The 53,908-nt window shown below is 64.5% G+C and carries 62 protein-coding genes (2 of these 62 cut by a window edge); 53 read left to right on the top strand and 9 right to left on the bottom strand.

Features of this window, described 5'->3' with window-relative positions; genetic code table 11:
* From rpoB to NOG11_RS03150, 40 genes are all read left to right on the top strand, one after another.
* On the top strand, positions 1-3,017 hold the 3' portion of the coding sequence (gene rpoB, locus NOG11_RS02955; RefSeq protein ID WP_256618140.1) for a DNA-directed RNA polymerase subunit beta. It extends 1,069 nt beyond the left edge of the window; 3,017 of the gene's 4,086 nt are visible here — the last part of the coding sequence; the start codon falls outside the window, past its left edge; its stop codon occupies positions 3,015-3,017.
* Between the two features lie 8 nt (positions 3,018-3,025).
* On the top strand, positions 3,026-3,295 hold the full coding sequence (locus NOG11_RS02960; RefSeq protein WP_256618141.1) for a hypothetical protein: 270 nt from the start codon (positions 3,026-3,028) through the stop codon (positions 3,293-3,295).
* 54 nt (positions 3,296-3,349) lie between these two features.
* The gene (gene rpoC, locus NOG11_RS02965) at positions 3,350-7,561 is read left to right on the top strand and encodes a DNA-directed RNA polymerase subunit beta' (RefSeq protein WP_256618142.1); all 4,212 of its coding nucleotides are present in this window, start codon (positions 3,350-3,352) and stop codon (positions 7,559-7,561) included.
* Positions 7,562-7,697: 136 nt separating this feature from the next.
* Positions 7,698-8,684, top strand: coding sequence for a glycosyltransferase family 2 protein (locus NOG11_RS02970; protein WP_256618143.1), 987 nt, complete (start codon positions 7,698-7,700; stop codon positions 8,682-8,684).
* Entirely contained in the window at positions 8,681-9,631 is a 951-nt protein-coding gene (locus tag NOG11_RS02975; RefSeq protein ID WP_256618144.1) for a sulfotransferase family protein, read from the top strand. The genes NOG11_RS02970 and NOG11_RS02975 overlap by 4 nt, the downstream gene beginning before the upstream one ends.
* Positions 9,632-9,867: 236 nt before the next feature.
* On the top strand, positions 9,868-10,239 hold the full coding sequence (gene rpsL / locus NOG11_RS02980) for a 30S ribosomal protein S12 (RefSeq protein WP_183817093.1): 372 nt from the start codon (positions 9,868-9,870) through the stop codon (positions 10,237-10,239).
* Positions 10,240-10,250: 11 nt separating this feature from the next.
* Positions 10,251-10,721 carry a 30S ribosomal protein S7 gene (gene rpsG, locus NOG11_RS02985; RefSeq protein ID WP_256618145.1) on the top strand — a complete coding sequence of 157 codons (471 nt, stop codon included), beginning with the start codon at positions 10,251-10,253 and terminating at the stop codon, positions 10,719-10,721.
* Positions 10,722-10,729: 8 nt separating this feature from the next.
* The gene (locus NOG11_RS02990) at positions 10,730-11,152 is read left to right on the top strand and encodes a hypothetical protein (protein WP_256618146.1); all 423 of its coding nucleotides are present in this window, start codon (positions 10,730-10,732) and stop codon (positions 11,150-11,152) included.
* Positions 11,153-11,178: 26 nt separating this feature from the next.
* Entirely contained in the window at positions 11,179-13,272 is a 2,094-nt protein-coding gene (fusA, locus tag NOG11_RS02995; RefSeq protein ID WP_256618147.1) for an elongation factor G, read from the top strand.
* 130 nt (positions 13,273-13,402) lie between these two features.
* The gene (gene tuf, locus NOG11_RS03000) at positions 13,403-14,578 is read left to right on the top strand and encodes an elongation factor Tu (RefSeq protein WP_256618148.1); all 1,176 of its coding nucleotides are present in this window, start codon (positions 13,403-13,405) and stop codon (positions 14,576-14,578) included.
* 115 nt (positions 14,579-14,693) lie between these two features.
* Entirely contained in the window at positions 14,694-15,005 is a 312-nt protein-coding gene (gene rpsJ, locus NOG11_RS03005; protein WP_256618149.1) for a 30S ribosomal protein S10, read from the top strand.
* Positions 15,006-15,032: 27 nt separating this feature from the next.
* Entirely contained in the window at positions 15,033-15,944 is a 912-nt protein-coding gene (gene rplC, locus NOG11_RS03010) for a 50S ribosomal protein L3 (protein WP_370468217.1), read from the top strand.
* Entirely contained in the window at positions 15,944-16,561 is a 618-nt protein-coding gene (rplD, locus tag NOG11_RS03015) for a 50S ribosomal protein L4 (RefSeq protein WP_256618150.1), read from the top strand. Before rplC ends, rplD begins: the two co-directional genes overlap by 1 nt.
* Positions 16,558-16,857, top strand: coding sequence for a 50S ribosomal protein L23 (locus NOG11_RS03020; RefSeq protein WP_256618151.1), 300 nt, complete (start codon positions 16,558-16,560; stop codon positions 16,855-16,857). Before rplD ends, NOG11_RS03020 begins: the two co-directional genes overlap by 4 nt.
* 4 nt (positions 16,858-16,861) lie before the next feature.
* Positions 16,862-17,701 carry a 50S ribosomal protein L2 gene (rplB, locus tag NOG11_RS03025; protein WP_256618152.1) on the top strand — a complete coding sequence of 280 codons (840 nt, stop codon included), beginning with the start codon at positions 16,862-16,864 and terminating at the stop codon, positions 17,699-17,701.
* Positions 17,702-17,704: 3 nt separating this feature from the next.
* Complete coding sequence (gene rpsS, locus NOG11_RS03030) at positions 17,705-17,983, top strand: 30S ribosomal protein S19 (protein ID WP_256618153.1); 279 nt, start codon at positions 17,705-17,707, stop codon at positions 17,981-17,983.
* 2 nt (positions 17,984-17,985) lie between these two features.
* Positions 17,986-18,363, top strand: coding sequence for a 50S ribosomal protein L22 (gene rplV / locus NOG11_RS03035; protein WP_370468200.1), 378 nt, complete (start codon positions 17,986-17,988; stop codon positions 18,361-18,363).
* The gene (gene rpsC, locus NOG11_RS03040; protein WP_256618155.1) at positions 18,363-19,088 is read left to right on the top strand and encodes a 30S ribosomal protein S3; all 726 of its coding nucleotides are present in this window, start codon (positions 18,363-18,365) and stop codon (positions 19,086-19,088) included. The genes rplV and rpsC overlap by 1 nt, the downstream gene beginning before the upstream one ends.
* A gap of 9 nt (positions 19,089-19,097) precedes the next feature.
* Positions 19,098-19,517, top strand: a complete 420-nt coding sequence (gene rplP, locus NOG11_RS03045; RefSeq protein WP_256618156.1) for a 50S ribosomal protein L16 — start codon at positions 19,098-19,100, stop codon at positions 19,515-19,517.
* Positions 19,517-19,762: a 50S ribosomal protein L29 gene (rpmC, locus tag NOG11_RS03050; protein WP_256618157.1), complete on the top strand. Its 246-nt coding sequence runs from the start codon at positions 19,517-19,519 to the stop codon at positions 19,760-19,762. Before rplP ends, rpmC begins: the two co-directional genes overlap by 1 nt.
* Positions 19,755-20,012 (top strand): 30S ribosomal protein S17, encoded by a 258-nt coding sequence (rpsQ, locus tag NOG11_RS03055; protein WP_256618158.1) that lies wholly within the window; start codon positions 19,755-19,757, stop codon positions 20,010-20,012. The genes rpmC and rpsQ overlap by 8 nt, the downstream gene beginning before the upstream one ends.
* A gap of 45 nt (positions 20,013-20,057) precedes the next feature.
* Entirely contained in the window at positions 20,058-20,426 is a 369-nt protein-coding gene (gene rplN, locus NOG11_RS03060) for a 50S ribosomal protein L14 (protein ID WP_256618159.1), read from the top strand.
* Positions 20,427-20,741, top strand: a complete 315-nt coding sequence (gene rplX / locus NOG11_RS03065) for a 50S ribosomal protein L24 (protein ID WP_256618160.1) — start codon at positions 20,427-20,429, stop codon at positions 20,739-20,741. It abuts the gene before it with no gap.
* Complete coding sequence (rplE, locus tag NOG11_RS03070) at positions 20,734-21,294, top strand: 50S ribosomal protein L5 (protein WP_256618161.1); 561 nt, start codon at positions 20,734-20,736, stop codon at positions 21,292-21,294. The genes rplX and rplE overlap by 8 nt, the downstream gene beginning before the upstream one ends.
* A 59-nt stretch (positions 21,295-21,353) precedes the next feature.
* Positions 21,354-21,659, top strand: a complete 306-nt coding sequence (gene rpsN, locus NOG11_RS03075; RefSeq protein WP_256618162.1) for a 30S ribosomal protein S14 — start codon at positions 21,354-21,356, stop codon at positions 21,657-21,659.
* Positions 21,660-21,674: 15 nt separating this feature from the next.
* Entirely contained in the window at positions 21,675-22,073 is a 399-nt protein-coding gene (gene rpsH / locus NOG11_RS03080; RefSeq protein WP_256618163.1) for a 30S ribosomal protein S8, read from the top strand.
* Positions 22,074-22,075: 2 nt separating this feature from the next.
* Positions 22,076-22,609, top strand: coding sequence for a 50S ribosomal protein L6 (rplF, locus tag NOG11_RS03085; RefSeq protein WP_256618164.1), 534 nt, complete (start codon positions 22,076-22,078; stop codon positions 22,607-22,609).
* A gap of 3 nt (positions 22,610-22,612) precedes the next feature.
* Entirely contained in the window at positions 22,613-22,975 is a 363-nt protein-coding gene (rplR, locus tag NOG11_RS03090) for a 50S ribosomal protein L18 (protein ID WP_256618165.1), read from the top strand.
* Between the two features lie 10 nt (positions 22,976-22,985).
* The gene (rpsE, locus tag NOG11_RS03095; protein ID WP_256618166.1) at positions 22,986-23,576 is read left to right on the top strand and encodes a 30S ribosomal protein S5; all 591 of its coding nucleotides are present in this window, start codon (positions 22,986-22,988) and stop codon (positions 23,574-23,576) included.
* A gap of 92 nt (positions 23,577-23,668) precedes the next feature.
* Positions 23,669-23,851: a 50S ribosomal protein L30 gene (rpmD, locus tag NOG11_RS03100; protein WP_370468218.1), complete on the top strand. Its 183-nt coding sequence runs from the start codon at positions 23,669-23,671 to the stop codon at positions 23,849-23,851.
* Between the two features lie 210 nt (positions 23,852-24,061).
* Positions 24,062-24,571: a 50S ribosomal protein L15 gene (gene rplO / locus NOG11_RS03105; RefSeq protein WP_370468219.1), complete on the top strand. Its 510-nt coding sequence runs from the start codon at positions 24,062-24,064 to the stop codon at positions 24,569-24,571.
* A gap of 40 nt (positions 24,572-24,611) precedes the next feature.
* Positions 24,612-25,088, top strand: a complete 477-nt coding sequence (locus NOG11_RS03110; RefSeq protein WP_256618168.1) for a hypothetical protein — start codon at positions 24,612-24,614, stop codon at positions 25,086-25,088.
* Positions 25,085-26,434: a preprotein translocase subunit SecY gene (secY, locus tag NOG11_RS03115; protein WP_370468201.1), complete on the top strand. Its 1,350-nt coding sequence runs from the start codon at positions 25,085-25,087 to the stop codon at positions 26,432-26,434. The genes NOG11_RS03110 and secY overlap by 4 nt, the downstream gene beginning before the upstream one ends.
* On the top strand, positions 26,431-27,012 hold the full coding sequence (locus NOG11_RS03120; protein WP_256618169.1) for an adenylate kinase: 582 nt from the start codon (positions 26,431-26,433) through the stop codon (positions 27,010-27,012). Before secY ends, NOG11_RS03120 begins: the two co-directional genes overlap by 4 nt.
* Positions 27,013-27,159: 147 nt before the next feature.
* The gene (rpsM, locus tag NOG11_RS03125) at positions 27,160-27,528 is read left to right on the top strand and encodes a 30S ribosomal protein S13 (protein ID WP_256618170.1); all 369 of its coding nucleotides are present in this window, start codon (positions 27,160-27,162) and stop codon (positions 27,526-27,528) included.
* Positions 27,528-27,923: a 30S ribosomal protein S11 gene (rpsK, locus tag NOG11_RS03130; protein ID WP_256618171.1), complete on the top strand. Its 396-nt coding sequence runs from the start codon at positions 27,528-27,530 to the stop codon at positions 27,921-27,923. Before rpsM ends, rpsK begins: the two co-directional genes overlap by 1 nt.
* Before the next feature lie 46 nt (positions 27,924-27,969).
* Positions 27,970-28,986, top strand: a complete 1,017-nt coding sequence (locus NOG11_RS03135) for a DNA-directed RNA polymerase subunit alpha (protein WP_256618172.1) — start codon at positions 27,970-27,972, stop codon at positions 28,984-28,986.
* Positions 28,987-29,199: 213 nt separating this feature from the next.
* On the top strand, positions 29,200-29,619 hold the full coding sequence (gene rplQ, locus NOG11_RS03140; protein WP_256618173.1) for a 50S ribosomal protein L17: 420 nt from the start codon (positions 29,200-29,202) through the stop codon (positions 29,617-29,619).
* Between the two features lie 142 nt (positions 29,620-29,761).
* The gene (locus NOG11_RS03145; RefSeq protein ID WP_256618174.1) at positions 29,762-31,072 is read left to right on the top strand and encodes a metal-dependent hydrolase family protein; all 1,311 of its coding nucleotides are present in this window, start codon (positions 29,762-29,764) and stop codon (positions 31,070-31,072) included.
* A 44-nt stretch (positions 31,073-31,116) separates the two neighbouring features.
* Positions 31,117-31,998, top strand: coding sequence for a DUF5694 domain-containing protein (locus NOG11_RS03150; protein ID WP_256618175.1), 882 nt, complete (start codon positions 31,117-31,119; stop codon positions 31,996-31,998).
* A gap of 21 nt (positions 31,999-32,019) precedes the next feature.
* On the opposite strand, the gene NOG11_RS03155 is transcribed toward NOG11_RS03150, so the two are convergent.
* Positions 32,020-32,985, bottom strand: a complete 966-nt coding sequence (locus NOG11_RS03155) for a glycosyltransferase family 2 protein (RefSeq protein ID WP_256618176.1) — start codon at positions 32,983-32,985, stop codon at positions 32,020-32,022.
* A complete protein-coding gene (locus NOG11_RS15095; RefSeq protein ID WP_256618177.1) occupies positions 32,982-34,196 on the bottom strand; it encodes a glycosyltransferase in 1,215 nt (404 codons plus the stop codon). The genes NOG11_RS03155 and NOG11_RS15095 overlap by 4 nt, the downstream gene beginning before the upstream one ends.
* Before the next feature lie 227 nt (positions 34,197-34,423).
* Between NOG11_RS15095 and NOG11_RS03165 the strand changes: the two genes are divergently transcribed.
* The 5 genes from NOG11_RS03165 (at position 34,424) to NOG11_RS03185 (ending at position 39,945) form a co-directional block, all read left to right on the top strand.
* A complete protein-coding gene (locus NOG11_RS03165) occupies positions 34,424-35,809 on the top strand; it encodes a Do family serine endopeptidase (RefSeq protein ID WP_256618178.1) in 1,386 nt (461 codons plus the stop codon).
* Positions 35,806-37,101, top strand: coding sequence for a replication-associated recombination protein A (locus tag NOG11_RS03170; RefSeq protein WP_256618179.1), 1,296 nt, complete (start codon positions 35,806-35,808; stop codon positions 37,099-37,101). The genes NOG11_RS03165 and NOG11_RS03170 overlap by 4 nt, the downstream gene beginning before the upstream one ends.
* A 50-nt stretch (positions 37,102-37,151) precedes the next feature.
* Entirely contained in the window at positions 37,152-37,277 is a 126-nt protein-coding gene (locus tag NOG11_RS03175) for a hypothetical protein (RefSeq protein ID WP_256618180.1), read from the top strand.
* Positions 37,278-37,281: 4 nt separating this feature from the next.
* Entirely contained in the window at positions 37,282-38,838 is a 1,557-nt protein-coding gene (locus NOG11_RS03180) for a hypothetical protein (RefSeq protein WP_256618181.1), read from the top strand.
* 123 nt (positions 38,839-38,961) lie between these two features.
* Positions 38,962-39,945 (top strand): acetyl-CoA carboxylase carboxyltransferase subunit alpha, encoded by a 984-nt coding sequence (locus NOG11_RS03185; protein ID WP_256618182.1) that lies wholly within the window; start codon positions 38,962-38,964, stop codon positions 39,943-39,945.
* Between the two features lie 42 nt (positions 39,946-39,987).
* Here the strand turns inward: NOG11_RS03185 and NOG11_RS03190 are convergent, their stop codons facing one another.
* Both NOG11_RS03190 and NOG11_RS03195 read right to left on the bottom strand, forming a co-directional pair.
* Complete coding sequence (locus NOG11_RS03190; protein WP_256618183.1) at positions 39,988-40,614, bottom strand: hypothetical protein; 627 nt, start codon at positions 40,612-40,614, stop codon at positions 39,988-39,990.
* A gap of 509 nt (positions 40,615-41,123) precedes the next feature.
* Positions 41,124-44,153: a helicase-related protein gene (locus NOG11_RS03195; protein WP_256618184.1), complete on the bottom strand. Its 3,030-nt coding sequence runs from the start codon at positions 44,151-44,153 to the stop codon at positions 41,124-41,126.
* A 104-nt stretch (positions 44,154-44,257) separates the two neighbouring features.
* On the opposite strand from NOG11_RS03195, the gene NOG11_RS03200 reads away from it, so the two are divergent.
* From NOG11_RS03200 to NOG11_RS03210, 3 genes are all read left to right on the top strand, one after another.
* Positions 44,258-44,680, top strand: a complete 423-nt coding sequence (locus NOG11_RS03200) for a hypothetical protein (RefSeq protein ID WP_256618185.1) — start codon at positions 44,258-44,260, stop codon at positions 44,678-44,680.
* An 84-nt stretch (positions 44,681-44,764) separates the two neighbouring features.
* Complete coding sequence (locus NOG11_RS03205) at positions 44,765-45,646, top strand: alpha/beta fold hydrolase (RefSeq protein ID WP_256618186.1); 882 nt, start codon at positions 44,765-44,767, stop codon at positions 45,644-45,646.
* A 3-nt stretch (positions 45,647-45,649) separates the two neighbouring features.
* Entirely contained in the window at positions 45,650-46,297 is a 648-nt protein-coding gene (locus tag NOG11_RS03210; RefSeq protein ID WP_256618187.1) for an RluA family pseudouridine synthase, read from the top strand.
* Positions 46,298-46,791: 494 nt separating this feature from the next.
* Here NOG11_RS03210 and NOG11_RS03215 read toward each other — a convergent pair whose 3' ends face one another.
* The 3 genes from NOG11_RS03215 to NOG11_RS03225 all read right to left on the bottom strand — a co-directional run bounded on the left by NOG11_RS03215 (position 46,792) and on the right by NOG11_RS03225 (position 49,313).
* A complete protein-coding gene (locus NOG11_RS03215) occupies positions 46,792-47,922 on the bottom strand; it encodes a flagellar biosynthesis protein FlhF (RefSeq protein WP_256618188.1) in 1,131 nt (376 codons plus the stop codon).
* 434 nt (positions 47,923-48,356) lie between these two features.
* A complete protein-coding gene (sciP, locus tag NOG11_RS03220) occupies positions 48,357-48,626 on the bottom strand; it encodes a CtrA inhibitor SciP (protein WP_256618189.1) in 270 nt (89 codons plus the stop codon).
* Positions 48,627-48,878: 252 nt separating this feature from the next.
* On the bottom strand, positions 48,879-49,313 hold the full coding sequence (locus NOG11_RS03225; RefSeq protein ID WP_256618190.1) for a hypothetical protein: 435 nt from the start codon (positions 49,311-49,313) through the stop codon (positions 48,879-48,881).
* 90 nt (positions 49,314-49,403) lie between these two features.
* Between NOG11_RS03225 and aspS the strand changes: the two genes are divergently transcribed.
* The 5 genes from aspS (at position 49,404) to NOG11_RS03250 (ending at position 53,540) form a co-directional block, all read left to right on the top strand.
* Positions 49,404-51,233, top strand: coding sequence for an aspartate--tRNA ligase (gene aspS / locus NOG11_RS03230; RefSeq protein WP_256618191.1), 1,830 nt, complete (start codon positions 49,404-49,406; stop codon positions 51,231-51,233).
* 87 nt (positions 51,234-51,320) lie between these two features.
* Entirely contained in the window at positions 51,321-51,746 is a 426-nt protein-coding gene (locus NOG11_RS03235) for a hypothetical protein (RefSeq protein ID WP_256618192.1), read from the top strand.
* Between the two features lie 105 nt (positions 51,747-51,851).
* Positions 51,852-52,481 (top strand): VPLPA-CTERM sorting domain-containing protein, encoded by a 630-nt coding sequence (locus NOG11_RS03240; protein WP_256618193.1) that lies wholly within the window; start codon positions 51,852-51,854, stop codon positions 52,479-52,481.
* A 38-nt stretch (positions 52,482-52,519) separates the two neighbouring features.
* Positions 52,520-53,029 carry a hypothetical protein gene (locus NOG11_RS03245; RefSeq protein ID WP_256618194.1) on the top strand — a complete coding sequence of 170 codons (510 nt, stop codon included), beginning with the start codon at positions 52,520-52,522 and terminating at the stop codon, positions 53,027-53,029.
* Positions 53,013-53,540 carry a uracil-DNA glycosylase family protein gene (locus NOG11_RS03250; RefSeq protein WP_256618195.1) on the top strand — a complete coding sequence of 176 codons (528 nt, stop codon included), beginning with the start codon at positions 53,013-53,015 and terminating at the stop codon, positions 53,538-53,540. Before NOG11_RS03245 ends, NOG11_RS03250 begins: the two co-directional genes overlap by 17 nt.
* On the opposite strand, the gene NOG11_RS03255 is transcribed toward NOG11_RS03250, so the two are convergent.
* Positions 53,532-53,705 carry a hypothetical protein gene (locus tag NOG11_RS03255; RefSeq protein WP_256618196.1) on the bottom strand — a complete coding sequence of 58 codons (174 nt, stop codon included), beginning with the start codon at positions 53,703-53,705 and terminating at the stop codon, positions 53,532-53,534. The two genes, NOG11_RS03250 and NOG11_RS03255, sit on opposite strands and share 9 nt — an antisense overlap.
* Positions 53,706-53,776: 71 nt before the next feature.
* A protein-coding gene (locus tag NOG11_RS03260) for a Y-family DNA polymerase (protein WP_256618197.1) crosses the window boundary here: on the bottom strand, positions 53,777-53,908 show its end. The gene runs 1,242 nt beyond the window's last position; only the last 132 of its 1,374 coding nucleotides appear in the window; its start codon lies off the right edge, out of view; it ends in the stop codon at positions 53,777-53,779.

Below are 53,908 nucleotides of genomic sequence, written 5' to 3' on the forward strand. Positions count from 1 at the left end.
ACACGCTGGCTGCCGACAAGAACTCCGGCCGTGAGACCGCGCTGATCGACATCTACCGCGTCATGCGTCCCGGCGAGCCGCCGACGCTGGAGACCGCCGAAGCCCTGTTCGGCGGCCTGTTCTTCGACGACGAGCGCTACGACCTCTCCGCCGTGGGCCGCGTGAAGATGAACATGCGCCTCGGCTTCTCCAACGACGACGTCACCGACGAGCAGCGCACCCTGCGCAAGGAAGACATCGTGGCGGTCCTCAAGACCCTCAACGATCTGCGCGACGGACGCGGCGAGATCGACGACATCGACAATCTCGGCAACCGCCGGGTGCGCTCGGTCGGCGAACTGATGGAGAACCAGTACCGCATCGGCCTCCTGCGCATGGAGCGGGCGATCAAGGAGCGGATGAGCTCGGTCGAGATCGACAACATCATGCCGAACGACCTCATAAACGCGAAGCCGGCGGCGGCGGCGGTGCGCGAGTTCTTCGGTTCGTCCCAGCTTTCGCAGTTCATGGACCAGACCAACCCGCTCTCCGAGATCACCCATAAGCGCCGCATGTCCGCGCTTGGGCCGGGCGGTCTGACCCGTGAGCGTGCGGGCTTCGAGGTGCGCGACGTGCACCCGACCCACTACGGCCGCATCTGTCCCATCGAGACGCCGGAAGGCCCGAATATCGGCCTGATCAACTCGCTCGCCACCCACGCGCAGGTGAACAAGTACGGCTTCATCGAGAGCCCGTATCGCCGTGTGGTGGACGGCAAGGTGACCGGCGAGGTGGTCTACCTCTCCGCCATGGAAGAGCAGCGCCACGCTATCGCCCAGGCGAACGCCGAGCTGAACGATGACGGGTCCTTGGCCAACGAGTTCGTCAACGCCCGCTTCCGTGGTGAGGCGACGCTGATCCCCCGCGAGGAGATCGCCTTCATCGACGTCTCGCCGAAGCAGCTCGTCTCGGTGGCCGCCGCGCTGATCCCGTTCCTTGAGAACGACGACGCCAACCGCGCGCTGATGGGCTCGAACATGCAGCGCCAGGCCGTGCCGCTGATCCAGGCCGAAGCCCCTTACGTGGGCACCGGCATGGAGAGCATCGTGGCCCGCGACTCAGGCGCCGCCATGGCCGCGCGCCGGGCAGGCTTCGTGGAGCAGGTCGATGCCCAGCGCATCGTCATCCGCGCCACCAAGGAGCAGGACACTTCCAAGCCCGGCGTCGACATCTACAACCTTCGCAAGTTCAAGCGCTCGAACCAGAACACCTGCATCAACCAGCGCCCGCTGGTGAAGATTGGTGACGAGGTCGAGGCGGGCGATGTGATCGCCGATGGTCCTTCCACGGATCTCGGCGAGCTGGCGCTCGGCAAGAACGTGCTCGTCGCGTTCATGCCTTGGAACGGCTACAATTTCGAGGACTCGATCCTGATCTCCGAGCGCATCGTGCGCGACGACGTCTTCACCTCGATCCACCTGGAAGAGTTCGAGGTCGCGGCTCGCGACACCAAGCTCGGCCCCGAAGAGATCACGCGCGATATCCCCAACGTCTCCGAGGAAGCCCTGCGCAACCTCGATGAGGCGGGCATCGTGGCGATCGGTGCCGAGGTGCATCCTGGCGACATTCTCGTCGGCAAGATCACGCCGAAGGGCGAGAGCCCGATGACGCCGGAGGAGAAACTCCTTCGCGCCATCTTCGGTGAGAAGGCGGCGGATGTCCGCGACACCTCCCTCAAGCTGCCGCCGGGCGTTGCCGGTACGGTGGTCGAGGTGCGCGTCTTCAACCGCCACGGCGTCGAGAAGGATGAGCGCGCTCAGCAGATCGAGCGCGACGAGATCGAGCGCCTCGCCATCGACCGTGATGCCGAGCAGGCGATCCTCGACCGCAACATCTTTGGCCGTCTCGAAGAGCTTCTGGTCGGCCAGGACGCGGTCTCGGGTCCGAAGGGCTTCGGCAAGGGCGAGGTCACCCGCGAGAAGCTCAAGGACACCCAACGTGGCCTGTGGTGGAAGGTGGCCCTCGCCGACGACGCCCGCATGGGCGAGATCGAAGGTCTCAAGAAGCAGTACGATGAGAGCCGCGAGCGCCTCGAAGACCGCTTCAAGGACAAGGTCGAGAAGCTGCAGCGCGGCGACGAGCTGCCCCCCGGCGTGATGAAGATGGTCAAGGTCTTCGTGGCAGTGAAGCGCAAGCTTCAGCCCGGCGACAAGATGGCTGGACGCCACGGCAACAAGGGTGTCATCTCGAAGATCGCCCCGATGGAGGACATGCCCTTCCTCGAGGACGGCACGCCCGTGGACATCGTGCTCAACCCGCTGGGCGTGCCCTCGCGGATGAATGTCGGTCAGATCCTGGAGACCCATCTCGGCTTTGCCTGCCGCGGCCTTGGCCGTGACATTCAGGAGGCCTGGGAAGCGTGGGATCGCGGCTCGTCGGGCAAGGACGACTTCGTGGCCAAGCTGCGCGACGTCTATGGCCCCGATCAGGAGCTGCCGACCGACGCCGAGGAGCTCAAAGAGCTCGGCAAGAACCTCTTCCGCGGTGTGCCGATCGGCACGCCTGTCTTCGACGGTGCCCGCGAGGGCGAGATCGTCGAGATGCTGAAGAAGGCCGGTATCTCCGAGAGCGGACAGGTCATGCTGCAGGACGGCCGCACCGGCGAGCAGTTCGCTCGCCCCGTGACCGTGGGGTACAAGTACCTTCTGAAGCTTCACCACCTTGTGGACGACAAGATCCACGCACGGAGCATCGGCCCGTACTCCCTCGTCACCCAGCAGCCGCTCGGCGGTAAGGCCCAGTTCGGTGGCCAGCGCTTCGGCGAGATGGAGGTCTGGGCCTTGGAGGCCTACGGCGCCGCCTACACGCTCCAGGAGATGCTGACGGTGAAGTCGGACGACGTCGCGGGCCGCACCAAGGTCTACGAAGCCATCGTCCGCGGCGACGACAGCTTTGAAGCAGGCATCCCCGAGAGCTTCAACGTGCTCGTCAAAGAGATGCGCAGCCTGGGTCTGAACGTGGAGCTGCAGAACCGGTAGGAATGGAAATGACGCTGTCTGAATTTCAGAGTCGGTCGGAGGTTCATCTTGCTAAAGATGAGGACCAACTCTGGTTCAGGCGGCAAGATAGAGGATGGGATGTTGTCCACTTCGACAACCGCTATCGAGCTGTTGCAGAGAAAGACTGGCAATCCGTTCCAGACTACGCGCTCACCGGAAGGTCGAGTGTATCGGAGCAGGGAATTGTTGAAGCTAAGTTCGCTTCAAACCCCGACTTCGACGAGCAGAAGATTTCAGCCTGCGCAGTGCGTGGCTAACGTAAGTTCAAATCGGTCATCCTCGCGAGAGGTGACCAACCCGATGAGGTGTCTATGAGCCAGGAACTAGCAAACGTCTTCAACCCGCTGGCCCAGCCGCAGACGTTCAACCAGATCCGCATCTCGCTGGCTTCGCCGGAGAAGATCCTGTCGTGGTCCTATGGCGAGATCAAGAAGCCAGAGACCATCAACTACCGGACCTTCAAGCCGGAGCGTGACGGCCTGTTCTGTGCGCGGATCTTCGGTCCCGTGAAGGACTATGAGTGCCTGTGCGGCAAGTACAAGCGGATGAAGTACAAGGGCGTCGTCTGCGAGAAATGCGGCGTCGAGGTGACCCTTTCCAAGGTGCGTCGTGAGCGGATGGGCCATATCGAGCTGGCCGCGCCCGTGGCTCACATCTGGTTCCTGAAATCGCTTCCCTCCCGGATCGCGATGTTCCTCGACATGACGCTCAAGGATGTCGAGCGAGTTCTCTATTTCGAGCAGTACATCGTCATTGAGCCCGGCATCACGCCGCTCGAGCCCATGCAGCTCCTCACCGAAGAGGAGTACATGGAGGCGCAAGAGCAGTACGGCGAGGACCAGTTCACCGCCGGTATCGGCGCCGAGGCCATCCGCGAGATCCTCGCCAATATGGATCTCGAGCAGATCACCGAACAGCTCCGTGTGGAGATCGCTGAATCGACCTCCGAGCTGAAGCCCAAGAAGCTCGCCAAGCGCCTCAAGCTGATCGAGAACTTCATGGCCTCGGGCAACAAGCCCGAGTGGATGATCATGACGGTCATCCCGGTCATCCCGCCGGAGCTGCGCCCGCTGGTGCCGCTGGACGGTGGCCGTTTTGCGACGTCCGACCTCAACGACCTCTACCGCCGGGTCATCAACCGCAACAACCGCCTCAAGCGCCTGATCGAGCTGCGCGCACCGGACATCATCGTCCGCAACGAGAAGCGGATGCTGCAGGAGTCCGTGGACGCCCTGTTCGACAATGGCCGCCGTGGCCGCGTCATTACGGGTACGAACAAGCGCCCGCTCAAATCGCTCTCCGACATGCTCAAGGGTAAGCAGGGCCGCTTCCGCCAGAACCTGCTGGGTAAGCGCGTCGACTATTCTGGCCGTTCGGTCATCGTGGTCGGACCTGAGCTCAAGCTGCATGAGTGCGGCCTGCCGAAGAAGATGGCGCTCGAGCTCTTCAAGCCGTTCATCTACTCGCGCCTCGACGCCATGGGCCTCTCCGCCACGGTCAAGCAGGCGAAGAAGCTGGTCGAGAAGGAGCGTCCCGAGGTCTGGGACATCCTCGATGAGGTGATCCGTGAGCACCCGGTGATGCTGAACCGCGCGCCGACGCTTCACCGCCTCGGCATCCAGGCGTTCGAGCCCAAGCTGATCGAGGGCAAGGCCATCCAGCTTCACCCGCTCGTCTGTACCGCCTTCAACGCCGACTTCGACGGCGACCAGATGGCCGTGCACGTGCCGCTGTCGCTCGAAGCACAGCTCGAAGCCCGTGTGCTGATGATGTCCACCAACAACATCCTCAGCCCGGCCAACGGCAAGCCGATCATCGTGCCCAGCCAGGACATTGTCCTCGGCCTCTACTACATCACGCTCGAGAAGGAGAAGGACACCGGCGAGGGCATGGTGTTCGGCTCCATCGACGAGATCGAGCACGCGCTCGCCGCCGGCGCGGTGAGCCTGCACGCCAAGGTCAAGGCCATCTGGCGCTCGGTCGATGCCGAGGGCAACGAGACCAAGGAGCTGGTGGAGACGACGCCTGGCCGCATGAAGGTGGCGGCGATCCTGCCCAAAGACAACGCCGTTCCCTTCGAGGCGATCAACAAGCTTCTGACCAAAAAGACCATTCAGGGCCTGATCGACACGGTCTACCGCCATTGCGGCCAGAAGAAGACCGTGATCTTCGCCGACCACATCATGGAGCTCGGCTTCAAGGAGGCCTGCAAGGCGGGCATCTCCTTCGGCAAGGACGACATGGTGATCCCGGACACCAAGGTAGGCATCGTCGAGGAGACCCGTCAGCTTGCCTCGGAATACGAGCAGCAGTATGCGGACGGTCTCATCACCCGCGGCGAGAAGTACAACAAGGTCGTCGACGCCTGGGCGAAGTGCACGGACCGTGTCGCCGAGGAGATGATGAAGGAGATCTCCACGACCAAGTTCGATCCGGAGACGGGCCGTCAGCAGGAGCCGAACTCGGTCTACATGATGAGCCACTCCGGTGCCCGCGGCTCACCCACCCAGATGCGCCAGCTCGCCGCCATGCGCGGCCTGATGGCGAAACCCTCCGGCGAGATCATCGAGACGCCCATCGTCTCGAACTTCAAGGAAGGCCTCACCGTGCTCGAGTACTTCAACTCGACCCACGGTGCACGGAAGGGTCTGGCGGACACCGCGCTCAAGACGGCGAACTCGGGCTACCTCACCCGCCGCCTCGTGGACGTGGCCCAGGACTGCATCGTCAAGGAAGAGGACTGCGGCACCGAGACCGGCATCACCCTGGAGGCCATCGTGGACTCCGGTGAGATCGTGCTCAGCCTGTCCGAGCGCCTTCTGGGCCGGACGCTCCTTCAGGACGCGGTCGATCCCGACAGCGGCGAGGTCATGATCGAGGCGGGCACCCAGCTCGACGAGAACCAGGCCGAAGCCGTCGAGAAGGCCGGCATCCAGAAGATCAAGGTGCGCAGCCCGCTCACCTGCGAGACGCCGATCGGCGTTTGTGCCACCTGCTACGGCCGTGACCTGGCCCGCGGCGAAGCCGTGAACGTGGGCGAGGCGGTCGGCGTCATCGCGGCCCAGTCCATTGGCGAGCCGGGCACCCAGCTCACCATGCGGACCTTCCACGTGGGCGGTACGGCCCAGGTGGGCGACGTCTCGCTGATCGAGGCCAGCCACGAAGGCACGATCCACCTGGAGAACCGCCAGGCGGTGAAGGACAGCTCCGGCGATCTGGTCGTCATGGGTCGCAACACACTCATCAAGATCCGCGGCAAGGACGGCGAGGACCTCGCTTCCTTCAAGGTGACCTACGGCACCAAGCTGCGCGTCGATGACGGTGACAAGGTCGAGCGCGGCCAGCGCCTCGCCGACTGGGACCCCTACACCCTGCCCATCATGACCGAGGGCAAGGGCAAGGTGCGCTACGAAGACCTCGTGGAAAGCGTCAGTGTCCAGATGGTCGCCGACGAGGATACGGGCCTCGCGAGCCGCGTCGTCACCGACTGGCGCTCCAACCCGCGCGGCGGGGATCTGCGTCCCGCCATCGCCATCGTTGACGATGAGGGCGAGGTGATGAAGCTGGAGAACGGCCAGGAGGCGCGCACGCTTCTCCCGGTTGAGGCCATTCTCTCGGTCTCCGACGGCGACAAGGTCGGCCCCGGCGACGTGCTGGCTCGTATTCCCACGGAGGGCGCGAAGACCCGCGACATCACCGGCGGTCTGCCGCGGGTGGCGGAGCTCTTCGAGGCGCGCCGTCCCAAGGATCACGCCATCATCGCCGAGATCGACGGCCGCGTGGAGTTCGGGCGCGACTACAAGAACAAGCGCCGCATCTCCATCGTGCCGGTGGACGAGGAGCAGGAGACGAAGGAGTACCTGGTTCCCAAGGGCAAGCACCTCGCGGTCCAGGAAGGCGATTTCATCGCAAAGGGCGAGTACCTGCTCGACGGCAACCCGGCGCCGCACGACATTCTGGACGTGATGGGGATCGAGGCGCTCGCTGACTACCTCATCAACGAGATCCAGGAGGTCTACCGCCTCCAAGGCGTGCCGATCAACGACAAGCACATCGAGGTGATCGTCCGCCAGATGCTGCAGAAGGTCGAGGTCAGCTCGCCCGGTGACAGCCCGTTCCTCAAGGACGAGCAGGTCGATAAGGTGGAGTTCGACGAGGTCAATGCTCAGCTCGAAGAGCAGGGCAGCGAGAAGGCCGTCGGCCACCCCGTCCTCCTCGGCATCACCAAGGCGTCGCTCCAGACACGGAGCTTCATCTCCGCCGCGTCCTTCCAGGAGACCACGCGGGTGCTCACCGAAGCCGCCGTTCAGGGCAAGGTGGATACCCTCGAAGGCCTCAAGGAGAACGTCATCGTCGGCCGCCTCATCCCGGCGGGCACGGGCGGTCAGATGGCCAAGCACCAGATCGAAGCCGACAAGCGCGACGATCAGCTCATCGAGGAGCGCGAGCACCGTCAGGCCGCAGCGCTTCCCGCACCGGAGGCCGCACTTCCCGAAGGCGGCAACGAGGCGGCCGCCGAGTAAGAGCGGCAGTTACCGATCAAGCGAGAAGGCCCGCTCCGCCGAGCGGGCCTTTTTCTTGCAGTAACCCCGGCGATACGAAAAAGGACCGGCCTTCGCGGAAGGTTTCGGTCACCACCACCCTTTAGGAACCAGCAGCATGGAGCAGGGCTCGAACACTCTAGGCGTCGTGGTCATCGGCCGGAACGAGGGCGAGCGCCTTCGCGCATGCTTGCGCTCCCTGCCGTCGGGCTGTCCCGTCGTCTATGTGGACTCAGGGTCTTCGGACGGCTCGGTCGAGCTGGCGCGAGGGGAGGGGGCGGCGGCGGTGGAGCTGACCACGGACAAACCCTTCTCCGCGGCCAGGGGACGCAATGAAGGCTTCGCCTATTTCCGCGAACACCATCCCGAGCTGACCTTCGTCCAGTTCATCGACGGCGACTGCGTGCTTCTCGATGGCTGGGTGGAAAGCGGGCTCGCCGCCCTCGGTAGCAATCCCAAACTCGCCGCCGTGGCGGGCCTGCGCAAGGAGCGGCACCCGGAGGCAAGCTGGTACAACGAGCTCTGCGCCATCGAGTGGAACACCCCCGTGGGCAGGGCCAACGCCGTGGGCGGCGACGCGATCTACCGGGTCTCCGCCTTCGAGGAGGTTGGCGGCTTCGACCCGATGATGATGGCGGGGGAGGAGCCCGAGCTCTGCCTGCGTCTGCGTCGGCAGGGCCACGAGATCGAACGCCTGGACGCCGACATGACCCTCCACGACGCCGACATCCACAGCTTCTCCGCCTGGTGGAAGAGGGCGGTCCGCTCCGGCTACGCCTACACCCTAGGGGCTCTGAAGCACGGACGCGAAGGCTACCGAGTGAAGGAAGTCATCCGCTCGCTGGTCTGGGGCGCGGGGCTTCCTCTCCTCGCATTGGCTGCTCTGCTGATGGGTCTCTGGCCTCTCACTTTGATCGTTCTCGCGCTCTATGGAGCCAAGTGGCTCCGGCTACGCCGTAGGTTCAAAACGGCTGGCCTGCCTGCGACCCGTCTGGCAAGCTACCTCATGCTGGCAAACATCGCCGAGGTGCGGGGAATCGCGCAGGCGCTGACCGAGGGCAGATCCGGTCGCCGCATCATCGAATACAAGGGCACGCAATCATGACAGAAGCAAAGCTCGATCGCCATGGCCAGCATATCGTTCTCTGTGGGTCGCTCCGGGCGGGAACGACCCTTCTGCGCCTGCTCATAGGCCAGCACAGCCAGGTTCACGGGCAGGGGGAGAGCGACTTTCTCTTCGACGGCGCACCGGAAGAGGGCGGGGGAACGGCGGAAGAGCTGAAAACATTCTTCGACAAGGTCGCTGCCTCGCGTAGTACCAAGGCGCAGGGGATCACCCCCTCTCCCGGCAAGACCTATGAGGAGATGCTGGACGATCTTCTCGGTCAGCACCGGACGGAGGGTAAGCGCCTCCTCATCACCACGCATCGGCACCACGACGTCGCCGCGAAATTTCTGCCGAACGCTGTCTTCGTACGCCTCCAGCGGGATCCCCGCGATGTGGCGCTCAGCGCGAAGGCGATGGGGTGGGGCGGGGTGCCGTACCGCTCGGTGAGCTGCTGGATCGACTCGGAAGCAAGCTGGCTCGCCGCCGAACCTCACCTCACAAGCGAGCGCCAGGTTTTCGTGCGGTATGAAGACCTTACCGGCGATCCCGAGAAGGAGATGCGCCGTATTCTCGAAGCGGTTGGCCTGCCTTTCGAGGAGGCGGTTCTCGTCCCCTCCGGTTCCACCTACTCCGCCCCCAAACCGCGCGCACCGGAGCAGTTCCGCACCAGGCTCACTGAGCGCGAGATTGCGGAGATCAACAGCAGGGTGGCGCTGTCGAGTGAAAGCTACGGCTACGACCTCACCCCAGCATATGCGCCGAAGGGCATAAGAAAGGCCCAACTGACTGTCGAGGGAAGCGCCCGTCAGTTCGCCTTTGCCGCGAAGAGATACGGGTTCGTCACGCAACTGGCCTCTGTGCTGGGCAGGAAGCTGAAGCTTGGCTTCCTCAGTGACTACGCCCAACCTCGCATCCAGAAGAAGGTCGTCGAGCACCTCAAATAGGTGCTTCGGTCCTTGCGAGTTCTTTAATCGCCTAGGCAGCGGTTGACGAAGCGGTGAAAGGCCGCTAGCCGCAGCCGACGCCAGATAGGGCGCTGTCGGCTTCGGCCGAAACAACCCTGGGCACATCGTCATCGTCGGCATCATGCGCCGCGCGGGCCTCTTGCTTAGCGCGGCATAGGCTTTGTTGTACCGGTGAGGGCGGTTCGAGGACACGAGCGAAGAGAAAAAGGGCGTTCATGCCGACGATTCAGCAGCTTATCCGCAAACCGCGGAAGCCGAAGCGGAAGATCAACAAGGTTCCGCACCTGCAGGGCAACCCGCAGAAGCGCGGCGTGTGCACCCGCGTCTACACCACGACCCCGAAGAAGCCGAACTCGGCCCTTCGGAAAGTGGCCAAGGTCCGCCTGACCAACGGCTACGAGGTCATCAGCTACATTCCCGGTGAGGGTCACAACCTTCAGGAGCACTCCGTGGTGCTCATCCGCGGCGGCCGCGTGAAGGACCTTCCCGGTGTCCGCTACCACATCCTTCGCGGTGTCCTCGACACGCAAGGCGTCAAAGACCGTAAGCAGCGCCGTTCGAAATACGGCGCCAAGCGTCCCAAGTAAGGGTTCAAGAGATGTCACGCAGAAGACGCGCCGAGAAACGCCCCGTCGATCCGGATCCCAAGTTCCACGACGTTCAGATCTCGAAGTTCATGAACTACGTCATGCTCGACGGCAAGAAGTCCGCTGCCGAGAAGATCGTCTACGGCGCTCTCGACCGCATGGAAGAGAAGCTCCGCCGTCCGCCGCTCGAGACCTTCCGCGATGCCATGGAGAACGTGGTGCCCGCGGTAGAAGTGCGCTCGCGCCGGGTTGGCGGTGCCACCTACCAGGTGCCCGTCGAGGTTCGCCAGGACCGCAAGCAGGCCCTCGCCATGCGTTGGCTTATCGGGGCGGCCCGCAAGCGCAACGAGACGACCATGATCGATCGCCTCTCGGGCGAGCTCATGGATGCAGCCCAGAACCGGGGCGCAGCCGTCAAGAAGCGTGAGGACACGCATAAGATGGCGGAGGCGAACCGCGCCTTCGCCCATTACCGCTGGTAGCGATCTTGATGCGCCGCGTTCTCGTTCTCATCTGCGCTACGGCGCTGGCGGCCTGCTCCACCACGGTGGAGCCGGAGCCGTCCGTGCGCCGCGCGGATGCAGAGCCGAGAGCGGCGCTGACCAGCCTGACCATCGGCAGCAGATCCATCAGGACCCTGGCCGGTGAGGGTGAGGCGCAGGAGATCGCACGGCGCTCCAGCATGGCGGCGGCTGCGGCTTTCGCGGGCGACAATAAGGGTAACGCCTGTTTCGAGGATCCGGTCCTCGAAGGGGTGATCGGGGGCGAGCTCAACCGCGAGCAGACCCGCCGGGAAGAGTTCTGGACCTACTCGGTCTGCGGGGAGCCCTACGAGGTTCCCGTCACGGTTACGAAACAACAAGGCTCGGGGACGGTTGCATTTCGCATCGGTTCCGGGCGAGAGGCGCGCTGAGGCAGGCGCAAGCCAAGGATCGACACATGACACGCGAATATCCCATCGAGGACTACCGCAATTTCGGCATCATGGCCCATATCGACGCGGGCAAGACGACGACGACCGAGCGGATTCTCTACTACACCGGCAAGTCCTACAAGATCGGCGAAGTCCATGACGGCGCCGCGACCATGGACTGGATGGAGCAGGAGCAAGAGCGCGGCATCACGATCACTTCGGCTGCGACTACCACCTTCTGGTCAGGCCGCGACGGTAAGAAGCGCCGCCTGAACATCATCGACACCCCTGGCCACGTGGACTTCACCATCGAGGTCGAGCGTTCGCTTCGCGTGCTCGACGGCGCCGTGGCGCTGCTCGACGGCAATGCCGGTGTCGAGCCGCAGACCGAGACCGTGTGGCGTCAGGGTGACAAGTACCGCGTGCCGCGCATGTTCTTCATCAACAAGATGGATAAGCTTGGCGCCAACTTCTACACCTCCGTGGACAGCATTCACGAGCGCCTCGGCTGTAAGACGGTCGTGCTGCAGCTTCCCATCGGTGAAGAGAGCGACTTCAAGGGCGTTGTCGACCTCATCGAGATGGACGCCATCGTCTGGAACGAAGAGACCCTCGGTGCCTCCTTCGACCGTGTCGAGATCCCGGCGGACCTCAAGGACAAGGCCGAAGAGTACCGCGAGAAGATGATCGAGACGGTCGTCGAGCTCGATGAAGCGGCGATGGAAGCCTATCTCGAAGGCGAGCTGCCCTCGAACGACAAGATCCGTGAGCTGATCCGCAAGGGCACCATCAGCGTGGAGTTCCACCCGGTTCTTCTTGGTACGGCGTTCAAGAACAAGGGCGTTCAGCCGCTACTCGACGCGGTGGTGGACTTCCTGCCGAGCCCCGTCGACGTTCCGGCGATCAAGGGCGTGCTGCCCGACAGCGACGAGGAAGTGACCCGTCCGTCCTCTGACGACGAGCCGCTCTCCATGCTGGCGTTCAAGATCATGAACGACCCATTCGTGGGCACGCTGACCTTCTGCCGCATCTACTCCGGTCACCTGGAACAGGGCGTCTCGCTCCTGAACTCGGTGAAGGGCAAGAAAGAGCGCGTCGGCCGTATGCTGCTGATGCACTCCAACTCCCAGGAAGAGATCAAGAACGCCTATGCCGGTGACATCGTCGCTATTGCGGGCCTTAAGGACACCACGACGGGTGATACGCTCTGCGTGACCTCGAAGCCGGTGATCCTGGAGCGTATGGAGTTCCCCGAGCCGGTCATCTCGCTCGCCGTAGAGCCGAAGACCAAGGCCGACCAGGAGAAGATGGGCATCGCCCTCAACCGTTTGGCGGCGGAGGACCCGTCCTTCCGGGTGCGTACGGATGAGGAGAGCGGCCAGACCATCATCGCTGGTATGGGCGAGCTTCACCTCGACATCCTCGTCGACCGCATGAAGCGCGAGTTCAAGGTGGAAGCGAACGTCGGTGCGCCTCAGGTGGCCTATCGCGAGACCATCACCCGCGATGCCGACATCGACTACACCCACAAGAAGCAGTCGGGTGGTTCGGGTCAGTTTGCCCGCATCAAGTTCAAGATCGGCCCGGCCGAGCCCGGCGATGGTTTCATCTTCGAGAACTCGGTTGTCGGCGGCAACATTCCGAAGGAGTACATCCCCGGTGTCGAGAAGGGTCTCAAGCAGATCCAGGAAAGCGGCCTTCTGGTCGGCTTCCCGATCCTCGACTTCAAGGTGGACCTCTATGACGGCGCCTTCCACGACGTCGACTCCTCGGTTCTCGCCTTCGAGATCGCGGCCCGCGGCGCGATGCGCGAGCACAAGTCCGATCTGGGTCTGGCTCTTCTCGAGCCGGTCATGAAGGTCGAGGTGGTCACCCCTGACGAGTACACCGGCACGGTCATCGGCGACCTCAACTCCCGCCGCGGCCAGATCCAAGGTCAGGAAGTTCGGGGCAACGCCACCGTCGTCAACGCGATGGTGCCGCTGGCCAACATGTTCGGCTACGTGAACAATCTGCGCTCGGCCACGCAAGGTCGCGCTCAGTACACGATGCAGTTCGATCACTACGAGCGCGTCCCCAACGCGGTCGCAGACGAAGTAAAGGCGAAACTAGCGGGCTGACCTCAGGGAAACCCGACGAAGATCCGCCTCCGCCAAGACCGGGGGCCGCCACGCTCAGGCAAGGTGCGGTCCTCCGGTTACTGACAGAGGCAGTGAGTAAACGAAGAACTTAGCGGTACGGAGACTTAAGATGGCTAAGGAAAAGTTTGAGCGGACAAAACCGCACGCCAATATCGGCACCATCGGTCACGTCGACCACGGCAAGACCACGCTGACGGCTGCGATCACCAAGTACTTTGGTGACTTCCGTGCCTATGACGAGATCGACGGCGCGCCGGAAGAGCGTGAGCGCGGCATCACCATCTCGACCGCCCACGTCGAGTACGAGACCGACGGCCGTCACTACGCCCACGTCGACTGCCCCGGCCACGCTGACTATGTGAAGAACATGATCACGGGTGCCGCCCAGATGGACGGTGCGATCCTGGTCGTGAACGCCGCCGACGGCCCGATGCCCCAGACCCGTGAGCACATCCTGCTCGCCCGTCAGGTCGGCGTGCCTGCCATCGTCGTCTTCCTGAACAAAGTCGACCAGGTCGATGACGAGGAGCTTCTTGAGCTCGTCGAGATGGAAGTGCGTGAGCTTCTCTCCTCCTACGAGTTCCCAGGCGACGACATTCCGATCATCGCGGGCTCGGCTCTCGCTGCCCTCGAAGGCCGCGATCCGGAGATCGGCGAAGAGAAGATCAAGGAGCTGATGGCTCAGGTCGACGAGTATATTCCGACTCCTGAGCGTCCGGTCGACCAGACCTTCCTCATGCCGATCGAAGACGTATTCTCGATCTCCGGCCGCGGTACGGTTGTGACTGGCCGTGTCGAGCGCGGTGTGGTGAACGTTGGCGACGAGCTCGAAATCGTCGGTATCCGCGACACCAAAAAGACGACCTGCACGGGCGTCGAGATGTTCCGCAAGCTGCTTGATCGCGGTGAAGCCGGTGACAACGTGGGTGTTCTCCTCCGCGGTATCGACCGCGAGGGCGTCGAACGCGGCCAGGTGCTCTGCAAGCCGGGCTCCGTGAACCCGCACACGAAGTTTGTGGCCGAAGCCTACATCCTGACCAAGGAAGAGGGCGGCCGCCACACCCCGTTCTTCAACAACTACCGTCCGCAGTTCTACTTCCGGACGACCGACGTGACCGGCATCTGCACCCTTCCCGAGGGTACCGAGATGGTCATGCCCGGTGACAACGTGAACCTGAACGTCGAGCTGATCGTGCCGATCGCCATGGAAGAGAAGCTCCGCTTCGCTATCCGCGAAGGTGGCCGCACCGTCGGCGCCGGCATCGTTTCTTCGATCGTCGAGTAACAAGGCCTTTACAGGCGGCGGACCGCAGTGCATTGCGGTCCGCCGTTTCTTTTACAGAACCAGCTCCTCTGTGGTCCGAAGGCCGAACCCATGAGCCCAGTCGCAAGGACTAGGAATGCAACAGAACATCCGGATCAGGCTCAAGGCCTTCGATCACCGTGTGCTCGATACCTCCGCCAAGGAGATCGTCGCCACGGCCAAGCGGACCGGCGCGCAGGTGCGCGGCCCCATCCCGCTTCCCACCCATATCGATCGGTACACGGTCCTTCGCTCGCCGCACGTCAACAAGAAGTCGCGCGAGCAGTTCGAGATGCGCACCCATAAGCGCGTCCTCGATATCGTGGAGCCGACCCCGCAAACCATCGACGCGCTGATGAAGCTCGACCTCTCCGCAGGCGTCGACGTCGAGATCAAACTGGGAGCGTAAGCGATGTCCGTCACGGAACGTCAGCAGATGCGCAAGACCCAGCACCGGCCTCAGCCGCTGCCCGCCCAACATCAGGCGCGCACCGGTCTGATCGGCAAGAAGCTCGGCATGACGCGTCTTTACACCGCCGAAGGCACCCATGTGCCGGTCACGGTGGTCAGCCTCGAGAACTGTCAGGTGGTCAGCCACCGCACCGTGGAGCGCGACGGCTACACCGCCCTCCAGCTCGGTGCCGGCACCGTCAAGGTGAAGCGGGTCAGCAAACCGCTGCGCGGCCATTTCGCCAAGTCGAAAGTGGAGCCCAAGCGTAAGCTTGCTGAGTTCCGCGTGCCCGAGGACGCCATGATCGAGGTCGGCTCGACCATGACGGCGGACCATTTCATTGCCGGTCAGCGCGTCGATGTGGTCGGCACGTCGATCGGTAAGGGCTTTGCCGGCGGCATGAAGCGCCACAATTTCGGCGGCCTCCGTGCCTCGCACGGTGTCTCGATCAGCCACCGTTCGCACGGCTCCACCGGCCAGTGCCAGGACCCCGGCAAGGTGTTCAAAGGCAAGAAGATGGCCGGTCACATGGGCGACGTCCGCGTGACCACCCAGAATCTCGAAGTGGTCAAGACCGACGTCGCGCGCGGGCTGGTCCTGATCAAGGGCGCGGTGCCTGGCTCCGCTGGCTCCTGGGTTCTGATCAAGGATGCCATCAAGAAGGCGCTGCCCGAGGATGCACCGCGTCCCGGTGCGTTCGCGGCGCCCAACGAAGAAGTAGACGCCCCCGAAGAGGAGTCGATGCTGGCCGAGGCCGGTGAGAAGACCCCCGTCGGTGCCTATGAGGCGCCGGTCGAAGAGGACGAGGGCAAGGATAAAGAGGCAGGTTCTGTCGACGGCGCCGAAATGGACGGCGCCGGCGGCGGAGCGGATGCCGGTTCGGGAGATAAGAGCTGATGGAAGTCGATGTCATCAAGCTCGGCGCGGACAAGTCCGGCGCGGCTACGCTGAAGGACGAGATCTTCGGCCTTGAGCCCCGTGTGGATCTGCTGCACCGCTATGTAATCTGGCAGATGAACAAGCGCCAGCAGGGCACCCACGCCACCAAGGAACGCGGCGACGTGCGCGGTTCGACCCGCAAGATTGTCCGTCAGAAGGGTTCCGGCGGTGCGCGTCACGGCTCCAAGAAGGCGCCCCAGTTCCGCGGCGGCGGTGTGGCCCATGGCCCGCGTCCGCGCAGCCACGCGACCGATCTGCCGAAGAAGGTCCGTAAGCTGGCCCTGCGTCACGCCCTCTCCGCCAAGCAGACCGCCGGCGAGCTGATCGTGATCGATGAGGCGAAGCTGGATCAGGCGAAGACGTCCGAGCTCGTCAGCAAGCTGAAGCATCACGAGCTCAAAAGCGCGCTCTTCATGGACGGCACGTTCGATGAGAACTTCGCTCGGGCGGCCAAGAACATCCAAGGCGTGAACGTTCTCCCGGTGGCCGGTGCGAACGTCTACGACATCCTGAAACACGACAAACTGGTCCTGACCAAGGCTGCGGTCGAAGGTCTGGAAGCGAGGCTCGCATGACCGAAGCGACGGCCAAGCACTACGACACCATCACGGCACCGATCATCACCGAGAAGGCGACCCTCGGTGCCGAGAACAATCAGTACGTCTTCCGCGTACCGCTGTCCGCGTCGAAGCCCGAGATCGCCGAAGCCGTCGAAGCCCTCTTCGACGTCAAGGTGAAAAAGGTGAACACGCTGATCAATAAGGGCAAGTCCAAGCGTTTCCGTGGACGCCCTTACACGCGGTCCGACGTGAAGAAGGCGGTCGTCACCCTCGTGGATGGCGACAGCATCGACGTGACGACGGGGCTCTAGAACCATGCCTTTGAAGACATACAACCCGACTTCGCCCGGCCGCCGCACCCTGGTCACCATCGATCGTAAGGAGCTGTGGAAGGGCCGTCCCGAGAAGAGCCTGACCGAGGGCCTGACCAAGAACGGCGGGCGCAACAATAATGGCCGCATCACCGCTCGCCGTCAGGGCGGCGGTGCCAAGCGTCTCTATCGCCATGTCGACTTCAAGCGTCAGCGCTATGATGCGATCGGCGAGGTGCAGCGGATCGAGTACGACCCGAACCGCACGGCCTTCATCGCGCTCATTCAGTATGGCGACGGCATGAAGTCCTACATCCTCGCGCCGCAGCGTCTGGCCGTGGGCGACAAGGTCGTCTCCGGCGACCGCGTCGACGTGAAGCCCGGCAACGCCATGCCGCTCAAGAACGTTCCTGTCGGGACGATCGTGCACAATGTCGAGCTGAAGCCGCTCAAGGGTGGGCAGATCGCCCGCTCCGCCGGTGCCTATGTTCAGCTCGTCGGCCGCGATGGCGACTACGCGCTTCTCCGGCTCAAGTCCGGCGAGGTCCGTCTGGTCCATGGTGACTGCCGCGCCACCATCGGCGCGGTGTCGAACCCTGACCACTCGAACACGGTCCTCGGTAAGGCTGGCCGCAAGCGTCACCTGGGCAAGCGCCCGGCGGTTCGCGGTGTGGCCATGAACCCCATCGACCACCCCCATGGCGGCGGCGAAGGCCGTACCTCGGGCGGTCGTCACCCTGTCACCCCGTGGGGCAAACCCACCAAAGGTAAACGCACGCGGAGCAACAAGCAGACCGACCGTCTGATCGTTCGCTCGCGCCACGCGAAACGGAAAGGACGCTAACAGATGCCGCGTTCCGTATGGAAAGGACCTTTCGTCGATCGGTACCTCCTCAAGAAGGCGGCCGAGGCTGACGAAGGCAAGCACAAAGGCGGGATCAAGACCTGGTCGCGCCGCTCTACCATTCTGCCGAACTTCGTCGGGATGACCTTCAACGTCTATAACGGCCAGAAGTTCATCCCCGTCCACGTCACCGAAGACATGGTCGGACACAAGCTCGGCGAGTTCAGCCCGACCCGGACCTATTATGGTCACGGTGCGGACAAGAAGGCGAAGCGGAGATAAGCATGGGACAGATGAAAAACCCGTCCCGGCGTGAGGAAAATCAGGCGATCGCGAAAGGTCGCATGATCAAGACGTCTCCGCAGAAGATGAACCTCGTCGCCCAATCGATCCGCGGTAAGAAGGTCGAGCAGGCGAAGAACGAGCTTCTCTTCAGCCGCAAGCGCGTTGCCCGCGAGGTGCTCAGCGTACTGGAGAGTGCCATCTCCAACGCCGAGAACAACCACGATCTCGATATCGACGCGCTGGTCGTCGAAGAGGCTTTCGTCGGCAAGAACCTCGTCATGAAGCGCTTCCGTCCCCGTGCTCGCGGGCGCGTCGGCCGGATCAAGAAGCCCTTCGCCGAGATCACCATCAAGCTCCGCGAGAAGGAGACTGCATAATGGGTCAGAAAGTTAACCCGATCGGTCTCCGTCTGGGGATCAACCGCACCTGGGACAGCCGCTGGTACGCGCCGAAGGGTGCTTACGGCGACCTGCTCCACGAAGACCTTCAGATCAGGAACTACCTGCTGAAGCGCCTCGCCAATGCCGGTGTCTCGAAGATCATCATCGAGCGTCCCCACAAGAAGTGCCGCGTCACCATCTACTCGGCCCGTCCGGGTGTGGTGATCGGCAAGAAGGGCGCCGACATCGAGAAGCTCCGCCAGGAGCTTTCCAAGATGTCGTCCTCGGAGACCGTTCTCAACATTGTCGAGATCCGCAAGCCCGAGACCGACGCCACGCTGATCGCCGAGAACATCGCGCAGCAGCTCGAGCGTCGTGCCAGCTTCCGCCGCGCCATGAAGCGGGCCATTCAGACCGCCATGCGCATGGGTGCCCTCGGCATCCGCGTGAACTGCGCAGGTCGTCTTGGCGGCGCCGAGATCGCTCGGACCGAATGGTACCGCGAGGGCCGCGTGCCGCTTCACACGCTGCGCGCCGACATCGACTACGGTATCGCGACGGCTCGTACGACCTACGGCGCCATCGGCATCAAGGTCTGGGTCTTCAAGGGTGAAGTGCTCGAGCACGACCCCACCGCCCATGAGCGCCGCCTGGTCGAAGCCCAGACCGGCGGCCCGCAAATGAACCGTGAGCGTCGTCCGCGTCGCCGCGAGAACGCATAAGAGGGTCACATGCTACAGCCGAAACGGACGAAGTTCCGTAAACAGCATAAGGGCCGGATCAAAGGCACCGCCAAGGGCGGCACCGAGCTGAACTTCGGCTCCTTCGGCCTCAAGGCCGTGGAGCCCGAGCGGGTTACCGCCCGTCAGATCGAAGCCACCCGGAGAGCCATCACCCGCCACATGAAGCGGGCAGGGCGCGTCTGGATCCGTATCTTCCCCGACGTCCCCGTCACGGCCAAGCCGACGGAAGTTCGGATGGGTAAAGGTAAGGGTTCGGTGGACCGCTGGGTCTGCAAGGTGAAGCCCGGCCGGATCATGTTCGAGATCGACGGCGTGCCCGAGCCCATCGCCCGCGAGGCGCTGGCTCTTGGCGCCGCCAAGCTTCCGATCAAGACGCGCGTCGTCAAGCGGATCGGGGAGGGTGCATAATGAACGCTCAGGAAGTTCGCGACCTCAGCGACGACGAGCTCACGGCGAAGCTGCTCGACCTCAAGAAGGAGCAGTTCAACCTGCGCTTCCAGCGCGCCTCCGGTCAGCTCGAAAAGACCGACCGGGTGCGTGAGGTCCGCCGCGACATCGCTCGTATCAAGACGGCACAGACCGAGCGCCGCAAGGACAGTGAAGCCCCCGCCCGGACCAAGCCGGCGGAAGTGAAAGAGGACAAGGATGCCTAAACGTATTCTTCAAGGCCCTGTCGTTTCCGATAAGGGCGAGAAAACCGTTGTGGTCCGCGTGGACCGTAGCTATCTGCACCCGCTCTTGAAGAAGGTGGTGCGGCGCTCCAAGCGCTATCACGCCCATGACGAAGCCAACTCCGCAAAGGTCGGCGACGTCGTTCAGATCATCGAGTGCGCGCCGAAGTCGAAGCTGAAGCGCTGGGAACTCTACACCGAGACTGCCGAGGCAGCTTCGGCCGAAGGTTAAGTTTGAGCTTGCACCCGGTTTCCCCGGGGCAAAGAGGAGGATCGCATGATCCAGATGCAGACGAACCTCGACGTCGCCGACAATAGCGGCGCCAAGAGGGTGCAGTGCATCAAGGTCCTTGGCGGGGCCAAGCGGAAATACGCTTCCGTGGGCGACATCATCGTGGTGTCGGTCAAGGAAGCCATGCCGCGCGGCCGCGTCAAAAAGGGCCAGGTGATGAAGGCCGTTGTGGTCCGCACTGCGAAAGACATCCAACGCCGCGACGGCTCGGTCATCCGTTTCGACGGAAACGCCGCCGTCATCATCAACAACAACAAGGAGCCGATCGGCACCCGTATCTTCGGCCCGGTGACGCGCGAGCTTCGCCGCTCCGGCCACATGAAGATCGTCAGCCTCGCTCCGGAGGTTCTGTAAATGGCCGCGCGCATCAAGAAGGGCGACAAGGTCGTCGTCCTGGCGGGCAAGGACAAGGGCGCCGAGGGTGAAGTCCTCAAGGTGTTCCCGAAGGACTCCAAGGTCCTCGTCCAGGGCTGCCAGATGATTACCAAGCACACCAAGCCGACGCAGCAATCCGCTGGCGGCCTGCAGCGTACCGAGGCGCCGATCCATGTCTCGAACGTGGCGCTGAAGGACCCCAAGGACGGCAAGCCGACCCGCGTCGGCTTCGAGATCCGCGACGGCAAGAAGGTCCGCGTGGCCAAGCGCTCCGGGGAGGCTCTCGATGTCTGAGACCAAAGACTACACCCCGCGCCTTAAGGAGAAATACGTCTCCGAGATCCGCGCCAAGCTGAAGGAAGAGCTGCAGCTCGCCAATGAGATGCAGATCCCCAAGCTGGAAAAGGTCGTCCTCAACATGGGCGTCGGCGATGCGGTTAACGACCGTAAGTCGATCGAGAACGCGGCCAACGAGATGCAGGCCATCGCCGGTCAGAAGCCGGTGGTTACCACCGCCAAGAAGTCCATCGCCGGCTTCAAGGTGCGTGAGGAGATGGCCCTCGGTGTGAAGGTGACGCTGCGTAAGGACCGCATGTACGAGTTCCTTGACCGCCTCATCACCATCGCCATGCCTCGCATCCGGGACTTCCGCGGTCTGAACCCGAAGAGCTTCGATGGTCGCGGCAACTTCGCCATGGGCCTCAAGGAGCACATCGTGTTTCCCGAGATCGACTACGACAAGGTCGAGGGCCAGCGCGGTATGGACATCATCGTCTGCACCACGACCGATAATGACGAGCACGCCCGTGCGCTGCTCAAAGAGTTCAACTTCCCCTTCCGCAAGTAGGAAGGCTCATCTTCGGTACTTCCCGGCGGGGCCGGGAAAAGGCCGGAAAAGGAGATCAGATGGCTAAAAAGGCTATGGTCGAACGGGACCTCAAGCGTCGCCGTCTCGCCGAGAAGTACGATGCCAAGCGCGAGCGCCTCAAGGGCATCATGAAGAGCGAGGAAGCGTCGCCCGAGGACAAGTTCAAGGCAGCCATGCAGCTCGCCGAGATTCCCCGGAACGCGTCCAAGACCCGTATCCGCAACCGCTGCCTCGTCACCGGGCGTCCGCGCGGCTACTACCGTAAACTGAAGATGTCGCGGATTGCGCTGCGTGAGCTCGGCTCGCTCGGCAAGATCCCCGGCCTCGTCAAGTCGAGCTGGTAAGGGGGAACAGGTTCCATGTCGATCAGTGATCCTCTCGGCGATATGCTGACCCGTATCCGCAACGCGCAGATGCGCGGCATGCGGAAGACGATCAGCCCCGCCTCGAAGCTGCGCCAGCGCGTCCTCGACGTGCTCCAGGCGGAAGGCTTCATCCGCGGCTACACCCGCGTCGAGCATGACAACAACAAGGCCGATCTCGAGATCGAGCTGAAATATTTCGAAGGCGATCCGGTGATCAACAAAATCCGCCGTATCTCCAAGCCGGGCCGCCGAGTCTACTCGTCGGTCAGCGATATCGAGCCCGTCCGCAACGGCCTCGGCATCTCCATCCTTTCGACGCCCAAAGGCGTGATGTCCGACGCGGTCGCGCGCGAACAGAACGTCGGCGGCGAAGTTCTCTGTCAGGTGTACTGATCATGTCGAGGATTGGTAAGAAGCCCGTTCCCGTCCCCTCCGGCGTCGACGTCAAGGTCAATGGCCAGACCGTCTCCGCCAAGGGTTCGAAGGGTCAGATGGAGTTCGTGGTCAACGATCTCTGTCTGGTCGAGCAGACCGATGATGGCGTCACCGTCACCCCGGTCAACAAGTCCAAGGAAGCGCGTTCCATGTGGGGTATGAGCCGCACGCGGATCGCCAATGTTTTCGAAGGCGTGACCTCCGGCTTCACCAAGAAGCTGGAACTGGTCGGCGTCGGCTACCGTGCACAGATGAAGGGCAAGACCCTGGTTCTGGCGCTCGGCTACAGCCACGACGTCGAGTTCGAGCCGCCGCAAGGCATCGACATCAAGGTCGGCAAGCCGACCGAGATCGAGATCTCCGGGATGGATAAGCAGGCGGTCGGCGAGACCGCTGCGAAAATTCGCGGCTTCCGTCCCCCCGAGCCCTACAAGGGCAAGGGCGTCAAATACGAAGGTGAGTACATCTTCCGCAAAGAAGGGAAGAAGAAGTAAGCCATGCCTCTTACCCGAATTGCAAAGCTCAAGAAGCGCGCAGGCCGTACCCGGACTGCAGTCGCCAAACGTGCGGGCGGACGTCCTCGTCTGTCCGTCTACCGCTCCGGCAAGAACATCGCGGCCCAGATCATCGACGATCTGGCCGGGAAGACCCTCGCTTCGGCCTCCTCGCTGGAGAAGGACTTCCGCGAAGGCTCCAAGGGTTCGACCGCCGAGGCTGCCGCCAAGGTCGGTGCCCTGGTCGCCGAGCGCGCCAAGGCTGCCGGTGTCGAGAATGTCGTCTTCGACCGCGGCGGCTACCTGTTCCATGGCCGGGTGAAAGCCCTGGCCGATGCCGCCCGCGAGGGCGGTCTGAAATTCTGAGGACTGAACGATGGCAAGAGAACCCAGACAAGGTGGTGACCGCCGTCGTCGCGGCGGCAATCGCGAGGAAGAGCGGGACGAGTTCCAGGACCGCCTCGTTGCGATCAACCGCGTCGCCAAGACCGTGAAGGGCGGCAAGAACTTCGGTTTCGCCGCTCTCGTGGTGGTCGGTGACCAAAAGGGCCGCGTCGGCTACGGCAAGGGCAAGGCACGCGAAGTGCCCGAGGCGATCCGCAAGGCTTCCCAGGAAGCCAAGCGCAACATGATCAAGGTCCCGATGCGCGATGGCCGCACTCTGCACCACGACGCCCAAGGCCGTCACGGTGCCGGCAAGGTCGTCATCCGCACGGCGCCTCCGGGTACCGGCGTCATCGCCGGCGGTCCGATGCGCGCCGTCTTCGAGATGCTCGGTGTCCAAGACGTGGTCGCCAAGTCGATCGGCACCTCGAACCCCTACAACATGGTCCGCGCCACGGTGGATGCTCTGAAAGAGCAGGCCAACCCCCGCTCCATCGCGGCGAAGCGCGGCCTCAAAGTGTCCGAGCTCATCTCGCGCCGCGCTGCGGTGCAGGCTGACGCGACGGCAGTGGATGCAGGCTGATGGCTGACTACGAGAAGAAAACCACGGGCCGCGGCCGCGTGGTCGAGAAGAACCAAGGCGCCGAGAAGGCGAAGTCCGAAGGCCGCGGTACCATCACCGTGCGTCAGACCGGCTCGCCCATACGTCGCGAGGCCTCCCAAGGCGCAACCCTCAAGGGTCTCGGCCTCGGCAAGATCGGCCGCGAGCGCGAGCTCGAGGACACGCCTGCTATCCGCGGCATGGTCCGCAAGGTTCGCCACATGGTGGAGATCGTCGGCGAAGAGGCGGCGAAGTAGAGCCAACTACCTCTCCCTCGGGAGAGGTCCAAATCTTCGATTTGGGGAGAGGGGCTTTCCATTTCTCCCCTCTCTCGATATCGAAGATATCGGTCTCTCCCCAGGGAGAGACTTTGCTGTTTCTGAGCCTAGTGCTCAGGCAAGACCAACAACAGGCGAGGGATGAACACCCACAGGGTGCCCGCACAGTCGAAAGGAAATATCATGAGCATCCGTCTCACCGACCTTCGTGACAACCCCGGTGCCCGCAAGGAGCGTAAGCGCGTTGGCCGCGGTATCGGCTCCGGCATCGGCAAGACCGGTGGCCGCGGTGTCAAAGGTCAGAAATCCCGCTCGGGCGTCGCCATCAACGGCTTCGAAGGCGGCCAGATGCCGCTCCACATGCGTCTGCCGAAGCGCGGCTTCAACAACCCAAGCGCCAAGACCTTTGTCGAGATCAGCCTGGCGACGCTGCAGGCTGCCGCCGATGCCGGGCACTCTTCGATCACCGAGGACGGCCTCGTCGAAGCCGGTCTCGTCCGCAATAAGAAGGATGGCCTGCGCCTCCTCGGCTCCGGCGAAGTCTCCTCCAAGCTCGACGTCACCGTGACTTACGCCACCGCCTCGGCCCGCGAAGCCATCGAGAAGGCAGGCGGCTCGGTCACCATGACCCGCCCCGAGAAGACCAAGCGCCTTCGCGGCAAGGAACGCGAAGAAGCGAAGAAGGCCAAGAAGAAGTAGGTAGGTGCTCTCCCTAGCCCCCAGGTATGAGATGCGCTTGGTGACCTCTCTATCGACCGAGGATTGCGAACGTCAGCTCAATCTGTGGGTGATGGATCACTACAGCCATCTTCTGTCGAGGATCGGGTCCGACCGCTTCAAACTCGTGCCGCCCCTCTACCGCAGAGGGCGCAACGCTGTTCGAAACGTTCTCAAGGGCCGATTGGTCAAGGAAGGTCCGGACACGAAAATTATTGCGGTGTCGGTGCTGCCGGTTCAGGTCGTTGCCATACGTATCTTCTTTCTAGTCGGCGGCTTTTCCTACGCCCTCCTTTTCGGATGGCAGTCCGGCTGGGTGAATGGCGATGTTGCGGTGGACGGTACTGATATAGCCATATCCCTTGCCTTTGCCGCTTTTGGCTTGATCGGAAGCCAGTCGTTAGGCGGGCGTTTCAAGAAGAAGGCGCGCTGGGCAGAAGAAGAGATGGCGAGACGCCTGATAGCCAAGGGCGCGAACGGAGTTCAATTAGCGATATGACCTCAGCCGCAGAACAAATGGCTTCGAACTTCTCCTTTGGCAATTTTGCCAAGGCGGACGAGCTTCGTAAGCGTATCCTCTTCACCCTCGGTGCCCTGATCGTCTACCGGCTCGGCACGTTCATCCCGATCCCCGGCGTCGATCCGGTGGCGTTTGCCGAGCTGTTCCAGACCCAGACCGGCGGCCTTCTCGGGACGTTCAACCTTTTCTCGGGCGGGGCGACGGAGCGGATGGCGATCCTCGCTCTCAACATCATGCCCTATATCTCGGCGTCGATCATCATGCAGATGATGTCCTCGCTGATCCCCTCCTTGGAGGCGATCAAGAAGGAGGGCGAGAGCGGCCGCCGTCAGATCAACCAGTATACGCGCTACCTCACAGTCTTCCTGGCGGTGGTACAAGGCTATTTCATCGCGGCGACGGTGGCGGGGCAGACGGCGCCGGGCGGTCTGCCGATCGTGCCCAATGCCGGTCCGTTCTTCATTCCCTCCACCGTCATCACTCTGGTCGGCGGCGTCATGTTCCTGGTGTGGCTCGGTGAGCAGATCACCGCGCGCGGTATCGGCAACGGCATCTCGCTGATCATCTTCGCCGGCATTATTGCCGAGCTGCCTAGGGCGGCCGCCGGCCTTCTGACCTCTGGCTCGACCGGCGCCTTGCCGGTCTTCGTGGTGCTCTTAGTCATCGGCCTCGCCATCGCGCTGATCGCTTTCGTGGTCTTCATGGAGCGCTCGCAGCGTAGGCTCCTGGTCCAGTACCCTCGCCGTCAGCAGGGCAACAAGATGACTCAGGGCGAGAAGAGCCACCTGCCGCTCAAGCTCAACACCGCAGGCGTCATTCCGCCGATCTTTGCGAGCTCGCTCCTCTTCCTGCCCGCCACCGCCCAAGGTGCCATCGGTACGGATGCGCCGCTCTGGCTCCAGGACCTCGTAGGCTCGATCACGCCCGGCAGCTGGCTCTACATCGCCATCTACGGGGCGGGGATCATCTTCTTCTGCTTCCTCTACACCTCCATCGTCTTCAATCCTGAGGACACGGCGGACACCCTCAAGCAGTATGGAGGCTATATTCAGGGCTACCGCCCCGGTGCGCGCACGGCGGAGTATATCGACTACGTGCTGACCAGGATCACCTGCATCGGCGCGGCCTATCTGACCTTCGTCTGCCTGATGCCGGAGTTCTTGCGGATGCAGTACGATGCCATCCCAGTCTATCTAGGGGGGACATCGCTTCTCATCGTGGTGACGGTGACCCTCGATACGGTGCAGCAGATTCAGGGCCACCTCTTGGCACAGCAGTACGAGTCGCTCATCAAGAAGTCGAAGCTGAGGGGAGCGCGCCGATGATCGTCATCTTTTTGGGACCGCCTGGAGCCGGGAAGGGCACCCAGGCCAAGATGGTGGCGGCGAAGCAGCACATCCCCCAGCTCTCCACCGGCGACATGCTCCGCGCCGCCATCGCAGCGGGAACCGAGCTCGGTCAGAAGTGCAAAGCGGTGATGGATGCGGGCGATCTGGTCTCGGACGAGATCGTCACCGGTATTATCGGCGAGCGCATCGCCATGGAGGACTGTCGCAACGGCTTCCTCCTCGACGGCTTCCCCCGCACGGTGCGCCAGGCCGAGCTTCTCGACGAACTCCTCGAAAAAGCGGGCCGCCAGGTGGACGTGGTGCTCGAGCTGACGGTGAACGACGAGGAGCTGATCAACCGGCTCAACTCCCGCATCCAGCAGACCAAGGATTCAGGCGGTGAGGTCCGCACCGACGACAATGAGGAGACCTTCCGCAAGCGCCTCGCCGTCTATAACGAGCAGACCGCGCCGCTGGTGCCCTACTATGAGAAGCAGGGGCTTCTGAAGAAGGTCGACGGGATGCAGCCGATCGAGGATGTCACCAAGTCCATCGAGAGGGCGCTCGCTACCTGAACTAACTCGGGTCTGTGCTTGACAAAGGCAGGACAGGCTTTAGACCCGCATTTTCCGCACGCATGGACGTGAACGGCGCCTTTGGCGTATCCCCCGTCCGAAGCTGACATCCGCGCCTCTTCGGCGCACCCGCAAGAGAGGAACCCGATGGCCCGCATCGCCGGTGTGAACATCCCCAACAACAAGCGCGTCCATGTCGCGCTGACCTATATCCACGGCATCGGCCCTTCGAAGGCGATGGAGATCGTCGAGAAGATCGGTCTTGATACCTCCCGCCGGGTCCAGGATCTGACCGACGCCGAGGTGCTGCGCATCCGCGAGACCATCGACGCCGACTACACGGTGGAGGGTGATCTTCGCCGCGAGAACGCGCAGAACATTAAGCGCCTCATGGATCTCGGCTGCTATCGCGGCCTGCGCCACCGCCGCGGTCTTCCGGTCCGTGGTCAGCGCACCCACACCAACGCCCGCACCCGTAAGGGCCCGGCGAAACCCATCGCAGGGAAGAAGAAGTAATGGCACGTCAGCCCCAACGCGCAGCTCCCCGCCGCCGCGAGCGCAAGAATATCCACTCCGGCGTCGTTCACGTGAACGCCTCCTTCAACAACACCCACGTCACCATCGCGGACGCCCAGGGCAACACGATCTCCTGGTCCACTGCCGGTCACATGGGCTTCAAGGGCTCGCGCAAATCGACCCCCTTCGCGGCTCAGATGGCTGCCGAGGATGCCGCGAAGAAGGCGATGGAGCACGGTCTTCGCTCGGTCGACGTCTTGGTTCGCGGTCCCGGCTCGGGTCGTGAGAGCGCGCTGCGGGCACTTCAGGCCGCTGGCCTGACGGTCACCACCATCAAGGACGTGACCCCCATCCCGCACAACGGCGTCCGCCCCCGCAAACGCCGCCGGGTCTAATTTCCGATGGGCCGGGGCGCGCCCTGAGCGCCCCATAGGAGAACCTATGCTAGAAAAGAACTGGCAGGAGCTGATCAAGCCGCAGAAGCTCGAAGTGCAGCCGGGTTTTGACCCTGAGCGCAAGGCGACCATCGTGGCCCAGCCGCTCGAGCGCGGCTTCGGTCTGACCCTCGGCAATTCGCTCCGCCGTATCCTGATGTCCTCGCTGCAGGGCGCTGCCGTCACCGCGGTGCAGATCGACGGTGTGGTGCACGAGTTCAGCTCGATCCCCGGTGTTCGCGAGGACGTCACTGTCATCGTGCTGAACATCAAGCAGCTCGCCCTGCGTAGCCACGCCGACGGTCCGAAGCGTTTGACCCTGCACAAGCAAGGTCCCGGCGTCGTCACGGCGGGTGACATCCAAGAGACCGCGGATATTGAGATCCTCGACAAGGACCATGTCATCTGCACCCTCGACGAGGGCGCCGATCTGCGCATGGAGCTGACGATCAACACCGGCAAGGGCTACGTGCCTGCCGATCGTAACCGTCCTGAGGACGCGCCCATCGGCTTGATCCCGGTGGACAGCCTCTACAGCCCCGTGCGCCGTGTCTCCTACCGGGTCGAGAACACCCGTGAGGGTCAGGTCCTCGATTACGACCGCCTGATCCTCGACATCGAGACCAACGGCGCGGTGACGCCTGAGGACGCTGCGGCCTATGCGGCGCGTATCCTCCAGGATCAGCTCCAGATCTTCGTCAATTTCGACGAGCCCAAGGCCGAGACCGGCGGCGAGAAGGAGGAGGAACTCCTCTTCAACGCAGCGCTCCTCAAGAAAGTCGACGAGCTCGAGCTTTCCGTGCGCTCGGCCAACTGCCTGAAGAACGACAACATCGTCTATATCGGCGACCTCATCCAGAAGACCGAAGGCGAGATGCTTCGCACCCCGAACTTCGGCCGTAAGTCGCTGAATGAGATCAAGGAGGTCCTGGCCTCCCTCGGCCTCCATCTCGGCATGGACGTGCCGGACTGGCCGCCGGACAATATCGAGGAGCTGGCCCGCAAGTTCGAGGACCAGAGCTAAACCCCTCTCCCGGCAGACAAGCTGCCGACCTCTCCCAAGGGAGAGGTGAGGGCTAGGAGTTGAGGTCTGTTCCTACCTCTCCCTCGGGAGAGGTCCAAATCTTCGATTTGGGGAGAGGGGACAGTCTTTCCATTTGTTGCTGAATGTGCCATTCGCGCGCCTTCAGACAATACCCAAACCATCCGGCGGTGCCGGAGTAGTGGAGAGTAACCCATGCGCCACGGCATTGCGCACCGCAAACTGAACCGGACCGCCAGCCACCGCAAGGCGATGTTCGCCAACATGGCGGCCTCGCTCATCAAGCACGAGCAGATCGTCACGACGCTGCCCAAAGCCAAAGAGCTGAAGCCGATCGCCGACAAGCTGATCACGCTGGCGAAGAAGGGCGACCTTCACGCTCGTCGCCAGGCGATCTCGAAGATCCGCGACGTAGAGATGGTCGGCAAGCTCTTCGACACGCTCGGCCCTCGCTACCAGGAGCGCAACGGCGGCTACACCCGCGTGATGAAGGCGGGCTTCCGCTTCGGTGACAACGCGCCCCGCGCCGTCATCGAGTTCGTTGACCGCGACGAGACTGCCAAGGGTCAGGACAGCGGCCCGACCATGAAGCTGGTCGAGGACGACGAGGCGTAAGCTTCACACCGAACTGATTTTGAGAGCGCCGTCCGGTTCTCCGTGCGGCGTTTTTTCTTGTCCGAATAAGGCGGGGCGGGCGCGCTGGTGAAGGCTGCTCACGGCGCTAGACGCCGGGGGCGGCAGCGCCTCAAATGCCTTTATGTTCAAGACAGCCCTTTCCGTTCTCGCCCTTTCCGTCAGTTTCGCTTCCGCTGCGGAGGTCACCGTTCTCCGAACGGACGGTCTCGTAGCCGTACCGGGGGAGGGAGCGGCCACCGAGGCGACGATCCTCATCGAGGGGAGCACGATCCTGGCGGTTCGCCAGGGTTCGGTGTCGGATGAGACGATCGAAGGCGAAGGCCACGAGATCATCGAGAGCTACGACCTCACCGGCCACACGGTTCTACCCGGCTTCATCGACGGCCATGTCCACATCACCAGCGAGAACAACCCGCAGGGGCGGCTCCAGAACGTCCAGCTCTCTGCCGCCGACCGCACCATGCTGGGGGCTCTTCATGCTAAGCGGACGCTCGACGCCGGCTTCACCACCGTGCGCGATGTGGGGGGCAATGCTCAGGCGGTGAAAGCGCTGCGAGACGGCATCGAGATGGGCGCGGTCTCCGGCCCGCGCATCGTCATGACCGGCGGCGTCGGCATCACGGGCGGGCACGGCGACGGCAGCCTGGGCTATATCGACGAGATCGCCCGCTTCCAGAACGACGAGCGCATCTGCAACGGCGCGGACGACTGCATCAGGGCGACCCGCTGGGTCATTGCCCGCGGGGCGGACAGCATCAAGATCGCGGCCACCGGAGGCGTGCTCTCCAACACGGCAACCGGCGTCGAGCAGCAGATGATGGATGACGAGCTCGCCGCCATTGTCGGCGCCGCAGGCAATTACGGCCGCGATGTCGCCGCCCACGCCCACGGCAAGCAGGGCATCGAAGCGGCGCTCAGAGCAGGGGTCCGCTCCATCGAGCACGGCACCTATGCCGATGCCGAGAGCTTCCGCCTGTTCAAGCGCAACGACGCCTTCTTGGTGCCGACGGTGCTAGCGGGCGAGACGGTGACCGAGTGGGCCGCTGACCCGAACACCTTCCTGACGCCTCCGCAGAAGGCGAAGGCGGCGACCGTCGGTCCGCAGATCAAGGACATGCTAGGCCGTGCCCACAAGGCGGGCGTGAAGATCGCCTTCGGCACCGATAGCGGCGTCTCCCGCCATGGCGAGAACGCGCGCGAGTTCGGCCTGATGGTCGAGGCGGGCATGACCCCCGAGGAGGCCATTCGCGCCGCCACGGTGATCGGTAGCCAGAACGTCTCGATGGAAGACAAGATCGGCACCATCGAGGAAGGAAAGCTCGCCGACATCATCGCCATCGACGGGGACCCCTTCGAGGACGTAACGGTGCTGGAGGACAGCGTCGTCTTCGTCATGAAGGACGGTGAGGTCGCCAAGGCGCCGGGTCGCTAAGAACCCGCACTCAGCTTTCCGAAACTGTGTAGGAGGAGGATAATATGAGGCATTTCTTCTTGTCACTGTTCGCCGTCCTCGCCGCAGCTTGCAGCACGACGCCCGGTACGGACGAGCTGACCAAGCGTGACGAGGAGACCGTCCGCGTGATGGTGCTCGGTAGCTACCATTTTGCCAATCCCGGCCGTGACCTCAACAATGTGGAGGCGGACAACGTTTTCTCCCCTGTCCGCCAGCGTGAGCTCGAGCAACTTGCCAAGGCACTCTCCTCCTTCGGACCGACCGTCGTGGCGGTCGAGGGAACCGCTGAGCCGCCCTATGACGACCCGATCTTCGACGCTTTCGACGACGCCATGCTGCAGAGCGACCCCGATGAGGCCGTTCAGATCGGCTATCGCCTCGCATCGGAAGCGGGGACATACCGTGTCTACGCCATCGACGAGTTTCCGAGTGCGGAGGAGCAGGTTCATCTCCCCTACGGCTACTTCCCCTTTCCGCCCCTGAGTAGCTTCGCCGAAGAAACAGGGCGTACGGAAGATCTTGAGAGGATCACCGATCTCAGCGCCTTCACCCGTAACTTCGAAGAGGCGCAGAGCACGATGACCATCCCGGAGCTTCTCCTTCTCTACAATGATGGCGAGGGGAGCGAGCGGCTGGATGACTTCTACTGGAACGTCACGACCTTCGGGGAGGGAGAGAACCAGCCAGGGCCGGAGCTTGCCGCCTTCTGGTTTCTCCGCAACGCGAAGATCTTCAACAAGATGGTGCAGGTCACGAGGCCCGGCGACCGGGTGGTGATCGTCTACGGAGCGGGCCACGGCGCTTGGCTGCGCGAGTTGGTCGAGAAGACTGATGGTTACGAACTGGAGCCGGTCGCGCCCTATCTCCGCCGGGCTGCTCATGAACTAGAGGGTATGTCCCGCTAGCGCTGCCGCATTGAGCACTGCCTACTCAGCGGCCACAGCGTCGTGGCCCGTGGTCCGTCCGCCGCCTTTCCAGCGGTCGGCATAGGCGTCGTGGACCTCCTGCATCGCGCGGTTTTTGCCGACGATGAGGGCGCGGTTCTGGTAGCGGTGGAGGAGCTTGTGAAACTCCGCGTTCCGGTAGCGGGGTTGGCGCGTGGCCGCTGCCTTCAGGTAGCCCCACAGCATCGACCAGGCGCCCACCACATAGGGGCGGCGGCGGGCGGCATTGACGACCGAGGCGAAGAAATAGGGGAAGCTCGACCCCATATAGTACTGGCCGAAACCGTGCCGTGCACGGCCTTTCAGGATGCCCTTGTCCGAGCTGCCCATGGGCCGCAGATGGTCGACGCGTAGATCGTCTTCGTCCGCACTACCCGTTTCCCAGCCGTGAAGCCTGGCCGTGTGGCCGTCGATGGCGTCCCACATGACCTGCTGCACGAAGCCGCCGATCTGATCGTAGCACTCGGTGCGGTAGAACTTGGACATGCCGAGCGCCGCGATGTCGTCGCAGCCTTCGGAGACGAACTCGCCGCTGGCCGTGTGGTAGTAGGCCTTGCCGGAGAAGCAGCCGAGGCGCGGACGGCTCTCCATGATCTCCACCAGCCGCTCGAAATAGCGGTGGGGCAGGTCGAGATCGAGGTCGATCTTGCACACATAGGCGTACTTCTTCCAGTCCTCGGTCGCGAGCCCTGCGTTGAAGGCCTCGACGACGCCGCCGCCCACCTTGCGCTGCTCGCGCCTCGGGCGGTGCACCACCTCGATGAAGTCGTGCTTGGCCGCGTACTCGTCCGCGATCTCGCCGGTGCGGTCGGTGGAGCCGTCATTGACGATGATGAACTTGGTCGGGCGAAGGGTCTGGGCGACGACGCTGTCCAGCGTTCGGCGCATGAACTTCTCCTCGTCCTTACAAGGACCGATAAGAAGATAGGAGCGGTCGGGGTGGCTCATGAGGGGCTGCCTCCACGGAACAGTTTTTCAAGGCGGTCGAGGTTCACCTCTAGGGAGAACTCGGCTTTCAGGTGGTCGAAGGCGGCGCGGCGCATACGCTCCGTCGCCAGCTCATCGGTGAGGGAGGCGGCGAGCTGCCGCCCTAGATCGTCAGTGTCGCCTGGTTCGGCCAGGAGCCCGGTGGCGCCGTGCTCGATCAGCTCCGGTATGCCCGAAAGTCTCGTCGAGACAACCGGCACACCGGCGCCGATGGCCTCCATCAGGGCCACGGGCAGGCCGTCCATGTCACCGTTCTGATCGCGGCGGCAGGCGAGGGCGAAGACGTCGAGGCTGGAAAGCCACTCCAGAACGTCCGTGTTCGACATGGCACCGAGGAGGGTGACCCGGTCGCCGAGGCCAAGCCCCGTGATCTGCGCTTGCAGTGCCTCGCGCAAGGGGCCGTCGCCGACGATCTCCAGACGGACGCCGGGCACCTCTTCCGCCACGCTCTCCAGTGCCGCGATCAGGTCGCCCATGCCCTTCTTCTCGACTAAACGGCCCAGCGAGCCGATGGTCGGCGGCTGGTTGCTCTTCCGCCGCTCGGGCAGACTGTCGGGGATACCCGGCAGGCCGCAGCGGATGATCGGCATCTTGTCCTCGGGCACGCCCTTTTCGAGGAGAAGCCGGCGGTTGTACTCGGTGATCATGGCGAAGCCCGAAGAGCGCTCGCCTTTCTGCTTCAGAAGAAGTGGCCGCTCGAAGAGGTCGTTCGCATGCCCCATAATGGTGAAGGGGATGCCTGCGAGCTTCGCGGCGTACATGCCGATCTGAGTCGGGGTATGGGCGAAGTGAATATGAAGGTGCTCGACCCGGTCGCGCCTCAGATGCTCGGCAAGGGTCATGGCGGCGAGGGCCTGGACCGGCAGCTTGACGGCGGCCTCGGGCAGCTCGGCCATTCCCAGCGCCGTATCGCGCACCACCTGTGCCTGCAGCGCGAGGGATGCGCCCGCACGAGCCATGCCTGCCGAGGCGGCCTTGGTGAGCTGCCTAAGGGCGCCGCCCTCGTAGAGCACTTTCACCTCGCCGATATCGAGATCGGTGGCGGGTTTGGCGGGGGGCCTCACCGTGTAGGACATGACCTCGTGCCCGCGCTCGCGCAGACCGATGATCTCCCGGTAGATGAAGGTCATGCTGAGAGCGGGAATCTCAGGCGCCAGATAACCAATTCGCACGATCCCGCTCCTACCTGGCCCTAGCCCACCACGGCCAACCGGCTGAGACTTAGGCACTGCCCCCATAATATCCAGTAAAACCGCCCCTAAAGGCAACGCCGCTAGAGGGTAGGCGGCGCAAGCGGCACCCTGAAAGGTTGTGGAGGCGGAAGCTGCGCTGCATCTCTTGCATCGAGGGGCGCAAAGACCCACCAAAAGGGGGCGGCAATTCTCGGGTGACGGTGACCATGCGTAGTATTCTCCTCCTCCTACCCCTTCTTCTGGTCTGTCAGGCGGGCGCGCAGCCCCGCCAGGACACCATGCAGCCCCGTAACGGGACCGAGCTGCGCGCGACCTACGCCCCAGTGGTCGAGGAGACGGCGCCGGCGGTGGTCAACGTCTTCACCAGCCGCCGGGTCCAGGCGCGCAGCAGCGTCTTCGACGACCCGATGTTCTCCCGCTTCTTCGGCCAGATGGCCCCCCGGCAGCAGCCCCAGAGCTCGCTCGGTTCCGGCGTGATCCTGTCGGAGGACGGGCTGGTGGTGACCAACAACCACGTCATCGAGGGGATGGACCAGATCCGTGTCGTCCTCACCGACAGGCGCGAGTTCGATGCCGAGCTGCTGCTGGCGGACCCGCAGACCGATCTGGCGGTCCTCAAGATCGACACCCCCGACCCCCTGCCGACCTTGCGTTTCGCCGATAGCGACGCGGCGGAGGTGGGGGACATCGTGCTCGCCATCGGCAACCCCTTCGGCGTGGGCCAGACAGTGACCTCGGGCATCGTCTCGGCGCTCAGCCGCACCAATGTGTCCATGTCGGACTTCCAGTTCTTCATCCAGACGGACGCGGCCATCAATCCGGGCAATTCAGGCGGCGCGCTGGTGGATGTGGACGGCAGGCTGCTCGGCATCAACACGGCGATCTTCTCCCGCTCAGGCGGCTCCAACGGCATCGGCTTCGCCATCCCCGGCAGCGTGGTTCAGCGTGTGCTGGCCTCGGCGCAGGGAGGCGAGAGCATCGTGCGCCGCCCCTGGATCGGCGTCGTCGGCAGCGACATCGACGGGAGGATCGCAGCGGCGCTGGGCCTCGACCGTCCGCAAGGGGCGCTCATCAACCAGATCTATCCAGGCGGTCCCGCCGCCAGCGCCGGTCTTCGCGAGGGCGACGTGGTGCTGCGCATTGGCGGGCGCGAGGTGCGCGACGCCGAGGCCCTTCGCTACCGCCCTGCCACCCGCGAGGAGGGCGAGCAGGTGCAGGTGGACTATCTCCGCGAGGGCCGCGAGCGCCGGGCCAGGGTAAGGCTGGAGCTACCGCCTGAGACCCCCGCCCGCGACGAGACGCAACTGCCGGACAACACCCTGTTCCAGGGCATCACGGTGGCGAACCTCTCGCCTGCGCTGAACGAGGAGCTCGGCCGCAACCCCTTCGATACCGGCGTGGTGGTCACCTCGGCCGATCCGAGACGGGTGGCCCGGCGAACCCCTCTCAGGCCCGGTGTGAAGGTGCTGGAGGTCGGTGGGCGCGAGATCACCAGCGTCGAGGGCCTGGAAGAGGCCCTCAGACAGCGGGACATCCGTACCTTGACTGTCCGCACCCCTCGGGGCCGGGTGTCGACCTACCGCGTCCGGTGAGCGGCCTCTTCGAAGCGGCAGGCCTGGAGAAGGGGGCGCCCGTGCCCTTGGCCGAACGTCTGCGCCCTGCCTCGCTCTCGGAAGTGGTCGGTCAGCGGCATCTTCTGGGTGAGGGCGGCAAGCTGTCCGTGCTGCTCACAAGCCCGAGCCTCCCCTCGATCATCCTGCACGGCCCGCCGGGGACGGGGAAGACGACCCTGGCGCGTCTGATCGCTCAGGAGAGCGGCGCCCATTTCGAGCAGCTCTCGGCCATTTTCACCGGCACGGCGGACCTCAAAAAGGCCTTCGCCGCCGCCGAGGCGCGCCGTGCTTCGGGGCAGGCGACTGTCCTCTTCGTCGACGAACTTCACCGCTTCGACAAGCGCCAGCAGGACAGCTTCTTGCCGGTCATGGAGAGCGGCGTGGTCACCCTGATCGGCGCGACGACGGAGAACCCGAGCTTCGCCCTCAACCGAGCGCTTCTGTCCCGCGCGGCGGTGCTCAAGCTGGAGAGGCTGGACCCCGACGACCTGGAGAAGCTGACCGAGAGGGCGGAGACGGCGCTTTCCGCTGGGCTGCCGCTGACGGAGGAGGGGAGGCGGACCCTCATCTCCCTCGCCGATGGGGACGGACGTGCGCTGATCGGTCTGATCGAGCAGATCGCGAGCCACCGGGGCGATCCTCTAGGACGGGATGAACTTCTCCGCTCCTACGCAGCGCGGGCGACCGCAGGCGATAAAGGCGGGGACATCCACTACGACCTCGCCTCGGTGCTGCAGAAGTCCATCCGTGGCTCCGACGACGATGCGGCCCTCTACTGGACCGCGCGGATGCTGGCGGCGGGGGAGGACCCGCTCTTCATCTTCCGCCGCCTGACGGTGATCGCGTCGGAGGATATCGGCAATGCCGACCCCCGTGCGCTGCAGGTCGTGGTGGCAGCACGGGACGCCTTTCAGCAGCTCGGCGAGCCCGAGGGCCATATCCCGCTGGGCCAGGCTGTCGCCTATCTTGCCACCGCGCCCAAATCCAACGCCAGCTACGCAGCCTTCAAGGCTGCCAAGAGGCTAGCGAGGGAGCACGGCTCCCTGCCGCCGCCGCTCCATGCGCTCAACGCGCCAACCAAGGGCATGAAGGAGGAGGGCAGGGGCGAGGGCTACCGCTACGACCACGACGAGCCGGACGGCCATGCGGGGCTGAGCTACCTGCCCGAGGGGCTGGAGCGCACCCCTCTCTACGAACCGCCACAAAGAGGCTACGAAAAAGTCATCGCGGAAAGGCAAGCCGCCTACCGCCAAAAGCGGGAAAAGGGGTAAGCTTTACCCTGTTACGGCAGGGCAGCAGACCAACGATCAGGAACAGTCCGGTGAAGTTCGCGTTCTTTCTACTCACGCTCATTATCCTGTCCGTCGCCCTGCTTTACGTTCTGGGCGATCGTCGCCAACCTCAGACCAGGACCATCACCCAAGAGGTCGAGCTTCAGGCTCGGTAGTTATATGAAGCAGCTTCTCGTCTCCCTCGCCGCCCTCGGCGCCGCGCTGTCTCCGGCTGCGGCCCAGGTCGAGCGGGCCAGCTTCGATTCGAGCCCTTTCGCCCTAGGGTCCCTGACCGAGCGGGAGGGCGCGCTGCCCCGCGAGCTCTGGCGGGGCTCGAGCGCCGAGACCGTGGCGGCGCAGTTCGCCTCCCTGCCGGTCAGGTTCGAGGACACCGCCAAGCGTGAGATGCTGCGCCGCGTCCTCCTCTCCCCCGGCGAGGGGCCGGAGGGGGCCGATGCGGGGCTCGCCGGTCTCAAGCTCCTGAAAGCCGCCGAGGCTGGCTACGCCTTCGAGGCGGGCTCGTTGGCCGAGCTGACACCGGGCCTCACCGTCCAACCCGCCCTCAGCCGCATCGTCGCCATCCGCGACCTCTATGCGGGGGACACCGAGCAGGCCTGCGGCAGGGGTGCTTCCTTGCGCGAAGGCCGCCAGGACCCGTTCTTCGTGCGCCTTCGCATCTTCTGCTACCTCTACGCCGATGAGCGTCCGGCGGCTGAGCTGACCCTGTCCCTCGCCCGCGAAGAGAACGTGCTCACCGAGCAGGACGAGCGCACCTTCGCGAGCCTCCTGGCAGGCGTCACGCCCACGAGGATGCCCACCGATCCGCTGTCCTACGCCGCCTTCCGGCGCCTGGGCGGCCTGGTCGGACCGGGTGATGTGGCCGATCTCCGCCCGGCAATCGCGGCGGCGGTGGCGATGGATACCGGCCTCTCTTCCCAGGCCAGGGAAGCGGCGCTCCTGCGGGCGGCTCGCGAGAACCTCCTACCGCACCGGGAGCTGGGCGACGCAGCCATGCGGCTCGAGAACTCCCGCCTTCAAGCCACCATCGCTTCGATCCGCGTCATGCAGGAGGGCAGCCCCGAGCGTCAGGCCGCCATCGGGCAGGCGCTCCTCGATGCGGGCACCGATACCGATCAGTTTCTCTTCCTCACCAAGGCTTTCTCCCAGGAGATCGCCTCCTCCGCCGCCGGGCCGCAGACCGCGCCTTACGCGGTGGAGTTCGCGATGGCCGCGCTCCTCCTACGCCGCTTCGACGCCGCCGAGCGCTGGATGCAGACCGTGGCCGCCGAACAGTCGGTGGGCGGTGAGCGAGCGTTCCTCAACCTCGCCAACCTCTACGGCGCCGTTCGCCCCTCCGCCGCCCAGCGCCTAGCGGGCGCCATCGGCGAGCGGATCGTCGAGCCGGAGCCCGTGCCCTTCGAAGTGGTCGACCCGCTGGCTCAGGTGGCCGAGCGCGCCGATCTGAGCCTCGCAGCCGAGCACGGCATCAAGGCCGCCGCCGAGGGTAGCCGCGCGGGCATGCTGCTCGCTGCCCTGGAGCTTGGCGCGGTGCAGGCCTCGGGCGAGGCCGAGCTTGCCCGAGACGCCATGGCCGAGACGCTCTACAGCGTGGCCGACGCAGCACCCATCCTCGCCGATATCCGCTTCGAGGAGCAGGCGCTCTCCTACACCGGCAAGCTGCGCGAGGAGGTGGTCAACTCCCAGGCCTACGTCCCCCGTGTGAAACCGGCTCGCTGAGGACGGTTCGCAGTTTGTTGGGGGATCGCTGCTAGGCTCCGGCTGACAAAGCCCACGGCTATCGCTAGGGCAGCCCGAAGAGTTTGCGGGGCATCGCTGCCCCATCTGTAAGGAGAGCCCTCCATGCGCACCTATCTCGACTTCGAAAAGCCCGTCGCCGAGCTCGAAGGCAAGATCGACAGCCTGCGGGACCTCGACGATGAGCGCTCTGCCGCCGAGGTGGAGCCTGAGATCCAGCGCCTCGAGGAGAAGTCGCAGAAGCTCCTCCAGGAGACCTATGAGAACCTGACGAGGTGGCAGAAGACGCAGGTCGCCCGCCATCCCAACCGCCCGCACTTTATCGACTATGCGGAGACGATGGCCGAGGGCTTCACCGAGCTGGCTGGCGACCGCGCCTTCGGCGACGACCAGGCGATCCTGGGCGGCCTCGCCCATATTGGCGGGCACCGCTGCGTGATCATGGGTCACGAGAAGGGCCGCGACACCGAAAGCCGCCTCACCCACAATTTCGGCATGGCCCGGCCCGAGGGCTACCGCAAGGCGATCCGCTTGGTGGAGATGGCCGAGCGCTTCGGCCTGCCGGTCATCACCCTGGTCGATACCGCAGGTGCCTATCCGGGCCGCGGCGCCGAGGAGCGCGGCCAGGCGGAGGCCATCGCCTCCTGCACGGCGAAGTTCCTGGAGGCCGAGGTCCCGATCATCTCCGTCATCACCGGCGAGGGCGGCTCAGGCGGCGCGGTGGCGCTGGCGGCAGCCAACAAGGTGCTGATGCTGGAGCACTCGATCTACTCGGTGATCTCGCCCGAGGGCTGCGCAGCGATCCTCTGGAAAGATGCCATGGCCAAGGGCGACAACAAGGCGCCCGATGCCGCCGACGCGATGAAGATCTCCGCCCAGGACCTCGAAGCCTTGGGCGTCATCGACGCTATCATTCCCGAGCCCATCGGCGGCAGCCACCGCGCTCCCGAAGAAGCCATGGGCAATGTCGCCTCGACCATCGCCCGCTTCCTGGACGAGCTGACAGCGATGAGCGCCGCCGAGCTCAAGGCTCAGCGGCGCGACAAGTTTCTGGAGCTCGGACGCCAGGGTCTGGACGCCGCGGCGTAAGACTCGCGCTTCCTCCCCCTTGCAGGGGGAGGGGCGACCGCGTCAGACCTTCCGCTTACGTCTGGCGACCGCCACACCGAGCGCGGGTAGGATCAGGGCTGCCGCACCGGGAAGGGGCGTCGCCACCACACTCACGGCGTCGATGTCGAAACCGTCCGTGCTGGGACCGTTCGGGAAGTTCGCAGCGCTCGTATCGACGAGAGCGAGGTAGCGGAACGTGCCGTTGATGAGGGCGGAGGCGCCGTTCTGGGCGTCGGCGTTGAACAGCTCACCCGCGCTGATGAAATCGTCGAAGACATCGTTGATGTCGTTGCTGCCGAAATCATAGTCGTTGCCGTACCAGACTTCGAGGCTCTCGGGGTAGGTGCAGGCACCGGCGGAACCCATCCGGCAGTTGAAGGTCACTTCCCACACCGTGGCGGGGCCGGTGACCTGGGTGCCGAAGTCGAAGACGGCGAAGCCGTAGCTGCCGGTAGTCGGGTTGCTGAGACCCAGCGAGAGAAAGTCGCCGTCCGGCGCGCCGAGCGCGTTCTGCGGATTGTCGCGGTCGTTATTGCCGCTGACCGTGCCGTTGTTCTGCCAGTCGATGTCGATGGCGTAGATGGTGTTGGCGTGGGCGGAAAGACCGAGCGCAAGGGTGGCAGCGCCGGCAAGAAGAGCTTTGAACATGTGGGTCCCCAGGGGTTAATTTCCTGGAAACCAGCGATGCAAGCTATGTGCCAAGGCAGTGGTAGACGGGTTTGAATATTGCCGCAGCGGTTTTCTACTCTCTTCACCTTTCCCTCAGGGAGAGGTCGAAGGCTGCTGAAGCAGGTTTCGGTGAGGGCGTCCTCAGAACTAATTCCGTCAATTACTCGGGCGTTTCTATCCTCAGCAAACGCCGGTGGCCCCCTCCGCCCTTCGGGCACCTCCCCCACTGCGTAGGGGAGGGAAGCAGAACCAACGTCCGCTCTCTGTATCGCTCCCCTCTAGAGGGGGAGCTGCCGGCAGGCTGAGGGGGAGGAGCCACCAGCGCCTATGTTTTCATCTGTTTGCTAAGGATAGAAACGCCATTATTTATCCTCACTCGATATAGTAAACATCAACCTCTCCCTTCGAAGAGATTAGCGCAACCACCCTCGGCGGGGGTTTCCGGCACCGCCGTCGAAACCGACCCACTAGCACCAGAGCGAGGCAGCTCAGTCCTTCTTCAGATTGGCCAGCACCGCAAACGGGCTGTCCGGGTCGGCCTCTTTGCGCTTTCTCGGGCCGGAACTGAAGGTTCTCGGCTTCTGATCCTTGGGCGGACGTTTGCCGCCCTTACCCTTCGGACCCTGGCTGCGGGGACCGTCGCGTTTCTCGCCTCGCTGTCCGGGCTTGCCGCCCCGGCGACCGTCTTTCTGGTCGCGGCGGGGGCCGCGCGGCGGCTGGTAGCGCCAGAGGGTGACCGTCTCAGTGACAGTTTCGCCCTCCGCTAGCGGAGCTTCAGCGGGCGGAGTTTCCGTAACTGGAACATCTTGGGAAGCTGCCTGGTGTGTCTCGGTCGGTTCGGCTTGGGAAGTTTCAGCTGCCGGGTCACTGGTCGGCGCTTCTGCTTCCTTCTCTTCGGATGCCGGTTCCGACACGGCCTGCTCGGCTTCGGCGGTTGGCGGAGCGGTCCCCACCTGCGTCGCTGCGTCAGGAGCCTGGCCCTCCGCTACCGGCTCATCCGCCGGAAGCTGCCTCGCCGCGGTGGCCGCGGGGTCCTCGACGGTCTCCGCCACCGGGTCGGCGACCACGGGGGCCGCGACCTTCACCTCACGCTCCACGGTCTGCTTCTTGTAGCCAAGGTTCTTGAGAATGTCCTCGAAGGCCTCGCCGGAAACGCCGACCAGGCTCATCATGCGCTGGTTGGTCTCGAAGCCCTGGCGGCCGCCTTCGTCGCGGGCCTTGCGAATCTCCTGGGCGAGGCGCTCCAGCATGTCGATGCGCACGGCCCGCTTGCCCGAGGGTCGGTAGCCGACGGCGTACCAGAAGGCGTGCGGCACCGTCTCGTCGGCCTCGACCGAGGTCGCGCCCGCGGGCGGCAGGGCGTATCTGCCCGGTGCCGCCTCGCTGCTGAGGGACCAGAGGAGGCCGAGAAACTTGGCCGGGGCGGGTTTGAGAAGGGCGGGGAGGTGCAGCGTGTACTCGCCGAAGCGCACACCGAGTTTTCTGAGGCCCGCACGCTCATCCTGGGTCAGGGCTTTGACCTCATCGGCGATGGGGCGGCGGGACATGGCGCCGAAATTCTCGACCAGGCGGAAGGCCACGCCTCTTGCGTTCGCCGACAGACCTTCGGGATCGTCGGATGGTCTGTTCAGCGCGCGCTGCAGAGCGACCAGCGGCCCGGCCAGACCTTCGACCCGGTCGGCGATGAACTGGCGCAAACGGTCCTGCACCGCGCCCACGGCGGAAGCGGGCATGTGCTCCATCGCCACCAGCTCGAAATCGGGCCGCAGGGGCTGCGGGCCGCGTCGGAGCTTGGCGATGGGGCTGCCGCGCCAGGTGATCTCACCGCTATCGGCCAGCTTCAGCTCGTCCGGCTTCGCTTCAGCCAAAGCGGAGGCACGGGCCATCAGCTCCGGGCCGAGAGCCTTCAGCGCGGCAAAGCGCACGCGCTTCTCGTGCGGCCCCCTGGCCTTGGGGTCGAGGATGAACTGAAAGCCCAGGAGCCTTCCTACGAACTCGCCTTCCACGACGACCTCTCCATTGTTGCGGACGCCTGCCAGGAGCGGGGCGTCGTCCTTGAGACGCTTCAAGAGCACTGAGGTGCGCCGGTCAACGAAGCGTTGCGTCAGACGCTCGTGCAGGATGTCCGAGAGCTTGTCCTCGATCCGCCGCGCCTCGCCCTGGAAGTAGCCCGCATCGTCCAGCCAGCCAGAGCGGTGGCTGAGATAGGTCCAGGTGCGCACATGGGCGATGCGGTTCGAGATGGCGTCGATATCGCCGTTCGGATTGTCGAGGCGGCTGAGCTGCAGCTCGGCCCACTCCCGGCGGATGCTGCCCCGCTCAATGAGCTGCTCGTAGAGCTCGCCCAGGATGATGGCGTGCTGGTCCGGGGTGACCTTGCGGAAGTCGGGGACTTGGCAGACCTCCCAGAGCAGCTTCAGCGCTGCGCCGCCCCTGGCCATCTCGCGGATGTCGTGACGCCGCGCGAGTCGGCGTAGGGCGTCCTCGTCATCGTCGGTTCTGGCGCGGACCAGGCCTTCTTCGGTTGGCGCCTGCTCCAGCGACTTCAGAAGGGCGGGCAGGCTGCCGAACCGAACGTTCGGGTTCCGCCACTGCAGCGCGGTGACGGGCTGGAACGTATGTTCGGTAACCTGGTGGATCAGCTCCTCGTCGAAGGGCGGGCACTCCGCCGTCGAGCCCCAGGTGCCGTCGCGCACGTGGCGTCCCGCGCGGCCTGCGATCTGCCCCACCTCGGCAGGCTGCAGGTTCCGCGCGTTGCGGCCATCGAACTTCCTCCCTTGCGCGAAGGCCACATGGTCGATGTCCATGTTGAGGCCCATGCCGATGGCGTCGGTGGCGACGAGGTAGTCCACCTCGCCGTCATTGTAGAGCGCGGCCTGGGCGTTGCGGGTGCGGGGGCTGAGTGCGCCCATCACCACCGCCGCGCCGCCGCGCTGACGCCTGATCAGCTCGGCGATGGAGTAGACCGCGTCCGCTGAGAAGGCCACGATAGCGGTTCTCCGCGGCAGGCGGGTCACTTTCTTATGGCCCGTATGGGTGAGCTGGCTGAAGCGCTCCCGGCCCAAATACTCGATGCCGGGGACCAGCCGCGACAGGATCGGCCCCATCGTGTCCGAGCCGAGAAGCAAGGTCTCGTGCTGGCCCCTTGCGTGCAGGATACGGTCGGTGAAGATGCGGCCCCTGTCGGCATCGGCGGCGAGCTGCACCTCGTCGATGGCGAGGAAGCTGACCCGGCGTTCGAGCGGCATCGCTTCAACCGTGCAGACCCAGTAGCTGGGGTTCGGCGGGACGATCTTCTCCTCGCCGGTGATCATCGCCACCGCCCGCTCGCCGCGCCGGTCCACCATCTTCTCATAGACCTCACGAGCGAGAAGCCTCAGCGGCAGGCCGATCATGCCCGTGGGGTGGGCGGCCATCCGCTCCAGCGCGTAGAAGGTCTTGCCGGTATTGGTGGGGCCGAGAACGGCGGTGACGCCGCTGGGGCCGAGCCCTGTCTGCGGCCGCATGCGTGAGGACATGCCTAAGAGCTAGAGCAGGGTTGGCCTTCGGCGTCAAAGCGGCGATAGTGCTCACTGTAGCGTGAAAGAGCGACACGGGTTGGAAGGGCTCTAAGGGGTTGGACATGGCTGGGATGAGAAACCTGATCGGCGGGGCACTGCTGCTCGCCGCCTGCGGCAGCGAAGCGGGGGTGGTGCAGGAGAGCGATCTGCCGGAGGAGATGCAGGACATCTTGCCCGAGGGCCTCGCCTCCGAGCGGACGCCGGTGGAGATCCGCGATGCCAAGTGCCTTCTTTGGCCCTCCAACTTCCGCGGTGCCTGCAAGTTCGAGCCTCGCGGGCGCGGCTCCTTCGCCGTCACCCTGGAAGAGGGCGACATGTTCTACGACGACGTGTCCGAGATCCTCGTCTCCGTCTTCCTGCCCGGCGAGGCCGACGTTCGCGCGCTGACCACGACCGGCGGCAGCACCTATGTGGGCGAGGCGAAGCGGTCGGAGAGCTATCCGGCCTGCTGGATCGGTAAGGGGTTCTCGGTCTGCGCCTACTAAGCCGACATCTCTCAGCTCTGATCTTTTTCCCCGCTCCGCGTGTTGCTAGCACAGGCGAAGCAGCACGAGGATAAGCGGAGGCCGATGAAGCTTCAGGGCGAGGTCGAACGGGTGGAGATCGACGGCGAGCGGCGCATGTCGCTGGCCCGCTACGGCGATACCGATGCGCCGCGTGTCCTCCTCTTCGACCCCGGCTCCTTCGGCATCTACGCGGACGGCCACCACATCGCCTTGGACCTGGCGAGGCGCGGTTGGTACTGTATCCTCACGACCAGGGCGGGGATGTACGGCTCCGACCCGCTGCCCGAGGGCCAGCCGCCCCTGCCGAGCTTTCACGTGCAGGACATGGAGCGGGTGCTCGACCGGCTGGAGGTGAGCCGCAAGGTGGTCCTTGCCGGGCACTCCATGGCCGGGGTCAGGGTGCATCTTGCGGGCTGCATGATCCCCGACCGGCTAGCCGGGCTGGCGCTGCTAGACGCGGTCTGCCCGTCGCTGATGAGGGGTCTGCGTTGGGCGGGCTGGATCGCCTGGGCGAGGGGGATCGGTCAGGCGGGCGCCAAGGTCGCGGGCACGGCCCTCGGCGATTTCGTGGAGACGCTGCACCCGAACATCCTCGAGCTCGAAGGCCCGCCGCGGGCGGACAAGCTCGCCTCGATCAACTCCGAGCAGCACCTGCGCACCGCCGCCGAGGAGGTGGCCGTCACCGAGAAGAAGGCGCTCGACGACACGATCGAGCCCGCGCTGCACCTGCCGTCTTTCTTCGCCACCGCCACCCCGGTCAGCCAGGGGACCACGGCGCTGCTGCAGGAATATACCGAGGCGGGGACCTGGGCGCGGCGCATCCACTTCGCCAAGGAGGGGCACATGTCCATGCTCACCCCGCCCTGCGCCGCGCAGATCGCCGACGGCATCGAGGATGTCTGGATGCACGCCGAGGCGAAGCTGCCCGCCGCCATCGCCGTCTAGCCCTTGCCCCTGCCGCTCAAGCCCTACCGGCCGCCGCTGGAGCCGCGCCTGACGCTCCTTCACGTCGACGAGGCGCTGATCGTCGCCGACAAGCCCGCGGGGCTTCTCTCCGTCCCCGGACGGTGTGAGCCGGACTGTCTGGAGGCGAGGGTGAGGGAGGCCCATCCCGAAGCGCTCACCGTCCACCGGCTCGACATGGCGACCTCCGGCGTGATGCTCTTCGCACGAAGCAAGGAGGCGCTGGCGCATCTGGGCAAGCAGTTCGAGAAGCGCATGACGAGGAAGCGCTACATCGCCGTGGTCGAGGGCAGGGTGGAAGCGGAGAGCGGCACGGTCGACGCGCCAATGCGCTGCGACTGGCCCAACCGCCCGCTGCAGATGATCTGCGAAAAGCACGGCAGACCGGCCCTGACCCACTGGCGGGTGCTGAAGCGGGTAGGGGAGTCGACGAGGCTTGCGCTCACCCCCGTCACCGGTCGCTCGCACCAGCTCCGCGTGCATATGGCCTCGATCGGACACCCGATCCTGGGGGATGAGTGGTACGGGGACGAACACTCCGCACCCAGACTGCTGCTGCATGCGGAGGAGCTGGCGGTACGGCATCCGATCGGGGGTAGTGAGGTGGTGTTCCGCTCCGAGGTGCCATTCTGAGTTCTGTCCCCGTAGGGTGGACGCCGGAGGCGGCCACCTCTTCTGGGCGGTATGCTTCCTTCCGCCGTCATCCCGGACAGCGAAGCTGATCCGGGACCCATGGCCTGACGTTACGATCCGCTCGGTCCGGTGCGTTCGTGAGAGCTGACCGGTCCATGGGTCCCGGATAGCCTTCGGCTTCCGGGATGACGGTCGAAGGCGGGCAACACGACCACCCGCTCGGCGCGGGCATAAGAGACGAACGGGGACCCGGCGCGCGGCGGATCGCTTCGCAATCCGCCCTACGGCCCCTGCTTTTTCATCCGCTTTCCCACGGCGTAGCGAAGCGTAGACCGTGGGACCCATCTCCTGCCGCCTGTGTGCTGCTTGGTCCGCTTTGTGATGGGTCCCATGGATCGCTGCGCGACCATGGGAAGGCGTGGGGAGGAGATGTGGACCTTGGAGATAAAGGGGGGGGGAGAGCGCCGAGCGGCGGAAAAGCTTCGCGATCCGCCCTAACTCTTCCGCCCAAGCCGTCCGGGTACGTCCATCAGCAGCCTTTGCGCCAGATAGTCCGGGCCCGCCTCGATGAGGCCGTCGGCGATGAAGGGGGCTTCGGAGAAGTAGGCGATGGCCATGCCGGCCTGGTAGCAGGCGGAGACGGCGGCGCCGACGCGGCGGGAGGCGTCGAACTTGGTGATGATGCAGCGGCGCACGCCGAGGTCCGCAAAGGCGGTGATCCAATCCGTGTGCTCACCGACATCGCCGGAGGCGGGGATGACGAGGATCATCTCGGCGCCGAGGCTCTCCCGGAAGGCGCGCACGGCGTTGACATCGGCGCTGGCGAAGGGGCTGACACCGGGGGTGTCGAGGATGATGCCCTCTTTGGGTCGCTCCTGGCGCATGATCTGGGCGACCTCGCGCGGCTCCTCGACCGCCCAGAAGCGGGTGTCGAGGGCGTCGGCATAGGTCTGCATCTGCTCGACCGCGCCCGCCCGGCCCACATCGGCGGAGACGAAGGCGATGCGGCCCCCTTGGGCGGCGGCGCTGGCGGCGATCTTGGCGGCGGAGGATGTTTTGCCCGCCCCCGTCTGGCCGATCAGCATGATCGGCACGTCGCGCATGATGTTGAGGGGGGCAAAACGCAGGACTCTGGCGAGTGCGAAGCTCAAGCGTGCGGCCTCGTCGCCCCGGCCTGCGTAGTCGTGGGCCTCGTCGGCGAGGGCGCGGATGAGGCGCTGGGAAAGGCCGTGACGGCCGAGGCGATGCTCCCACTCGGCGAAGATCGGATCGCCTGAGCCCGACCGGCCGCTGGCGAGCTTCTTCGAGAAATCGCCGCGCAGCGTGCCCATAGCGCCGCCCTCGGGCTCCTTCGCCGCCTCTGCATCGTCCGTGACGCGGGGCTCCTTGAGACCGCCGAGGGAGGGGGCGGGCGCAGGCTCGCTCGACCTGCCGCGCGCGAAGAGGCCCCCGGAAGAGCCGCCCTCGCCCTTGAAGAGGGGCTGGCCCTTCTTGATGGCGCGAATCTCGACACCGCCGTCCTGGCTTCGGCGCACGGCGAGCACCACGCCGTCATCGCCCAGCGTGCGCTTCATCGCGCGCTTGGCCTCGTCAATAGTGGCTCCGTAGAAGGTCTGATAGCTCATCGGCGCAGGCTGGGTTCCATCACCATCACTCCGGCGTAGAGGCTGTTGCCTCTTCGACCAAGTCTCTTCTCGCCCGTTCCAGAAGATCGGGCCCGCCCCTGAACCTAGGGGCTCGTAGCGAAGGCCGAAAGAGTGGTGCTGCATGGTCTGCCCTAGCGCGTGACTGCTCACCGCCAGGTTGCAAGGGTTGTGCCGCGCGTGCGGGGTTCGCCTCTAGGGAGGACGCACCCCTACCGTCATCCCGGAAGCCGCAGGCTATCTGGGACCCATGGACCACTCGTTGTTGCCCTATCAGCCGTCGGTTATAATGGAGCGTTCAGTCCATGGGTCCCGGATAAGCGCTTCCGCGCTTTCCGGGATGACGGCGAAGGTTCAAACGAAAAAGCCCGCCCCCGCTTCCGCGGGGCCGGGCTTTTTTCAGATGTGCGACCGGCTTAGCGGTACTGCTGAATGCGGGTGGCGCGCAGGCCCTGCATCCCGTGCTTGTCGATCGCTTTCTCCCAGGAGTGGAACTCCTCCTCGGTGATGCCGTAGCGTTCGCACGCGGCTTCAAAGCTCAGGAGACCTCCGCGAACGGCGGTGACCACCTCGGCCTTGCGACGGATCACCCAGCGCTTGGTCGTGGGCGAAGGAAGGTCGGCGAGGGTCAACGGGGTCCCATCAGGCCCGATGACGTAAGGTTCGCGCTGCTGCCTCCGCTGCATGAAAGCTTCCATACTGTTCCCCAACTTGTCGCCACCCCCACGGCGGCATCGATAGGCTCGATAAGCCGTGAGACTACATAACGCCGGCTAAGAACCGCCTAAGCGATAGGGTGAAGATGTCCTGAACCCCGCAAGAAATAAGGCCTTTTTGGGGCAAACTTTGTGCCGGGGAGGGACAGGTGAGCGCTTCTGTTCCGCCCTGGAACACAGGGTGAAGAGAGGCTGACCGAAAAGCCTAAAGAGCGCAGGCGCTCACCGGCGGCGGAGGAACAGCGCGCCGAGACCGTAGGAAAGCCCGGTCAGACCGATGATGACCGAAGCCGCCACGTGGAACTGATCGAAGGGTTTGGAGAAATCCGCCGCGGGGAGCTGATGGACCAGCGCCGATGCGCGCAGGAGAAAGAGGGCTGCAATCAGGCCGAGCGCTAGCCTTGTCAGCGGCAGCTTAGGAGGGCGCCCAGTCGCCGACCAGCCGTAAGCCGCGAAGACCAGAAGGATCAGCGCGATGGCGCTCGTGACGACCGGCCCCTGCCAGGTTCCGTCGCGAAAGGACTCGGTCACCCACAAAGGCGCTCCGGCGAAAGCCACCCAGGACGGATCACCGAATATCAGCGCGACATGGAAGAGGGCAGCGGCCACCAGCGCAGCTGATGAAAGAAGAACGCCGACACCGATAAGCTTGCGCATCTTCTTCCCCTAGGGCAGCCCGCTTCAGATAGCTTGACCCTGCCGAACAGGCGATGCAATGGCCCAGGGCTTAGCGAAGAGGTTTCCACGATGCATCCCTACAGGTCCCACCACTGTGCCGAGCTCCGCAAGGAAGATGTCGGCTCCGAGGTCAGGCTCTCCGGCTGGGTGCACAGGAAGCGCGACCATGGCGGCATCCTGTTCATCGACCTGCGCGACCACTACGGCATCACGCAGGTTCTCTGCGAGCCTGAGTTCGAGGACTTCGCAGCCGTCGATGCCGTGCGCGCCGAGAGCTGCATCAGGGTCGAGGGCAAGGTGGTCGCCAGAGCCGAGGACCAGGTGAACGAGAACCTGCCCACCGGCGCCATCGAGGTGCGCATCACCAAGTTCGAGGTGCTGTCCGCTGCCGGTGACCTGCCCCTGCCAGTCTTCCAGGAGCCCGACTACCCCGAAGACATCCGCATGCGGCACCGCTATTTGGACCTCCGCCGCGAGACCATGCACAAGAACATCGTGCTGCGCTCGAACGTGGTGCGTGAGCTGCGCCGGGGCATGGAGGATGCGGGCTTCACCGAGTACCAGACACCGATCCTGACGGCCTCCAGCCCGGAAGGCGCGAGGGACTTCCTGGTGCCCTCACGTCTTCACCCTGGAAAATTCTTCGCGCTGCCCCAGGCGCCGCAGATCTTCAAGCAGCTCATCATGGTGTCGGGCTTCGACCGCTACTTCCAGATCGCGCCGTGCTTTAGAGACGAGGATGCACGGGCCGACCGCTCCGCCGGTGAGTTCTACCAGCTCGATGTCGAGATGAGCTTCGTCGAGCAGCACGAGGTCTGGGACACGACCGGCCCCGTGGTGGCGCGGGCCTTCGAGCTTCATGCCGGTGAGCGCAAGGTGGACCCCTACGAGAGCTGGGCCAAGATCCCCTACGCCGACAGCATGCTGCGCTACGGCACCGACAAGCCCGACCTGCGCGTGCCGCTTCAGATGCAGGTGGTGACCGAGCACTTCAAAGGCTCGGGCTTCAAGATCTTTGCGTCGATGGCGGAGGACCCCGAGAAGCAGATTCGCGCCATCCCCGCGCCGGGTGGCGGGTCCAGGGCGTTCTGTGACCGGATGAACTCCTGGGCGCAGAAACAGGGCCTGCCGGGCATGGGCTACATCATGTTCGACGACGGCGACGGCAAAGGCCCCCTCGCCAAGAATATCGGCGCCGAGCGCACCCATGCCATCCGCGACCAGCTTGGCTTGTCTGCGGGCGATGCCGCCTTCTTCCTCGCCGGTAAGGTCGAAGAGTTCGAGCGCGTGGCGGGTCTCGCCCGTGTCGAGATCGCGCAGAGCCTGGCCGAGCAGGGCAAGATCATGCCGGACGGCACGCCGATCTTCGACGAGGCTCGCTTCGCCTTCTGCTGGATCGTCGACTTCCCGATGTATGAGTGGGACGAGGAGCGCAAGAAGGTCGAGTTCGGCCACAACCCCTTCTCCATGCCGCAAGGGGGCCTCGCGGCGCTCGAGAAAGCCGAGACGGCTGAGCAGATCCTGCAGCTCAAGGCCAACCAGTACGACCTGGTCTGCAACGGCTACGAGATGGCCTCCGGTGCCATCCGTAACCACAAGCCCGAAGTGATGTATGCGGCCTTTGCCAAGGCGGGCTACGGCGCGGAAGTGGTCGAGCGCGAGTTCGGCGGTATGCTGAACGCCTTCAAATACGGCGCCCCGCCCCACGGCGGCATCGCCTATGGCGTCGACCGCATCGTCATGCTGCTCGCCGACCAGGAAAACATCCGTGAGGTGACGATGTTCCCGCTCACCCAAAACGCCGAGGACCTGCTTCTCGGCGCGCCCTCGGAGGCTTCTCCCGAGCAGCTCAAGGATGTGCACATCAAGGTGGTGAAGCCGATTGAGGAGGCTTCGTAGCCGGTTCGCTGCAAGCGAAAGAAAAGGTCCGGGGGACCTTTTCTAGGCGCAGAAGGGCACAGCAGGGGCGCTTTTTTAGGGAGCGAGATGTTGCTTCGTCTCTTTGCGATCTCCATCGTGGCGCTGGTGCTGACGAGCTGTGCCTCTGCACCTCGCCCAGTTGCTGAGGAAGAGGAGCTGACCGGCGTTTGGCGCCTCATCGCCGTCGGCGCGCCCGAAGGGCTTCCGGACGGCAGCGTCCAGCTTCTCTCATTCCGCGAGGACGGTGTAACCGTTCATCGGTGCCCAGGGGAGCCGCTACCACTAGCTTTTCGCGACGGTAGGCTCCGACGGGATCCGTCCCGAGGCAGCAACGAACTCATCCTGACTGAGTGTCCCAAAACTACCTGGGCGCCAACATACCGCTACATCGACCGTGTACTCTATGCCGAGCCCGAGCTGAAATTCGCCGGGCGGAGGCTCATCATTACCGCCGATACGGGAGAGTTGCTCGTGCTCAAACGGCACCACTGAGCCAGAACCGGCGGTACTGCGCACTGCCAACACTCACCCCTAACAAAACCTTACCGGTTGGCACGGAAGCTGCAGGAGGCGTCAGATCGCAACTGGGGTCCCACCATGAAGAAGTTTCTAGCAACCACGCTCTCCATAGCGGCACTCACGGGCATGTCCCACGCCGCCATGCTCGACGGCGGTAACGTTCACATCCTCATCGACGGCGTCGTCGGGCAGGGCGTCAGCACCATCACCTTCTCCGGCTCGTCCACCACGACCGGCGATGACAGCATCCGTCAGACCGGCGTAGGCGGGTGGAGCCAAGGCGACACGTTCCAGCCAGGGGGCACCGGCCAGCTCCTCTCCGATCCGCTGATCCAGGACGCACTCTTCAACCTCACCGGCAACGCGTTCATCACTATCGGCGGCGTGACCAACACGATCACGCAGATCTTCCTCGATGAGGACGCCCCCGACAATGCCGACGATCTCGGTTTCCGCTTCGCCATCGAGCAGAACTACACCGGCAACAGCGAAGTTACCTTTGGCGGGACGGGTACCATCGACCTCGACATCTCGGCCTTCAATGTCGGCACCTATTTCAACACCGTCGACAATGTCGGCGATCTTGCCCGACTGGGCGAAGTCATGGTGACGGTCACCGCCAGCGAGGTCCCGGTGCCGGGCGCACTTCCCCTAATGGCTGCGGGAATGGCCGGTCTCGGCTTCGCCAAGCGCCGCCGCAAGGCCTGACCCTGTTCGGAGGGAGGTCCAGGCGCTAAACCTGCGTCATGACCTTTCTCCTCCTGGCCGCGCTGGCGGCGACGAACCCTGAAGAAGCGGTCCTTCAGACCGTGGACCGCTTCTTCGAAGCCTACTACGCCCGCGACGCCGAGGCGGGCGCCGAGACCATCACCGCTACCGCTTCGGGGCGGCAAGTCAGCATCGGTGAGGACGCAGAGCCGACCGGCATCTCCGCCCCCATCGACGTCGCGTCGTTTGTCGCTGCCTGGAGCGATCTTCCCACCAAGAACGCCGAACTCTACTGGGAGCCGAAGGTGCAGGTCACCGAAGGGCTGGCCCAGGTTTTCGCGCCCTATGTGATCGAGGTGGATCGGCGGATCGTCCATTGCGGCTTCGACGCCTTCACCCTGATCGAGGTGGAGGGCACATGGAAGATCGACACCATTCAGTTCACGGCGGAGCCGACGGGTTGCGCGAGGCTAGGCTACGATCCGTTGAGGGAGGACCTTCGGCCTGCCTCGCTGAGGCCGGTGCTCTCCGGTGAGAAGCCTAAGTAGGGACGAAGCCGACCTGCTGTCCAGCCTGGAGGCGCTGGCGCCCGAAGCCAGCCTTCCCGGCTTCGATCCCTTGGGCGGCGGGCTCGGCGCGAGGCTTCTGATCCTCCTGGAGAAGCCGTCAGGGCTCGCCCATGAGAACGCCGTGGTGTCCCCAGACAATGGCGAGCGCAACACGGTTCGCCTGCTTCTGGAGCGGGCAGGGGTGCCGCGGACGGAGGTGCTGATCTGGAACGCCGTGCCCTGGTGGAACGGCACGGCCAAGGTGACGGCGGGGGAGCGGCGGCTAGGAGCGGATGCGCTCCGTAAGCTGATCGTCTCCATGCCGAACCTGCGGGCGGCGGCGCTGGCGGGAAGAACCGCCGAGACGGTCTGGCAGCAATCGAGGGCAGGCGCTGTTCCAGTCTTCGTCTCGGCGCATCCCTCACCCAATGTGAGGGCGGGGTACCCGGAGCGATGGAACGCCATTCCGGGTATCTGGAGGGAAGCCTACGAGGCCAGTGTGCTAGCGTAGGTCGCCGCGGCGCTCGAAGCCGTCGCAGGCGGAGCTGTCGTAACCTTCGCGGCAGAGAAAGCTCTGGCAGCGCTCCTTCATCTCGTGATCGGTCGAGTAGGCCTGACCGACCAGGGTGGAAGGATCGTTCATCAGTAAGCAGAGCTCTTCGAATTCGTCACGCATGGTCTTTCTCCTACACTGCCGGTGCGGTCGCAGCCGGTCTCAGGGGAAAGTTCGCAAGGGGCGAAACATGGTTACATGACGAACTCGGCCTGGTCGGGAACGCGGCTGAAGGCGATCTTGCCCCCCAGATAGTTGAGGTCGAGGTTGAGCTGCGCGGCCAAGGTGACGTAGCGGCCGATGGCGGGGCCCCGCTCTTTACCCTT

Origin of the sequence: Parvularcula maris, from assembly GCF_024505085.1 — a bacterium.
Lineage (GTDB): Bacteria > Pseudomonadota > Alphaproteobacteria > Caulobacterales > Parvularculaceae > Parvularcula > Parvularcula maris.

Bases quoted from the DNA above. Each gene is read 5' to 3' on its own strand.
- NOG11_RS02960 (WP_256618141.1), top strand. From the start codon at position 3,026: ATGACGCTGTCTGAATTTCAGAGTCGGTCGGAGGTTCATCTTGCTAAA.
- rpoC (WP_256618142.1), top strand. From the start codon at position 3,350: ATGAGCCAGGAACTAGCAAACGTCTTCAACCCGCTGGCCCAGCCGCAG.
- NOG11_RS02970 (WP_256618143.1), top strand. From the start codon at position 7,698: ATGGAGCAGGGCTCGAACACTCTAGGCGTCGTGGTCATCGGCCGGAAC.
- NOG11_RS02975 (WP_256618144.1), top strand. From the start codon at position 8,681: ATGACAGAAGCAAAGCTCGATCGCCATGGCCAGCATATCGTTCTCTGT.
- rpsL (WP_183817093.1), top strand. From the start codon at position 9,868: ATGCCGACGATTCAGCAGCTTATCCGCAAACCGCGGAAGCCGAAGCGG.
- rpsG (WP_256618145.1), top strand. From the start codon at position 10,251: ATGTCACGCAGAAGACGCGCCGAGAAACGCCCCGTCGATCCGGATCCC.
- NOG11_RS02990 (WP_256618146.1), top strand. From the start codon at position 10,730: ATGCGCCGCGTTCTCGTTCTCATCTGCGCTACGGCGCTGGCGGCCTGC.
- fusA (WP_256618147.1), top strand. From the start codon at position 11,179: ATGACACGCGAATATCCCATCGAGGACTACCGCAATTTCGGCATCATG.
- tuf (WP_256618148.1), top strand. From the start codon at position 13,403: ATGGCTAAGGAAAAGTTTGAGCGGACAAAACCGCACGCCAATATCGGC.
- rpsJ (WP_256618149.1), top strand. From the start codon at position 14,694: ATGCAACAGAACATCCGGATCAGGCTCAAGGCCTTCGATCACCGTGTG.
- rplC (WP_370468217.1), top strand. From the start codon at position 15,033: ATGCGCAAGACCCAGCACCGGCCTCAGCCGCTGCCCGCCCAACATCAG.
- rplD (WP_256618150.1), top strand. From the start codon at position 15,944: ATGGAAGTCGATGTCATCAAGCTCGGCGCGGACAAGTCCGGCGCGGCT.
- NOG11_RS03020 (WP_256618151.1), top strand. From the start codon at position 16,558: ATGACCGAAGCGACGGCCAAGCACTACGACACCATCACGGCACCGATC.
- rplB (WP_256618152.1), top strand. From the start codon at position 16,862: ATGCCTTTGAAGACATACAACCCGACTTCGCCCGGCCGCCGCACCCTG.
- rpsS (WP_256618153.1), top strand. From the start codon at position 17,705: ATGCCGCGTTCCGTATGGAAAGGACCTTTCGTCGATCGGTACCTCCTC.
- rplV (WP_370468200.1), top strand. From the start codon at position 17,986: ATGGGACAGATGAAAAACCCGTCCCGGCGTGAGGAAAATCAGGCGATC.
- rpsC (WP_256618155.1), top strand. From the start codon at position 18,363: ATGGGTCAGAAAGTTAACCCGATCGGTCTCCGTCTGGGGATCAACCGC.
- rplP (WP_256618156.1), top strand. From the start codon at position 19,098: ATGCTACAGCCGAAACGGACGAAGTTCCGTAAACAGCATAAGGGCCGG.
- rpmC (WP_256618157.1), top strand. From the start codon at position 19,517: ATGAACGCTCAGGAAGTTCGCGACCTCAGCGACGACGAGCTCACGGCG.
- rpsQ (WP_256618158.1), top strand. From the start codon at position 19,755: ATGCCTAAACGTATTCTTCAAGGCCCTGTCGTTTCCGATAAGGGCGAG.
- rplN (WP_256618159.1), top strand. From the start codon at position 20,058: ATGATCCAGATGCAGACGAACCTCGACGTCGCCGACAATAGCGGCGCC.
- rplX (WP_256618160.1), top strand. From the start codon at position 20,427: ATGGCCGCGCGCATCAAGAAGGGCGACAAGGTCGTCGTCCTGGCGGGC.
- rplE (WP_256618161.1), top strand. From the start codon at position 20,734: ATGTCTGAGACCAAAGACTACACCCCGCGCCTTAAGGAGAAATACGTC.
- rpsN (WP_256618162.1), top strand. From the start codon at position 21,354: ATGGCTAAAAAGGCTATGGTCGAACGGGACCTCAAGCGTCGCCGTCTC.
- rpsH (WP_256618163.1), top strand. From the start codon at position 21,675: ATGTCGATCAGTGATCCTCTCGGCGATATGCTGACCCGTATCCGCAAC.
- rplF (WP_256618164.1), top strand. From the start codon at position 22,076: ATGTCGAGGATTGGTAAGAAGCCCGTTCCCGTCCCCTCCGGCGTCGAC.
- rplR (WP_256618165.1), top strand. From the start codon at position 22,613: ATGCCTCTTACCCGAATTGCAAAGCTCAAGAAGCGCGCAGGCCGTACC.
- rpsE (WP_256618166.1), top strand. From the start codon at position 22,986: ATGGCAAGAGAACCCAGACAAGGTGGTGACCGCCGTCGTCGCGGCGGC.
- secY (WP_370468201.1), top strand. From the start codon at position 25,085: ATGACCTCAGCCGCAGAACAAATGGCTTCGAACTTCTCCTTTGGCAAT.
- NOG11_RS03120 (WP_256618169.1), top strand. From the start codon at position 26,431: ATGATCGTCATCTTTTTGGGACCGCCTGGAGCCGGGAAGGGCACCCAG.
- rpsM (WP_256618170.1), top strand. From the start codon at position 27,160: ATGGCCCGCATCGCCGGTGTGAACATCCCCAACAACAAGCGCGTCCAT.
- rpsK (WP_256618171.1), top strand. From the start codon at position 27,528: ATGGCACGTCAGCCCCAACGCGCAGCTCCCCGCCGCCGCGAGCGCAAG.
- NOG11_RS03135 (WP_256618172.1), top strand. From the start codon at position 27,970: ATGCTAGAAAAGAACTGGCAGGAGCTGATCAAGCCGCAGAAGCTCGAA.
- rplQ (WP_256618173.1), top strand. From the start codon at position 29,200: ATGCGCCACGGCATTGCGCACCGCAAACTGAACCGGACCGCCAGCCAC.
- NOG11_RS03145 (WP_256618174.1), top strand. From the start codon at position 29,762: ATGTTCAAGACAGCCCTTTCCGTTCTCGCCCTTTCCGTCAGTTTCGCT.
- NOG11_RS03150 (WP_256618175.1), top strand. From the start codon at position 31,117: ATGAGGCATTTCTTCTTGTCACTGTTCGCCGTCCTCGCCGCAGCTTGC.
- NOG11_RS03155 (WP_256618176.1), bottom strand. From the start codon at position 32,985: ATGAGCCACCCCGACCGCTCCTATCTTCTTATCGGTCCTTGTAAGGAC.
- NOG11_RS03165 (WP_256618178.1), top strand. From the start codon at position 34,424: ATGCGTAGTATTCTCCTCCTCCTACCCCTTCTTCTGGTCTGTCAGGCG.
- NOG11_RS03180 (WP_256618181.1), top strand. From the start codon at position 37,282: ATGAAGCAGCTTCTCGTCTCCCTCGCCGCCCTCGGCGCCGCGCTGTCT.
- NOG11_RS03185 (WP_256618182.1), top strand. From the start codon at position 38,962: ATGCGCACCTATCTCGACTTCGAAAAGCCCGTCGCCGAGCTCGAAGGC.
- NOG11_RS03190 (WP_256618183.1), bottom strand. From the start codon at position 40,614: ATGTTCAAAGCTCTTCTTGCCGGCGCTGCCACCCTTGCGCTCGGTCTT.
- NOG11_RS03195 (WP_256618184.1), bottom strand. From the start codon at position 44,153: ATGTCCTCACGCATGCGGCCGCAGACAGGGCTCGGCCCCAGCGGCGTC.
- NOG11_RS03200 (WP_256618185.1), top strand. From the start codon at position 44,258: ATGGCTGGGATGAGAAACCTGATCGGCGGGGCACTGCTGCTCGCCGCC.
- NOG11_RS03205 (WP_256618186.1), top strand. From the start codon at position 44,765: ATGAAGCTTCAGGGCGAGGTCGAACGGGTGGAGATCGACGGCGAGCGG.
- NOG11_RS03215 (WP_256618188.1), bottom strand. From the start codon at position 47,922: ATGAGCTATCAGACCTTCTACGGAGCCACTATTGACGAGGCCAAGCGC.
- sciP (WP_256618189.1), bottom strand. From the start codon at position 48,626: ATGCAGCGGAGGCAGCAGCGCGAACCTTACGTCATCGGGCCTGATGGG.
- NOG11_RS03225 (WP_256618190.1), bottom strand. From the start codon at position 49,313: ATGCGCAAGCTTATCGGTGTCGGCGTTCTTCTTTCATCAGCTGCGCTG.
- aspS (WP_256618191.1), top strand. From the start codon at position 49,404: ATGCATCCCTACAGGTCCCACCACTGTGCCGAGCTCCGCAAGGAAGAT.
- NOG11_RS03235 (WP_256618192.1), top strand. From the start codon at position 51,321: ATGTTGCTTCGTCTCTTTGCGATCTCCATCGTGGCGCTGGTGCTGACG.
- NOG11_RS03240 (WP_256618193.1), top strand. From the start codon at position 51,852: ATGAAGAAGTTTCTAGCAACCACGCTCTCCATAGCGGCACTCACGGGC.
- NOG11_RS03245 (WP_256618194.1), top strand. From the start codon at position 52,520: ATGACCTTTCTCCTCCTGGCCGCGCTGGCGGCGACGAACCCTGAAGAA.
- NOG11_RS03255 (WP_256618196.1), bottom strand. From the start codon at position 53,705: ATGCGTGACGAATTCGAAGAGCTCTGCTTACTGATGAACGATCCTTCC.